The organism is Rugamonas fusca (assembly GCF_014042365.1).
GTDB lineage: Bacteria > Pseudomonadota > Gammaproteobacteria > Burkholderiales > Burkholderiaceae_D > Rugamonas > Rugamonas fusca.
This window is the reverse complement of the sequence record NZ_JACEZS010000004.1, coordinates 171,058-227,498: the sequence shown is the minus strand read 5'-3', so window position 1 is coordinate 227,498 and position 56,441 is coordinate 171,058. Positions and strand designations below refer to the sequence as shown.

The window sequence follows — 56,441 nt, the reverse complement described above, 5'->3', positions numbered from 1 at the left end:
GGTCCAGCGAGCGGGCGGCGGCGGCCACCACCTTGCGGGCGCCATGGTCCAGGCGCGAGTTGGGCAGGTAGATCGCCACGAAATATACGATGCTGCCCAACATGGGAAACGAGAACAGGATCAGCAGCCAATACATCTGCTGCCCGCTGCGGATCACGTGCACGGCGAAGAACAACGCCACCAGCACGTGCAAACCTATACCAAAAATCGCCATGACTGCCCTATCTGAAAAATCGATGGGGCCGATTGTAGAACCTCTGCCCGGTGGCGACAACCTGCATCACCACCGGGCCGGCATCGCCCGTCCCGCTCAAGCCCGCACCGTGCCGATGGCACGCTGGCAGACGGCCATCTGGCAAGCCAGGCGGCCAAGGAAGGCGCCGTTGAACATACCGAACACGATGCACACGGCCACCACGAACAGCGAGTTCTCGCGGGCAGCGGGCAGCACCGCCAACAGCACGGCCACTGCGTACTTGGTGCAGAAGATGGCCATCATCAGCGCCAGCGGCAGCCAGCTGCCGCGCAGGCGGATCGCGCCGCTGGCCGCAGAATAGGAGATGCTGCCGCTGTCAAAATTGCGCCATACGAGGCCGGCGCCGATCAGCGCACCGATCCCCCAGCCGGCGGCCACCAGGCCGTCGAAGCCGAATTTGTTGTTGATATCGAGCCAGGACAGCACCAGCATCACGGCGGGGATGATGACCAGGTTACGCATGGTCACGTCACGGTCAGCGCTGGCGGCCATGCCGCGCGAGATCAGGAAAGCCAGGATGAACCAGACATACAGTGGGGTGTGGCTGACGATTTGCTGCAACATGGTGGACTCCGTTGGTTTGTTGAAGAAGTGATACCACTATGCCCCGTCCACGTCGTCCAAAGGAGCCGAAGCGACAAAATGCGGATACTGCGGCGCCAACTGCATCCAGGCGGCGCCAAACGCCACCGCCAGCGTCACTACCGGTGTCAGGTCTGTCATTCGGACAGTCGATAAGACTCTTTGAGTTTTCTCAATACGCGCCTCTTCGATCGTTGAAATAGACACGCCAGGAGTTGCTTACCATGTGAGAGTTCGTCATCGATTGATGAACCTCAAGGGGAATGCCCGCGTGTCCAAATGACAGACCTGACACCGATTCGAACACCGATTCGCCGATACGCGAGCGACCTCAAAATGCCCAGCGCAAACGCGCGGCGACTCTGCCGCCCAGCGGCGACAACGCCCGTTCCGACTTGGCTGCACCGTTCTGGCGCAAGGCGGACAACATCAACGTAAGGCGGCTCGAATAACGGTAGTCAGCCGTCCCATGCCAGACCTTGCTGCGATCGTCCTGGCCCACATAGATGCCGCCGCCAAACTCCCAGCCGCCCACCGTCTGCGCCAGCGACACGCTCAGGTAGCGCCGTCGCGCGCCCTGGCTGGTTAACATTTGGGCGACCTGCGCCTGCATGCCCTTGCGGGCCGCATCCGGCAGTGGCATCTCCCCATTGCGCGCGATGAGCGCCTGCATGGCACCATATTGGCCATCGGACAGGCCCCGGCCATCGTACGCATACTCCAATTGCAGCTTGGGCAGCGGGTCAAATGCCCAGGTCATGCCAACCGTGGCGCGCGTGTAGCGTCGGCCATCGTCAGCCCGCCAGGGACCGGGGCCGGCATCGCCGTCAACGGCCGGCGTCAGCAAGGATGGGAGGATCGGACGCTGTGTGCCCAGCGCCGTGTAGGCCGATCCATACCATGACAAGCTGTCTCCCGCGGCTCCGCTCAGCGCCATGCCCGCCCCGCGCGATTCGCCATTGGCGCGGCGCAGCAGCAGGCTGGCGCTCAGTTGGTCAAACTCGTATCCCAGCTTGATGATGGCCTGCTCCACGCCACGGTTGTAGCCATCCGCATGGCGCCGCGCGTCCTTGCTGTAGATGGCGGCCGCGTTGGCCCGCGCGCCCGTCCAGCTCAACACCACCATCGGCAAGCCTTCGGATTGGCCCAGCGTGTCGAGCGGATCGCTCAAGTCGGTGCGCTTTTGCAGGAACCCCAGCGGCTGATTGACGAACCCGGGATCGAGCGCATACAGCCGCTTGCCCGCCGAAAGCGTTACACCCGGCGACAACGCGAACACGCGGTTCACTTCCTGCACGGTCGCCGTGAAGCCGGTGTGATCGCCATCGATATCGGTGTGGCGGAGTTCGACGCGGGCACGCCACGTGATGTCGTGGCAGCGCCCTTCCAACAATGCGGCAAGCGTTGTCTTGCGGGCGGGGATGCCGAGAAAATTGTCGATGTTGAGCGGCGTCGTTTGCAAGTGCACCGCCTCCTGGCCGCCCAGGACAAAACCTCCGACCCAATCCGCCCCCTCGTCGGCATGCGCGCCGCCGCATAGCAGCACGCCCGCTATCACTACCGGCAGCCGCACGCTCATTGTTCCAGGCTGCGTGGATTGAAGGTGTTGGCCGGGAATGCCACGCTGCGGATCTTTTCATACACCACCCGCGTTTCGTCGTCCGGCAATTGCGGATCAAGGTAACGTGTGGTTGGCGGCAGGCCGCCGCTGGCGGCGTCGAACACGGCCACCTTCAGCAGCTTGCCGCTGGCCACATGCAGCATGGCCTTCAACGGCACGTATTGGCCATGCTGCCGTCCCACCAGCAGCGTGATGCGGGTGTAGGTGGCCGCCTCGTTCCTGCTGCGGAGATCAAGCGCCAGGCAATCGGCCGCGCAGCCGGGCGGCGTCTCGGCGAGCGTGGCATCGTAATCGTTGGCGAAGCTGATGCGCGCCAGGTCGCCGATGGACGCCTTGCCGCGCAAGGTCTGCAACGGCGTCAAGCGGATCGCCCGGCGCGTGCGCGGCGCGTAGAAGAAGATGCCGCCGTCCGTGGTGAGGAACTTCTCGCCGCGCTGATCCACGCTGGTCGCTTCCACCAGCGCCTGATTGCGATTGGCGCCGCGCACCACGTAGGTGCCCGGCTCCTGCTCCTTGCCGCCCTGGACGGGGACAATGCGCACGGCGGCTTCGAAACTGTCCAGCGGCAGGCGGTAATGGTCCACCTGACGCAAAATCTCCTGCGCCGATGGGGTGGCGGAGAACGCGGGCGACGCGGCCAGCACACCCGCCAACAACAAGCAGCGCAATGCACCACGCATCATGGTCAATCACATAAAGTCGTTCACTGCAGGGAAAGGGAGGCCAGGATGGGCATGCGGCCGATGCGCCGGCTGACGAACCACGCGGCCGCCATCGCCACCAGCGGCAGCACGCAAACGATGGCTGCGCTGTACTCGGGCACCCACAGCAATTGCAGCAGCACGCCCACGTTACGCCCCGGTGGCGGCGCCAGTTCCACATGGGCCGCATTGATCAGCAGCGTGGTGCCATACGCGGCCAGCGCGCCCGCGCACGCCCCCGCGACGCCTTGCAGCAAGCCCTCCAGCACAAACAGCCGCCGCACCATCGCATGGGGAATGCCCATGGCGCGCATGGTGCCGATCTCCTTAGCGCGCTCGTAGATCGTGGTGAGCGTCATCGCCGCCACGCCCAGGAACACGACGATGCAGATCACCACGCCGAACACGGCAAACTGGTTGCCATACAGGGCCAGCACCTGAGCATACAAGGGCGCCAGCTGCTGCCAGCTGCGCAATTCGATCCGGCCATCCCGCGCCAGCAATGCGCGCAGCTGTGCCGACATGGCGTCGGCCCGATTCGTGTCCCGGTACAGCACGGCGACGCTGGACACCTTATCCGTGCGCAGCAGTTCCTGCGCCGTCTCCAGCGGCAGCTGCAGCAGGTACAAATCCGTCTGCGGCACGCCAGTCGCCACCAGCCCCGCCACATCGACGTCGATGGCGTTGATGCTGCCGTTGACGGTGCTCGTCATCAGCGTGACGGACTGGCCGGGCCGCACCGACAGCCGGCGCGCCATCTCCTTGCCCAGCAATACCTGGTAACGTCCTTCCGCCCCGCCGCGTAGCGGCGCGCCGGCCGACAAGGTCTGGAAGGCGCCAAACGCCTGGCGCTCGCGCTCGGGGATCACACCCGTCCCTTCGAAATTGAGCGTGCGCGGCCCGTTCGACACCAGCCCGCTGAACTGCAGCCGTGGCACCACCCGGCGTACCTGTTCCTGGCGCGCCAGCAGCGCCTCCAGCTGTTCCAGCCGGCCGCGCTCCAGCCCGAACTGCAACTGCTGGTCCGCGTAGCCGTCGAACTGGCCGGCGCTGGCCAGTTGCGCATGTCCCAGCCCACCACGGATGGTGCTCTCGCGCAGGCCGTCCAGCGACGCGGCGATGTAGGACACGAACAGCACCAGCGCCAGCGTGCCAACGGCGATGGTCCCGGACAGCAGCAGCGCGCGCCGTCCATTGCGCCGCACGTTGCGCAGCGCGAGCATCAGCCATTGCATCATGCGGCCAGCCTGCCATCGGCCAGATGAATCACGCGCTGCGCCATGTCCATCACCCGCTGGTCGTGGGTGGCGATGACGAAGGTGGTGGCCATCTCGTGTTGCAGACGGGCGATCAGCTCCAGCAGTTGCTGGGCCGTCTTGCCATCGAGGTTGCCGGTCGGTTCATCGGCGATCACGAGACTGGGCTGGTTCACCAACGCCCGCGCGATGGCCACGCGCTGCTGCTGGCCGCCAGACAACTCGGCCGGCGCATGGTGCAGCCGGTGGCCCATCTCCACCTGCTCCAGCGCTGCGGCCGCACGGCGCCGTCGCTCGGCCGCCGGCAATTTGTGCATGGCCAGCGCCAGTTCCACGTTTTCCTGCGCCGTCAGGGAAGGCACCAGGTTAAATTGCTGGAACACGAAACCCAGCCGGCGGTTGCGGTACTGGTCCAGCTGCGCTTCGGCGATGCGGTCCAACCGCTCACCGCCCACCGACACGGTGCCGCTGTCGGGCTGGTCGAAGCGCGCCAGCATGGCCAGCAGCGTGCTTTTGCCGCTGCCCGACGGGCCGGCGATGGCCGTCACGCTAGGCTGGTCGATGCGAAACGATACGGCGTCAAGCGCCACAATCCGCTCGCCGCCGCGCTGAAAGTGCCGGCAAACGGCATCCACTTCCACGATAGCTGTCATGCGCCGCCTTTCAATATGTCAGTTCAACGTCGATCGAGATCGCACCCGGCTTCAGCTCGATGGCCGCATCGTCGAACGAAGGCGGCCCGTACTTGCCGCGCGCATTACGCGAGAAGCCATAGCCTTCCAGCGGCATGCCATTGGGGGATTTGTCGAACAGGCCGTTCTCGTTCTCGTCATGGAACAGCATCACGGCGTATCGGCCGGGGACGATGTGCTTGAACCGCAACGTCATCGACGGTGCCGCCGGCATGGCCACCATATGGGCGCACCGTTTCAGGAAGCCGTCCCGGTCGCACAAGGCGGCCAGGACCTGCCCCGCGTTGCCGGCCACGCCCGTCAGATGAACGGCCAGATCCGCCGCCGCACCTGCCTTCGCGGCCTGGGCCACTGGTGCGCGTCCGAACTGCAAGGCCATCAACACGCCCGCCCCAGCGGCGGCGCACAATGCGCCGGCGAGCAAGCGCCGGCGCCGGCCGCTGGCCGTGGTGGCAGGTTGTACGGGCTTCATTTGAGACTGCTGCATCAATTCCATCCTCTTGCGGTTGCCGGCGTCAGGCGCGCGGCATCCAGGTGAACCGGCGTGCCGACAATGCCAGGCAAGCGCCCAGCATCACAGACAGCAGCACCAGGCTATAGGCTTCCGTGTTCCATGCCATGGCGCCCGTCAGGCCGCGCCGTACGCTGGCCATCATGGCGTTGAGCGGCATCCAATCCAGCGCATCGCGCAGCAGCTTGGGCAAGCCGCCCACCGGCACCATCAGGTTGCCGGAGAAAAGCAGCGGGAAATACAGCAGGTTGCACAGCATGGTGGCCGCCGTCACGCTGTTGGTGAGCGCCGCGATCAACAGGCCCAGGGCCAGGAAGGCCGCCGCGCCCAACGCCAGTACGCCGGCGGCGGCGGCGACCTGCATGGCGCCGGAAGTGATATGGACGCCGTAGATGGCCCAGGCGGCGAAGAACATCACGAGGCTGGCCGCCAGCATGATGACGAGCCGGGACACGCACCATGCCGCCACCACCACCCCGGTCGGCATGGGGAACAGCTGGTACATGCGGAACATGCCGCCTTCGCGCGCGGCCACCAGCGGCGCGGCGAAGCCCATCAGGCTGGTGGACAGGATCACCATGCCGGCCAGTCCCGTGACGAGGAACAGCCGGTAATCGAGCGTCCCCTCGCCCTGCCGCGGTTGGGGTGGCGGCGGCAGCGCGACGCGCGGTGCGGCCTGCAAGCCGTTCAGGTTGTAGGCGTCGCTATAACCGCGCAACATGCCGTAGGCCGCGTCGTAGGCCGCGCCGCCACCCTGCCCGCCGCTGAGCGCGAATTGCGTGCTGCGGCCCGCCGCCGCGTTGGCAGCGAAGCCCGATGGAATGGTCAGCACGAAGTCGGCGTGCGGGTCGGATTCCGGCAGCAGGTTGAACTCCACGCTGTGCTGCTGGCGCAGGCCGGCCCGCAAATGGCGCGTGTAGGCGCGGCTTTCCTCGCTGTGGTCCTGGTCGACCACGGCCAGCGACACGGGGCCCAGCTTGACGTCGTTGCCGAACAGCGCCATCTGCATCACCAGCATCAGCAGCGGAAACGCGAAGGTCCAGAACAGCGCCAGCCGCCCACGCAGGAACATGGCCAGGTCGGCGCGCACAAGGTGCATCAGTATTTTCATGGTGGCGAAACAGGTTGGTTGTCCGGCGCGGGCGCCTGCGTCACGTCGGCCAGGAAGTCTTCCACCGACACGGGCTCCAGGCTGAACGAGGTGATGCGCTGCTGGTCGATGTAGCGGCGGAAGTCCTGGTCGAAGCCCTCGCGGCCGAACAGTTCCCACCCGCCCTCGCGCTGCGCGGGCGCGCGCACGAGGCCGGGCAAGGCTTGCAGCGCCTGCAGCGCCTCGTCCGTCAACGGCTGGCGCAGCACGCCCTTGTAGTGCCCCAGGCGATGCGCCATCAGCACGTCGAGCCGCCCTTCGGCCACGATGCGGCCGTCATCCATGCAGCAGACCCGGTCCATGCCCTGCAGGTCGGCCGGCGCGTGGGAGATCATCAGCAACGTCAACGGCAGGCTGGCCAGCAGCTCGCGCAACGAACGGGCGAACCATTCGTCCAGCCCCAGCGATGGTTCGTCAAGGATCGCCAGTTCCGGTACATGGGCCAGCGCCATCCACAGCATCAGGCGCTGCTTCTGCCCGCGCGAGAGCTGCTGCCAATAACGGTCGCGCAATTCGGCCAGCCCCAGCGCGCGCGTCACTTCCGGCGCAGTGCGCTGGTACATGGCCTGGTGCAGCGCCATCATCTCGCTCACCCGCGTCTGGCCCGGCATGTCATACCCTTGCAGCAGGCCGCCGATGCGCTGGCGCGTGGCGGGCACGCGCGGATCGCCCAGATGCAGGGCGATATTGCCTTGCTCCGGCTGGCGCAAGCCCAGCAACGCTTCCATCAGCATCGACTTGCCGCTGCCGTTGCGACCGATGAAGGCCACCCGCTCGCCGCGCCGCACCGCCAGTGGACCGGGGCGCAGCGTGAAGACCGACGAAAGACGCAGCGACACGTCGCGCATTTCCAGCATTACCGGCGCCTGCGCGGCAGCGGCCTCGCTGGGCAAGGCGGCGGGCGCCGGCGCGGCGGCCTCCTGCGCCGGCGTTTCAATGCCGTATTCCAGCAACACCTGGCGCGCATGCTCACGATAGACGGGATTGCGCATCGCCTGCCGCAGCTTGCTCACCCCGAGGTCACGGTCGCCACCGTAGGCCGCCGGCGCATGCAGCAGCAGCGAGGCGTGCTGCACCAGCAGGTCGGGATCGTCCGGGATCAGCTGCACGGCCTTGCCGAAACATTCCAGCGCCTGCTGGCCGGCTGCCGCCACCTTGATGATATTGGGCCGCGCCAGCAGGATGGCCAGGATCGCGCGCGTGCCACGCCACAGCCACAAGCGCCCTTGCGGCAGGCAGTCGGCGGCAGCGGCCAGCAACTGGTCCAGCCGCGCCAGCTGGGCCGCGCCGGGCGCCTCGGCGAAATTGACCTGCAACAGCGCCCGGTTGATCAATGTACCCAGCAGGCTGTCGAGCAGGGCCGGTTCGCCGTAGATGTCCTCGGCGTCCAGCGCGGCGATCGCCTGGTCCGTGTCGGCTGGCTGCTTGTTGCTCCACGCAGTGAACACGGCCTGGCGTGCGCTGTCGATCAACGCGCTGTGGGCCGAACTGGGGCCACCGCGCCGTTCCGGCACCGGGAACTGCCGTCCGCACGCTTGTTCGACCAGCCGCACGATCTGCGCATCGGACGTGGCGCGGACCACGGCGGCGAACAGGCGCACGATATGCTCCGCGCCGCCCTGCGCATGAATGGCCGCCACCAGGTCGGCGCCGACGCGGCAGGCCGACTGGTAGACGCGCAGCTCGCTGTCGGCGCTCTCGCCAAACATGTTGTCGGCGCTGCGGCTGAGCAGCGCGCGCACGGGCGGCAGCAGCGCCAGGTCCGCCTCCGGCAGCGTGGCGCCGGCGTAGCGGGCCGCGAATAAGTGGGCCAGTCCCTCGTCCAGCAAGCGCACGCCGCAGGTGAGGAAGCAGTGCGCCACTTCGTGGAACTGCACGGCGCGCATATCGTCCGGATAACCGGGCGACAGCGTGGACAGCCGCATCACGGCCAGGCCGGGGAAGCTTTCCATCGTCAGGTGCAGGTCGCGCGTCTCGGGCCGGCATTGCAGCAGGATGCAGGGCGCGGGCAGACCGAGGAACTGGCGGCATAGTGCGATGGCGTCGTCGAAATTGGCTTGCATGGTGGACGGCAGCACCGTCGCCCCCTCCAGCCACAGGGCGCCGCACTGGCGCCAGCTCTGGCGCCCGGTGGCCATGTCCAGCAGCAGCGGATAGGCATGGAACCTGCCGCGCAAGCCGAACAGCGCGTCCAGCGCGGCCAGCGCCGCCTCGCGCTCGCCCACGGCCGCCAGCCGCAGCACGTCGCTCACCCCTTGCCGCAGGCTGGCCGTGGCGGCGACGCTGGCGGTGGCCGCGCCCTGCCCGGCCATTTCTGACAGGCGGATGGCGTGATCGTTCATGGCGCCGGCACCCCGGCCGCTTCGCGGCCCAGCAGCATGACGGACACCACCGTCTCGGTCACACCGTCAATGTCGAGCAAGGCCGCCAGTTCGTCGTCGTAATAGGCGCCATAGACCAGCGAGCCCAGTCCCAGTCCCTGCGCCGCCAGGCACAGGTTCTGCGATGCGTGCCCCGCCTCCAGCAGCGCCATACGATAGCCGCGCGCACCATACTTGGCCGTGGCGCGCTGCGGCACGCTCGTCATCACGCACACGACAGGCGCGTGCATCGACTTTTCGCCGCCGCGCACCTCGGCACTGGCGAAGGCGTTGCCATCCTGCGGCTTGAGCACGCGCAGGCAGTGATTGCGCGCGTCGTAATGGGCGATACAGGGCGGCACGCCTTCCACCTCGTTCAGGAACAGATAGAACTCGGTTGGATACAGCCCGCCCGGCGACGGGTAGGCGCGGAACGCCAGCTTGACGTGGGGCGCCGCGTCGCTGCTGCGATAACGGTTCACGCGCAGCGCGTGGTGCAGCAGACTGGAAAGCTCGGCCAGCGTGACGGCTCCGGCAAAGCCGCGCGCACTCTTGCGCGCTGCCAGCGCGGCCGACAGCGCGCCCAGTTCCAGCGACGGCTCGGGCAGATCGATGCGCGGACAGGACGCGTACACGTTATAGCCCGCCGCGCCGCGCGCGATGTAAGCCGGATGGCGCAGATAACGCACGATATTGCGTACCTGTCCCGTCAACGTGGCGCGGTGGAACTTGGTCTGCTCGTGCAGAATCTCGGCCGGATCGTCGATATCGAACGCGCCCGCCATGGCCTGCGGCGGCAGCAGCTCCTGCAAACTATTCTTCATGGTGCCTGGCCTTATGGGAATGGGTGGGGATCGGGATTGGGCGGCGGCACTTGCGCCATCCCCCAGTGGGCGGCGATGGTGCACAGCCGGCGCTGGTCGGCGCTGTGCAGGTCGCTGCCGAACAGCAGCGGATGCAGGCCGGGGATCAGCGCCCGCACCACCACGAAGCCAAGGCTGGCGATATCGTCCGAGGTCACATCCACGGCCAGCGCCCGGTGGCCCAGCGCGCGCAGGCGCGCCAGCAGGTCATCCAGCGTGGCCAGCGTATGCAGCGCCGGATCGTCGCTGGACACGCACTGCGCGTTCCCGAACAGGAATGCCAGCGCCGTCTGGCGCGACGGCTCCAGGAAGTAGGCGAAGTGGTCGCCCGGGTTGTGGATGGCGGCCCGCTCCGGCAGCGGCGTGCCGGCGCCGAGGATGGAACTGGCCCAGCAATAGCCGTGCAGCGCTTCGATCACGGCCTTGTTGATGGCCTGCCCCACTTGCAGTTGCGCGCTCGCGCCCAGCGACATGGTGCCGTCCGTCCTGCTGCGGGCCAGGCACAGCACTACCGGCAAGCCGATATCGGTGGTGATGTCCCACAGCCGCACTTCCAGCGATGGATGATCGAGCGCGCGCAGCACGCCCGGCAGCAGCGTGGCGCGGGTGGCCTCGCTCACCTGCAGGCTGCGCGGCGCGTAACGCATCTGCCACATGGCGGCGAAGGCGTCGCGTTCGATCACTTCGAACAGGCCGCTGAGGATGGCGCGCTGCTCGTCCATGCCGCAAGCCAGGCCCGTGGACGAGGACTGGAACACGATCTCGCGCTTGTCCCTGACCTGCATGCCCAGGTAGACCATCTGCGCCGGCACGTAGCTGGCGCGTTCCGGCGCATGCAGATCGAGCGCGCTGGCCCAGGCCCGCGTCACGTCCGCGTCGGGCGCCGCGTAGCTGAAGCCTTCGGCGCCATGCTGCTCCGGCGCGAACAGGATGAACTGTTCCAGGCCCACGGCCGCCTCGCCCAGTTCGCGCTGGCTGGCGTAGTGCAGCTGGTCGTCGAAATGGGCAGCGGCCGAATAGCGTTCGATCGCTTCGCCGAACGCGGTCCACAAGGCCGAGGTGCGGTCGAAGGCGGCGCCGGAGCCGGCCAGGCTGGCGCGGTCGCTGGTGGGGTTGTTCGGTTTGGCGCGCGACGGATCGATCATCATCGCCTTCACGTCGACCATCAGGGCGTTGAACACGAACAGGCCGCGCGCATCCGGGTGCTCGGTTTCCTCCAGCAGCGAGGTGATGATGCCATGGCGCCGGTGCACCAGCGCGGCATGGATTTCGGCCAGGCGCGCCGCTTCGCGCGCTTCGGTGGACATGCGTTCCATCGCTTACGCCCTGCGCCGCAACAGCGCTTGCTGGAACACGCTGCCGACCGGACGGGCGGTGCTGGCCGTGCCGCAGCAGGCGCAGCGCGGCAGGCGCAGGATGCGGCTGCGCTGGATTTCGCCACTGAGGCTGTCGATCTCGCTGAACACGCTGTGCTGCAGATCCTCCAGCGTGCCGCTCAGGTATTGCAGCGCCACGCGCGACGCTTCGGCCACGCCGAACTGCACCGCCAGCTTGCTGGGCAGCGCATGGTACAGGATGTTGTCGTGCCGGCTGCGCACGTCGAATTCGGCGACGAACTTACGCGTGCTGCGCACCCGGTGGAAATAGCATTCATAGCAGGCCGTGGCCTTGGGCAGCACCAGCGGACCGCATTGCACCGTGCTCCAGTCCATGCCCAGGTACAGGCTGGGCATGCCGCGCGCCACCGCTTGCGCGTTCATGGCGCGGAACGCGCCGTAATCCTCGAAATCGGCGCATACCACCAGCAGCGCGCGCTTGTCGCCACAATCGGGCAAGGTGTCGCCGGTGGCGATACGGGTCAGCGGCACATCGAGCTGGGACAGCGACGCGGCCAGCGCGTCGGCGCAGGCGCCCTCGCCGGCCAGCACCAGCATCCAGTTGGCGCGCTCGTACTGGGCGCGCTGCTCGGGCGCGGTCAGCGCATCCATCTCGCGGCGGTAGGCCAGGTGCTGATGGGTGGCGTCGCCATGGCCGCGCGCGTCGTGCGGCACCAGCACGCGCGCGTTGACCAGCGCCTGCACGGCCGCCTGCACCGCCTCGGGCGGGAAGTGCTCGCCCAGTTCCGCCTCCAGTTCGGCCACGCGCAAGCCCTGGGCCGCACGCGCCAGCACCGTCTTGAGCATGCCTACCTTGTCTTCCACGGTGAAGCGCCGCCCGACGACGGACATGGCGATCCTGTCCTCGCCCACCGTCGTGATTTCCGCCAGCGGCGAAACGTACAGACATTCATTCATTGTCAATTGATCCCCATCATCTCAATACCTGGTTCGGGAAAGCGGGAAGCCCGGGCATGCGCGCAGGCCCCGCCAGCCTGGGCCAACGCGGTCAGACCGCGGTCAGACCACAAGCGCACCCGGCCCGACTTTCGACAGGCGAAAGTCAGCAGCGAACGATTAGCAGCAGCAGGAGCACGAGCAGGTGCAGCAGGACACGCTCACGTCGGCCAGCGCACCGCTGAAATCGTCTTGCAGGTATTCCGATTCGGTCGAATCGGTGATCGAGATGAAGGTGGTATCAATCAAGATTTCCATTACTTTTATCCTTGTAGAATGTGAATGAAAGGCCCGCGTCATGAGATATATATGTTTTTCTCATAACGACATGCCGAAATCGAGATTAACACGGGATCATTGCCTTGAGGCAATATCTTTGTATAAAACCAACGATATTAGAATAACAACTCTAATCCGTTTGATTTTGCGCAAACGCCAGCATCAAATGCGTGGCGCCACCGAAGCGGGTGATGTAGGGGTGGCCTGCCTGATACCGGGCCGCCAGTTCGGCGGGACCGACATCGGCCACGGCGCCAAAGCCCAGCGCGCGCAGTGCGGCGGCCAGTTCGTCCGGCGCGAAGAAGGACAGCCACGGCTCGCCCTCGGCCGCGTACTTGCGCACGAACTGGTTCACGCCCCACTGCTCCATGGGTTCCAGCAGGGCCGGCGCAATGCCGTAATCGAACACGATGGCGCTGCCGGGCGGCAGGCGGGCCACGAAGGACAAGGTATCGAAGATGGCCTCGCGCGTCAGGTACAGCGTGACGCCCAGCCAGGAAAAGAAGATCGGCTGATCCAGCCGGCAGCCGGCGGCCCGCAGCGCGTCGGCCAGCTGGTCTCGCTCAAAATCGACGGGCACGAAATGGACGTTGGCCGGCGTGGCCAGCCCCGCCTGATGCAGCAGTCCGCGCTTCCACGCCTGGGTGGCAGGGTGGTCCACTTCAAACACGTGCAGGCCCGGTGGGTGGGGACGCCAGCCGTAGCTGTCCAGGCCCGCGCCCAGCACCACGTACTGCGTCACGCCGCGCGCCACGGCCTGGGTCAGCTCGTCCTCGGCCAGCCGGCTGCGCACGGCCATGGCCAGGCGCACCATGCGCCGCATGCCCACGTCGAATTGAGCGGGATCGGCGCGCACCGTCGCTTCATGTTCAGGGCCGACAATGGACAGCGCCAGCGGGTCGTTGAACAAGGGCGGCTGGTCCAGCAACTGGTGGGCCGCGCGCAGCATGGCCACCGCCAGCGCGCTGCGGCTGGCCACGCCCTGCTGCAACAGGCCCTCGGCTGGCGTGTCCGGTGTTGGCGCCATGGTTACTGGGCCGGTTCCACCGTCGCCACCAGCGCACCGGGGCGGGTGCCGATGGCCGTCAGCGCGAACTGCACGCCCGCGTAGCGCAGGTCTTCGGGACGGAAGGTGTAGATCGGCATGTCGCGCACCACCTGCTCGCTCAGCAGGTTGGCGATGCTGGCCACCTGGTGCTGACGTCCTTCATCAAGGCCATCGAACACGAAACGGTCCACGTGCGCGTCGGCCAGGTAGACGGCGTTGCGGGCCCGGTCCACCGTCAGCCGGCCGGAGATGGCCATGCTGCCATTCCACGACTGGCGCGCCAGCAGCGGCGCCACGTTGGCGTCCAGCGACAACGACACACGGTCGTTCTGGTCCAGGATGGTCAGCTGCGGGTGGCTCAGTTCCACGTCGAGGATGCCCAGCGCGCGGTGGTACATGGGGAAGCGGCGCTCCATGCTGTGCTGCAGGCGCTCCTGCGGCAGGTCGACCTGGCGCGGGCCGATCAGCGTGGCGCAGGCGCCCAGCAGGCCGGCCAGCAGCAGCGGCGCGCCGCGTACGGTGATCCAGCGCCGCATGGCGCCCTGTTTGGTGAGGATGGTCATGGTGAATGCTTTCCGAATGCGAGGCTGACTAAGGTGAAATAAAGTGCGCCATTATTCCACATCCACCGCCCCACCCGTGGCACGGCTGCGTTTCATGCTTGCGTTTTTGACATCCGGTGTTATAGTTCACCATAACACCTCCACAACCATGGGAACCGCCATGAACATAGGCTGGAACGACCACACGCCCATCTACCGCCAGCTCAAGGAGCGCGTGGTGGGCATGATGTTGGACGGGCTGCTCAAACCGGGCGACGCCCTGCCCTCGGTGCGCCAGGTGGCGGCCGATTATCAACTCAATCCCATCACCGTCTCGCGCGCCTATCAGGAGCTGGTGGACGAATCGCTGGTGGAAAAACGAAGGGGAGTAGGCATGTATGTGATCGAAGGCGCGCGCGACAGGCTGCTGGCCACGGAACGGGAACGCTTCCTGCGCGAAGAGTGGCCGGCCATGGTGGAGCGCATCCGCCGGCTGGGCCTGGACCTGGAACAACTGCTCAAGGCGGCGCAGCCGGGGGCGGCAGCATGAGCGCCATCGTCACGGCGCGCCACCTCGTCAAGCGCTACGGCAAACAGACTGCGCTGGACGATGCCAGCTTCGAGATCCAGCCCGGCCGCGTGGTGGGCCTGATCGGCCCCAACGGCTCGGGCAAGACCACGACCCTCAAGGCCATGCTGGGCCTGACCCCGTTCGACGGCGAGCTGTCCGTGCTGGGCCTGGACCCGCGCACCCAGCGTGAGGCACTGATGAACGACGTGTGTTTCATCGCCGACGTGGCCATCCTGCCGCGCTGGCTGCGCGTGCGCGAAGCGCTCGACTTCGTGCAGGGCGTGCACCCGCGCTTCGACCGCGCCAGGGCCGAACGCTACCTGGCCAGCACCAAGCTGACCATGGACATGAAGGTCAAGGCCATGTCCAAGGGCATGGTGGTGCAGCTGCACCTGGCGCTGGTGATGGCGATCGACGCGCGCCTGCTGGTGCTGGACGAACCCACGCTGGGCCTGGACATTTTGTACCGCAAGCAGTTCTACCAGAACCTGCTGGAAGACTACTTCGACGAGAACAAGACCATCCTCATCACCACCCACCAGATCGAGGAAGTGGAACATATCCTGACCGACCTGATGTTCATCCGCGAAGGCAAGATCACGCTGTCGGCCTCCATGGATGAAGTGGGCGACCGCTTCACGGAAGTGATGGTGGAGCCGCAGTTCGTGGCCGCCGCCAACGCGTTGCAGCCGCTCAGCCAGCGCACCGTGTTCGGCAAGGCCGTGATGCTGTTCGACGGCGTGGCGCGCACCCAGCTGGCCAACTTCGGTGAAACCCGCACGCCCAGCGTGGCCGACCTGTTCGTCGCCACCATGAAAGGAACCTACGCATGAACACCATGAAATGGCTGATCCGGCGCGAATTCTGGGAGCACAAGGGCATGCTGCTGTGGGCGCCGCTGGCGGCGGCCACGCTGGTCGCGCTGCTGGCCGGCACCGCCCTGCTGCTCGGGCATAACTTCACCTACGAAGTCAACGGCGTCGGTGGCCCCATCGGCGACATCGTCGTCGAAGGCCATGCCCGCACCGGCATGGCCGCCGCGATGACCCGGCACTACATGGCCGCCGCCCTGCCCCTGTTCATGATGCTGGGCGTCCTCGTGTTCTTCTACTGCCTGGGCGCCCTGCACGACGAGCGGCGCGACCGCAGCATCCTGTTCTGGAAATCGCTGCCCATCTCGGACCGCGCCACGGTGCTATCCAAGGTCGCGCTGGCACTGGTGGTGGCGCCGCTGATCGTGATCGCCATCGGCACCGTGGAATCGCTGCTGTTGCTGTTGGCCGCGTGCGGCATGCTGCTGCTCCACGGCAGCAACCTGTTTGGCGAGGTGCTGGCCACGCCGGACCTGTACCTGGCGCCGCTGCGCGTGCTGGCGCTGCTGCCGGTCTACATGCTGTGGGCGCTGCCCACGGTGGGCTGGCTGCTGATGGTGTCGAGCATGGCGCGCTCCAAGGTGTTCCTGTGGGCCGTGGGCGGCCCGCTGCTGGCGGCCATGCTGATGGGCTGGGCCGACAAGGTGCTGCACCTGGGCGTGAACTCCGCCTGGTTCATGCACACCATCGTGGCCCGTATCCTGCTGGGTGTGGCGCCGGGCTCGTGGTTCCTGTTCACCAATCTGGAAGACCACCAGCTGCTGCGCGGCGACAGCGTGGTGAGCTCATCGTGGGCCAGCCTGGGCCAGCCCGGCCTGTGGATAGGCGCGGTGGCCGGCGTAGCCATGATCGCGGTGGCCGTGTGGATGCGGCGCCGGCGCGAGGAAGGTTAGACAGACGGATACAGCCCGCGGCGGCAAGCGCCGCCGCGGCTTATTCGAATTGCTTACGGAACGCCGCGAACTGGGCCGACAGGTCGTCGAAATCGCGCCGCAACTGCTGCACTTCCTGTTCCAGCTGCGCTACCCGGCTGCCCTGCTGGGGCGCGCTCACGGCGCCGGCGTAACCGGCCGCCGTCTCCTCGCGCGCCAGCGCATCCTCACCACCGAGCAACTGGCCGTAACGCGGTTCCTTGGTGCCGGGCGCCAGCGCCAGGCGCGACACCAGCGGCGGATATTTGTCGATCAAGAACTGCAGCGCATGCTCCACATCGGCCACGCTCTTGAAATCATGCAGCCGCCCCGTGCGGGTGCGGATCTCGCCAGCCGTCTGCAAACCGCGCAGCATGAGGATGGTGAGCACGGCCAGCTTGTCCTGCTCCAGCGACCACTTGATGCGCATGCGGTGTTCGTACTTGGTCACGCGCGCGCCCGCCTGCGTGATGCCGTTGACCAGCTTGCGCTGCATCAGCCGCTGCAGCACGTCGGCCACGGTTTCCTCCGATATCGACATCACCGGATCGCGGCTCGACAACTGGTTGCAGCCATTGGTGAGCGCGTTCAGCGACAGCGGGTAATTGTCCGGCGTGAGCCCCTCCTTCTCGGCCAGCACGGCCAGCACGCGGATTTCAAACGGGTCCAGTACTTCAGTGCCTTCCGGCGACGATGCCATGTTCATCTGTTTCCTTAATCGACAAGCTTGTTCAGTTGGGCCGAATCGAATTTATCACACTCAGGCACGCTTGGGCAGCTCAGGCCAGCGGCCTTCATCACGGCCACGATGCGCTCAATCTGCTTCTCCTGCGTCACGGCGTGGTTGATCAGCGCGTGCAGCGCCTTCGACAATGGATCGTCGCCATTGGCCGTCACGCCGTAGGCCGTAAACAGGTTGGCCGCCGCGCTGGCGCTCGACTGCGCCACGTCCTTCTGCACGATGTGGGCCGGGTTGCCGACCGCCGTCGCGCCTGGCGGCACGGGCTTGAGCAGCACGGCGTTCGAGCCCACCTTGGCGTATTCGCCGACCGTGAACGCGCCCAGCACCTTGGCACCGGCGCCGACGATCACGCCGCGTTCCAGCGTGGGGTGGCGCTTGCTGCCCGTGTGCAGCGAGGTGCCGCCCAGCGTCACGCCCTGGTAGATGGTGCAATCGTCGCCCACCTCGGCCGTCTCGCCGATCACCACGCCGAAGCCGTGGTCGATGAACACGCGCCGGCCGATGGTGGCGCCGGGGTGGATCTCGATGCCGGTGATGATGCGGGCCAGGTAGGAAATGAAGCGGCCGAACCACTTCAGGCTGTGCGTCCAGCACCAGTGCGCCCAGCGGTGCATCACGATGGCCTGCAGGCCCGGATAGCACGTCAGCACCTCCCAGGCATTGCGGGCGGCAGGGTCGCGTTCGATGATGCTGTTGATGTCTTGGCGCAGGTGACGGAACATGGTGCGGACTTTAGTGACGGGGGAACAAGGTGACCGGATAGCTATGGTAGCGTATCCGGTCCGGAATTGCTGGCGGGGGAACGGCGGGGACGGCGGGTGAACAGCCGGCGGCCCCGTTGCGGTGCCGCCAGTATGGGCAGGAAGGTCAGCCTTCCTTGGCCATGCGCTGGCGGCGGGCTTCGTACAGACAGACGCCCGAGGCCACGGAAACATTCAGACTCTCGACGGAACCGAACATGGGGATGCTCACCAGCACGTCGCAGGTCTCGCGCGTGAGGCGGCGCATGCCCTCGCCTTCCGAGCCCATCACGAGCGCCGTCGGGCCGGTGAAGTCGGCTTCGTACAAGCCTTTTTCGCCGTCGTCGGAGGTGCCGATCAGCCAGATGTCGCGGTCCTTCAGGTCGCGCATGGTGCGCGCCAGGTTGGTCACGGTGATGTAAGGCACAGTCTCGGCGGCGCCGCTGGCCACCTTGGCGGCCGTGGCGTTCAAGCCCACGGCGCGGTCCTTGGGCACGATCACGGCATGGGCGCCCACGCCATCGGCCACGCGCAGGCAGGCGCCCAGGTTGTGGGGATCGGTAATGCCGTCCAGGATCAGCAGCAGCGGCGGGCCGTCGATGGCGTCGAGCAGTTCATCGAGGTTGCGCGCCAGCGCCAGCTGGGATGCGAAGGCGATCACGCCCTGGTGGCGGCGGGTGCCGACGATCTTGTCCAGGCGCGACGAATCGACCGGCATCACGCGCACGCCGGCGGCCTTGGCGGCGGCCACCAGATCCTGCATGCGGCGGTCCGTGCGGCCGGCGTCGATGAAGATCTCTTCCACGGACGAAGCCTCGTGACGCAGGCGCGAGGTCACCGCATGGAAACCAAAAATCATTTTATTCTTCATTGTCTATCGCTTCTTCTTACTCTTTGAGGCAGGCTTGGCTGCCCGGGGTGCTACCGCGGCACCTGCCGCGGCATTGGTCTTGCGTTTTGGCTTGGCCTTGGCGGCCGCCTTGGTCTTGCTGGCCTTGGCCTTGCCGGCGCTGGCCGTCTCGAAGCGCGGCTGGCGCTCCGTGCGCGGGCCGGGCTTGACGTTGGTGTTGCCCGGCGCTGATGGTGCAGCGCGGCCACCCTTGGCGGGCGCCGCTTCCCGTTCCGGCACGCCAGCCAGGCGCAAGTCCACCTTGCGCGCTTCCAGGTCCACCCGCACCACTTGTACGGTCACGCGGTCGGTCAGCTGGTAGCGCTGGCCGGTGCGTTCGCCGCGCAGTTCATGGCGCGCTTCGTCGTACTGGAAGTAGTCGGCACCGAGGTCGGTCACGTGCACCAGGCCTTCGACGAACAACTGGTCGAGCTGCACGAAGATGCCGAACGTGGTCACGCCCGTGATCATGCCGGTGAATTCCTCGCCCAGCTTGTCCTGCATGAAGTAGCACTTGAGCCAGGCCTCCACGTCGCGCGAGGCTTCGTCGGCGCGGCGCTCGTTGGCCGAGCAGTGCACGCCCAGCGCATCCCACACGGTCAGGTCGGCCGCCTTCTTCTCACGCCCTTCCGCCTTGTCCTTGGCCTGCTGCTTGCGGGTGGCGTTCGACACGTTGGTGTTCAACACGCTCTTTTCCGTCAGCTTGGGCTCGTACTTCTTGCCCAGCAAAATGGCCTTGATGGCGCGGTGCGTCAGCAAGTCCGGATAGCGGCGGATCGGGCTGGTGAAGTGGGCGTAGGCCTCGTAGGCCAGGCCGAAGTGGCCGATGTTGTCCGGGCTGTAGACGGCTTGCTGCATGGAGCGCAGCAGCATGGTCTGCAGCAGCGGCGCGTCCGGCCGCAGCTTCACTTCGCGCATCAGTTCCGCGTAGTGGGCCGCCGTCGGCTTGTCGCCGCCGTCCAGGTGCAGGCCGGCCTGCTTGAGGAAGGTGCGGACCTGCTTGAGCTTCTCGGCGGTCGGGCTGGCGTGAATGCGGTAGGTGCCGGGGTGCTTGTGGCGGATCAGCAGGTCGGCCGCGCACACGTTGGCCGTCAACATGCATTCCTCGATCAGGCGGTGCGCATCGTTGCGGGTGCGCGGGATGATCTTCTCGATCTTGCCCGACGGGTTGCAAACGATGTAGGTCTCGGTCGTCTCGAAATCGATCGCACCCCGCTCCAGGCGCGCCTTGAGCAGCGCCTGGTACACCTCGTACAGGTTCAGCAGGTGCGGTACGATGCCGGGGCGGCGCGCCGCCTCCGGGCCGCTGGTGTTGCCGAGGATGTCGGCCACCTGCGTGTAGGTCAGGCGCGCGGCCGAGTGGATCACGGCCGGATAGAACTGGTAAGCCTTGATCTCGCCCTTGGCCGTGACGACGGCGTCGCACACCAGCGTGAGGCGGTCCACGGCCGGGTTCAGCGAGCACAGGCCGTTCGACAGCTTCTCAGGCAGCATGGGAATCACGCGGCGCGGGAAATAGACCGAGGTGCTGCGCTCGAGCGCATCGAGGTCCAGCCCGTCGCCGGGCTTGACGTAGTGGCTGACGTCGGCGATGGCCACGATCAGACGGTAAGCCTTGCTGCGGCCGATCTTGACCGGCTCGCAGTAGACGGCATCGTCGAAGTCGCGTGCATCTTCGCCGTCGATGGTCACCAGCGGTATATCGCGCAAGTCGACGCGGTCGGCCAGGTCGGCCGGGCGCACCACGTCGGGCAGCTTGGCGGCCTGCTTGAGGGCGCCGTCCGAGAAGATGTGGGGCACGCCGAACTTGCGCACGGCGATTTCGATTTCCATGCCGGGGTCATCCAGTTCGCCCAGCACTTCGACGATCTTGCCCACCGGCTGCTTGAAGCGCATCGGTTGCTCCGTCAGCTCCACGCTGACCACCTGGCCGGACTTGGCCTTGCCGACGCCGCCGGCCACCAGGATGTCCTGCGAGATGCGCTGGTCTTCCGGCGCCACGATCCAGGCGCCGTTCTCGTTGTGCAGGCGGCCGATGATGTGGGTGTTGGCGCGCTGCACCACTTCCACGATCGTGCCCTCGGGACGGCCGCGGCGGTCCACGCCGACCACCTTGGCCAGCACGCGGTCGCCATGCAGCACTTTCTGCATTTCCTTTTCAGGCAGGAACAGGTCGTCGCCCGGCTCGTCTGGAATGACGAATCCGAAACCGTCGCGATGGCTGGAGACGCGGCCGGCGATGAAGCCGCTCTGGTCGGCCAGCGCGAAGCAGCCCGTGTCGCGGTCGGCCACCAATTGGCCGTCGCGCACCATGGCGTTCAGGCGGCGCGTCAGGATGGCTTGCGCCTCCGTGCCGACTTTCAGCGATTTGGCAAGGGCGCGCAAATCGAGCGGCGCCTTGGCGCCACGGAAGATGCCGAGGATTTCCTCCCGGCTGGGGATATGGGTAATTTGGCTCAAAAGTATTTCTATAGTTTTATTATTGACAGTGATCACTGGGGACTGGGCCCAAGGACTGCGACCGGCCACCTATATTGACACGGTGATAGCGCGTAGTGTACTTGGTATCGGCCCGCTTTACCTAACATGGGGCCGCAAGGGTCCAGATTTTTTGGAAAAAATTTTGTGCACTGATCTTTGACATCCCACAAGATTCCTCTATAATTCTGGTCTCTCGCAGCGACAACGTCTCCGGATAGCGGCAAAGCGGGAAGCGTAAGACAGAGTTGATGTGCAGTATGGAATGAAAGTTCATCTGGCGCGAAACTCTCCCGATCGCTATAATAGCAGAAGTTGTTTAGCAGCATCAGTGCCCACGTGGCGGAATTGGTAGACGCGCATGGTTCAGGTCCATGTGCCGCAAGGTGTGGGGGTTCGAGTCCCTCCGTGGGCACCACTCTACCGAATACGCGAAGAGCCGCAGACTTTCACGAGTCTGCGGCTTTTTTCATTTCCGAACGTGCATCGCTGAAAATATTTCATATTAATCTGCATTTCGCCATTGACCACGACGCTTGCACTCCAGTAAGATACGCCCCGTTGCAACGTTGTAGCGAACCGCTACAGCCCGCAGTGCCCACGTGGCGGAATTGGTAGACGCGCATGGTTCAGGTCCATGTGCCGCAAGGTGTGGGGGTTCGAGTCCCTCCGTGGGCACCATCTACCGGATACGAGAAAAGCCGCAGACTTTCACGAGTCTGCGGCTTTTTTCATGGTGCTTCGCGCAACGCATCCTCCCGCCCATAGGCGCGCCGTCCGCCGCGCAGCCATCTTATACTTTGATCATGCCTGCCCAAGTCCTGATCGCCGGAGCCGGCCCCACCGGCATGATGCTCGCCCTGCGACTCGCCCGCCACGGCATCCCCTTACGCATCATCGACCAGGTCCCGCCGGCGGCCAGGGCATGAACACCGGCCTCAGCGACGCCGTCAACTTGTCGTGGAAGATTGCCCAGGTGCTGCAGGGGCGCATCGCGCCCGCCGCGCTCAACAGCTACGAGCAGGAGCGCATCGGGTTCGCGCGCCAGCTGGTCGCCACCACGGACCGCGTGTTCCAGGCCGCGGTGGCGGACGGCGCCGCCGGCCGGCTGGTGCGGCACTGGCTGCTGCCGCATGTGGCCCCCTTCCTGACCGGCTTCGCGGCCGCGCGTCGCGCCATGTTCAAGCGCCTCTCGCAGATACGGATCAACGACGAGGACAGCATGCTGAGCGCCGGCCGCGCGGGTGATATCCACGGCGGCGACCGTCTGCCGTGGGTGCACGACGCACAGCACGACAATTTCGATCCGCTGCGGTCGATGGACTGGCAGTTGCACGTGTATGGCGTATGCGGCGCCGCGCTGGCGTCGCAGGCCCGGGCGCTGGACCTGCCCGTGCACTGCCTGCCGTGGACCAGCCAGGCCGCGACCACCGACCTGCTGCGCGACGCCGCCTACCTGGTCCGCCCCGACGGCTATGTCGCCCTGTGCCTCGCCCGGCAGGAAAGCGCCGACCTGTCCGACTACGCCACGCGCCACGGGCTGCACTTCGCCGATCTGGAACGGCAGCAGCGTCCCGCCTAGGCCACCAGGGTCAGCAAAACACTCGCCTGCCGGAATAAAGCTATGATAATGGCAAGTTGTTTTATTGTTGACATTATCAAACAATTACTTCGGAGGAAACCATGGCGGCAATCCGTTTGACGCGGCGAACGGCCGCATCCCTGTGGGTGGGCGTGCTGGCCTTGTGCGCGCATGGCGCCTGCCTGGCTGCCGCCGCGGACGATTCCCCGGCGACGGCATTCACCCACGTGAACGTGATCCCGCTCGACGCGGAGCGCGTCCTGCCGGATCAGACGGTGCTGGTCGAGCACGGCAAGATTATTGCCATCAGTCCTCATCTCACGCCACCCGCCGGGGCGGTGGTCATCAACGGCGACGGTGCGTTCCTGTCGCCGGGCCTGGCCGACATGCACACGCACTCGGACACACGCGCCGACCTGGTGGTGTACCTCGCCAACGGCGTGACCACCATGCTGAATATGGGCGAGGCGTCGCACAGCTTCGTAGGCCGCACCAAACCGGCCGCGAACCGGGGCGACATCCCTGCGCCGCACATTTATACCGCGTTGCGGATTGACGGCTCCGCCCGCTACGGTAGCCTGGTCGTGGCCACGCCGTCCGAAGCGCGGATGGCGGTGCGTCTGGCCAAATCCAATGGCAACGATTTCATCAAGGTGTACAACGACCTTGCCGCCGACACCTTCGAGGCGCTGGTCAAGGAAACCAGACGACTCGGCATGCCGATCGTCGGTCACGGCATTACGCGCGTCGGACTGCGCCGCCAGTTGGCGGCCGGCCAGTTGATGGTGGCCCACGCGGAGGAATTCCTCTACACCGTCTTCGAGAGCGGCGACGCGGACGACGGCACGCGGGCGCCGGACGACGCGCAGATCCCGGCCGTGGTGGAGATGATCAAGCGCAGCCACGCATTCGTTACCGCCGATCTCGTGACGTATGCCACCATCGCCCGCCAATGGGGTAAGCCAGCCGTGGTGGACGACTTCCTGGGCGCGCCGGACTCCCGCTATGTGTCGCCGCAGGACAGGATGTCGTGGAAGCTCGACGACTATGTTCAGCGCAAGGGCAGCCTCGATGAGCGGCTGAAATTCCTTGGCCGCTTCGTCAAGGCCATGAGCGATGCCGGCGTGCCCTTGATCACGGGTACCGATGCGCCGGCCATCCCGGGCGTGATACCCGGCTATGCACTGCACGACGACCTGGACTTGCTGCGCCAAGCCGGCCTGACACCGTATCAGGCGCTGCTTGCCGCCACCCGCACGCCAGGCAAGATGCTGCAACGCCGTTATCCGGACGCGGCGCCGTTCGGCACAGTCGCCGTCGGTTCGCGCGCCGATCTCATCCTGAGCGCAGCCAATCCACTGGATGACCTCGACACCTTGCGGCGGCCGCTAGGCGTCATGGCGGCGGGCAAGTGGTATGCGCACGGGCGCTTGCAGGAACTGCTCGACACCGTCGCCAAACGCTACCAGGATGCCGCCTATCCGATTCCCGCTTCCGCGCACTAGCTCCGCCGCACGGGCGGCGGCATCGAGCGATACATGGCGGCCACGCAAACGCCGCCATCCCAAGCGCGCGGATGGTGGCGCGCCACGATACCGCCAGTACCAGCCAGTACCGCTTCGCACGCCCGGATTGCAATTGCAGCAAGCAGGCCCGACACTGCCGGCCATGCCGATCCCACGCGAGACATCGGCCCAACCCGCAAGAGGCCCCACCATGATCAAGCAATGCCTGACCGCCGCCATCCTGGCCGCCGCGCTGTGCGCCTGCGGCGCCAACGAAAAGTCCGCCACGCCGCCGGATGTGACGGCCGCCACCACCGTCATCAGCAGCGCCACGCTGGCCGACATCGACAGCTACGTGCAGGCGCAGATGAACAAGCAGCGCATTCCCGGCCTGACCTTGCTGGTGGCCAGCAACGGCACGCCCATCCTGCAAAAAGGCTACGGCCTGGCCAACATCGAACTGAAGCAGGCCGCCGCGCCCGACACCATCTACCACATCGGCTCCGTCACCAAGCAATTCGCGGCAGCCGGCATCATGCTGCTGGTACAGGACGGCAAGCTGTCGCTGGACCAGCACATCGCCCAACTGTTCCCCACCGCGCCCGCCAGCTGGAAGGACATCACGGTGCGCCAGCTGTTGCAGCACACGGCCGGCTTCCCGCGCGACTTCCAACAGCAGCTGGCGCCGCTGTACGACCCGCAGCACCACTACACGCAGGACGAACTCATCAGCCTGATGGGCACCATCCCGCTCGACGCACCGCCCGGCGCCGTCCACAGTTACAGCAACATGGGCTACTTCATGGTCGGCATGGTGATCGAGAAGGTCAGCGGCCAGCCATATTTCGATTTCCTGCAACGCCGCATCTTCACCCCGCTGGGCATGAACACGGCCGCCCTCGTCACCGCGCCGTCCACACCGGGCACGGAGGCATCAGGCTATATCTGGGACAACGGCTGGCAGCCGGAGAACGCACTATTCCCCGGCGACGATGACGCGGCCGGCGGCCTGCGCATGAGCGCGCCCGACCTGGCCAAATGGGATGCGGCCCTGTACGGCGAACGCATCCTCACCCGCCAGTCGCGCGACATCATGTGGGCGCCGGCCGTGCTCAATGGCGGCAGCACGGCGCAGTACGGCATGGGCTGGGTGCCCGACGCCATCAACGGCCATCCCTACGTGTGGCACAACGGCCATGTGCAAGGCTTCCACACCCAGTTCGAGCGCCACTACCGCGAAGGGCTGACCGTGATCGTATTCACCAACCAGGGCGACGCGCTGCCCGAACGGATCTCGGCCGGCATCGTGGCCCGCATCAATCCCGCGCTGGCCTGGCAGACCGTGCCCGATCCGCAACCGCAAGTGGGGACGCTGGCGCGCAGCCTGGTGGACGACGTCATCAACAACACCTTCCACCCCGAGCGCTACACGCCGGCCGAGGCGGCACGCCTGGCCGGTGGCGCGTTCGATGCCTATGCCAGCATGGCGGCCAGCTTCGGCACACTGGAACAGTTCGGCCTGGTCGACAGTCGCAGCGACAATGGCGTGACCACCTACCGCTACCTGCTCAAGTCGCACGACGACAGCGCCCTGTTGCTGCTCCAGCTGGACGCCAGCGGCAAGGTCAGCGCCATGTATTTCAACTAGCTACCGGTTTCCGGAACCGTCAAAACGCGGGGTACGCGCACCGTACCGGCCTACGATTTGAAGCCACACACAAACGACGCGCACACCAACATAGGGCATTGGGATACACCATACTCTGCATCTACGAGAAGCATGGGACAAATGGAGGTTACTGCGCGATAAGCGAGGCGCGGAATGCAAGGAACTCCGTGGCGAGGTAAGCCGCGAGTTCACACGTCACGGCCTGCTTCTATCGCAACGTCCCGCCGCCCGCCCCCGTCCACTATGTACATCAATAAGTAAGTAAGCCCATCATGAAACGAGTCAATTTCTTATTGCCGGCCATATTCCTGTTAAGTAGTTTGTGGCCTGGACTCTCTGGCGCGGAAAGCGAACCTGCGCCAGTCACTGTGCTGGCCAGCCAAGTATTGCGGCAGGACGGCACCGCCCAATACCTGTACAAAGTGACCAACAAGAGTGCCCACCCCATCGTCGCGATCGCGATTGGCGCCGATTATTACCATGGCACATCAGAACTCAACACTTATCCCTTAGGATGGACTGCCGATAGCACCATTCCTGAAGGCAACACCATGTCCCCCCTAGGGTGGTCACCGACTGTGATCACTACGGAAGAGAGCCCCTATATTGAAATCGAATGGCGCAACGACGGACGCGCGGATATCCAGCCTGGCCAGGTCAATGCAGGGTTTGGCGTTATCGTGGCACACCCCAATCCTCAATACCTCAACGCGCACTGGACGGCAATATTTAGCGACGCTACCGCCACTTCCGGCCAATTGCTCGCAAACGGCGTTCCGCGCTTGGTCGCGAAATTGGCAAGCGCCACTCAAATCGCCCCCGGCAGATGGCAACTCTCGATACAGATCAGCAATGCGGGCGGCGGCACCGCTCAACACATCAGCGTAGCACACCTGATTTGCCGCACACTTGGGGGAACGGGCACCGTCAGCGTCGCCAGCCCCAGCCTGCCTGCGGCCATCACCGACCTCAGCGCAGGGGCCACAACCACATTACAGTTGACGTTGCTCGTTCCGACGACCGTGACGAAACTCTCCATTACTGAGAGCGGCACGCTTACCACGGCCAGCGAGGCGAATCTCGCGTTCTCCTCGGCGCAAGTCTTTTATCCCAAAAATTGACCAACATCTCGTCAGAAGGAACCAGCCATGTGCAAATTTCGCCACCTATTTGCCGCCATCTGCGCAGTGCTTTATATGAGCCTCGCGCAGGCAACCCCGCTTGTCAGCTTCGACCTGCTTCCCGCTAACGGAGCACAATCCGGGCTCGCAGGAACAAGTGTAGGCTGGGGATATTCGATTACGAACCGCTCCAATGAATATCTGGTCACGACCGCTATAAACAGCGACCCATTCACTCATGGCTCACCACTATCGCTGTTCGACTTCCCCGTCATCGCGCCCAACAGCACTGTCACCGAGACGTTCATTACGGATGATTCCGGTCTATTCCAGCTAACATGGGATGCCGACGCCCCCGGCGACTTTGTCAATGCAGGCTTGTTCGAATTGAGCGCGAGCTTCTTTGACAATGATCCTAACGCTGGCGGGAATTTCTTAGTTGCAGCGGAAGACACCTTTGCCCCCTATTCCGCCACAGTGACGGTCGCCTCCTCGCCGCCAACACCTGCCAACTTACCTCTCCCACCCACGCTACCGCTGCTGTTATTAGGATGGGCCACGCTGGCCAGCACCCATCGGTTCGGGCGCGATAAATAAGCAGCGGAAAATCGAACGCCGCTCTTGACGCCACGTCCCGCATGCTGCATTATGCTGCCTCTGCTGCAGAACACGCGGCAGAGAAAGAGTAAAACGCAGTGCCCACGTGGCGGAATTGGTAGACGCGCATGGTTCAGGTCCATGTGCCGCAAGGTGTGGGGGTTCGAGTCCCTCCGTGGGCACCACTCTACCGGATACGCGAAAAAGCCGCGGACTTTCACGAGTCCGCGGCTTTTTTCATGGCGGCCCGCCATGCGCGTCAAATTCACCAGTAAATCGCAAATCGCTATTGACGGACGCCGATGTGTCCATTAAGATGCGTGCCTCTGTTGCAGCACATGCAGCGACAGGCAGTAGCAAGCAGTAACAGTGCCCACGTGGCGGAATTGGTAGACGCGCATGGTTCAGGTCCATGTGCCGCAAGGTGTGGGGGTTCGAGTCCCTCCGTGGGCACCACTCTACCGGATACCGCAAAAAAGCCGCGAACTTTCACCAGTTCGCGGCTTTTTTCATTTCCACGCCACACCGCGCGCGCCACGTCGGCCTAAATTGACGCGCCGCCACCGGGAACCACCCTGCCCCTCCCCATCTTGTACTACACTTGCATTACCCGAGTGCAAGGACCCGTCCAACCAATGACCCAGTTGCCCCCTTCCGGCCAGCCGCACACCGTACTGATTGCCACCAGTTCGGCGCCGGACTTGTCTGAATTGCAGCGCCTGCTGTCCCAGCATGGATTGCAGCTGCAATCGGTCAGCAAGGGCGACAGCGCGCTCAACGCCGCCAGCCTGGGCGGCATCGCCCTGGTGCTGCTCGATGTGACGCTGGCCGGCAGCGCCAGCTTCGAACTGTGCCAGCGCCTCAGCCAGGGTACGCGCGTCCATGCGCCCGTGTTTCTGCTGTCGGCCACGCCGAGCGAGGACGAGCGCGCGCGCGCCACGGCGGCCGGCGCCAGCCGCTACCTGGCGTTGCCGTTCCAGGCGGGCGCGCTGACCGAGCAGATCGTGGCCCTGCTGGGCACGCAAGCCGCCACGCCGCCGGCGTCGCGGCTGGACGACCTCGAGATCAATTACCACACCCTGCTGGCCGGTTCGCCGGACGCCGTACTGCTGCTGGACCTGGAGCAGAACCGCCTGATCAACGTGAACCGCAGCACCTGCCAGATGCTGGGCCGCACGGAAAGCACCCTGCTGCAATCTAGCCTGCTGGCCCTGTGCCCGCCCGAACAGCCCGATGGAAGCAGTTCGGCCGACCGCCTGGCCGAACACATGGCCATGGTGGCAGCCGGCGATATCCGCGTGTTCGAAGCGCGCTTCAGCCACGGCAGCGGCCGCCCCATCGACTGCGAGCTGCGCATGGTGGCGCTGGAGGTGCCGGGCCGGCGCCTGATGCACATCCGGCTGGTCGACGTCACCTTGCGCAAGCGCGCCGAGGCGCTGCGCGAAGGCCAAAACAAGCTGCTGGAAATGGTGGCCGGCGGCGCCCCCCTGCAGGCGACGCTGGACCAGCTGATGCTGCTGATCGAATCCCAGGCCGACGGCGTACTGTGCTCCGTGATGCTGCTGCAGCCGGACGGCCGCAGCATGCGGCCGGCCTCCGGCCCCAGCCTGCCGGCCGACTACCTGCACAAGCTCGATGGCGTGGCCATCGGCCCCGGCGTCGGTTCCTGCGGCACGGCCATGTTCCGCAAGGAGACGGTGATCGTGTCCGACATCGAGCTCGATCCGCTGTGGGCCCCGTACAAGCACCTGGCCGCGCCCTACGGCTTGCGGGCCTGCTGGTCGATTCCCATCCTGCTCGATGGCGACCAGGTGCTCGGTTCGTTCGCCATGTATTACCGCGAAGTGCGCTCGCCGGCCGCGGCCGACCAGCGCCTGATCAACGTGGCCACCCACCTGGCCGGCATCGCCATCGTGCGCGCCCGGCGCGAGGAAGAACTGGCGCGCCACCAGGAACGGCTGGAGGAACAGGTGGCGGCCCGCACGGCCGAACTGCGCAAGGCCAAGGAACAGGCGGAAATGGCCAATGATGAACTGAGCACGGCGCTCGACAACCTGAGCATGACCCAGGACGAACTGGTCCGGCGCGACAAGCTGGCCGCGCTGGGCACGCTGGTGGCCGGCGTGGCGCATGAGCTGAACACACCGATAGGCAACAGCCTGGTCGTGGCCACCACCATGAGCGAGCGCCTGCGCGCACTGCGCCAGGACGTGGAAGGCGGCTTGCGCCGCTCGACGCTGGAGAGCTTCCTGGCGCAAGCGACGGAAGCGGACGAGGTGGTGGTGCGCAACCTCACGCGCGCGGCCGGCCTGGTCGACAGCTTCAAGCGCATCGCCGTGGACGCGGCCAGCTCGCAGCGGCGCCGCTTCCTGCTCGACCAACTGGTGACGGAGCTGGTGCTGCCGCTGCAGGCGGCCGTCAAGGGCTGCGACCTGACCGTGATCGAGGACATCGCGCCCAACCTGGAACTGGACAGCTACCCCGGCCCGCTGGACCAGGCGCTGACCCATTTGTTCGACAACTGCGTGCTGCACGGCTTCGACGACCGCACGGCCGGCACCATCACGATCCGGGCCAGGCCCACGGCCGCCGGCGAAGTGGAGCTGACGCTGGCCGACAATGGCGCCGGTATCGCACCGGCCGCGCTGGCGCGCATCTACGACCCGTTCTACACCACGCGCCTGGGCCATGGCAGCAGCGGGCTCGGGCTGTACATCACCCACAACATCGTCACCGGCGTGCTGGGCGGGCGTATCGAAGCGGCCAGCACGGAAGGCCAGGGCAGCTGCTTCACGCTGCTGCTGCCGGCCGTGGCCCCGCGCTGACACGATGCGGACCACCAATGCCCCCCTGGCGCTGGACATGGCGCCCCTGCGCAGCGAATTTCGCAACCCCGTCGCCGAGCGCAACTTCCAGCTGCACCACCTGGCCGACACCCAGGCCCAGTTGCGCGTCACGTTCCTGTTCTGCTCCTTCTTCTATCTCGCGTTCGCCATCACCGACGTGATCTGGATGGGCTACACCACCCACAGCGCGCTGCTGGTGGGCGCGCGGCTGCTGGTGGTGGCCATCGCCCTCACCAGCCTGCTGCTGCTGCGCCGCTTCCCCCGTTCGCTGGCCATGGCCCGCATCGTGGCCACCGTCACGGAAGTGGCCGCATGCGCGGGCTTCCTGCTGATCGCGGCGTGGCGCTCGTCCGAATTCTCGCTGCATGCGATCTCGATGGCCATCCTGATCATCGTGCTCTACATTTACATTCCGAACCGACTGGTCTATGCGCTGGCCGTGGCCGTCACGGCCACCATCGGCTTCGTCCTCCTGGCGCGGCTGCTGGGCACCATGCGCGAAGTGGAGCTGGCCACCATGGCCACCCTGCTGGCGCTGGCCAATGTGTTCGGCTACGTGGCCGCGCGCCGCTACCAGTTGCTGTGGCGCGACGAATTCCGGGCCCAGACCGTGCTCAAGAACCTGTCCGTGCGCGACCCGCTCACCGGCTGCTACAACCGGCGCCACCTGCACGACCAATTGCTGGAAACGGAACTGTCGCGCGCCCAGCGCTACCGCCTGAGCCTGACCGTCATCATGTGCGACCTCGACCACTTCAAGACCGTCAACGACAGCTTCGGCCACCACGGCGGCGACGCCGTGCTGGTCGCCTTCGCCGGCCTGATGCAGGCCATGACGCGCGACAGCATCGACAGCGTGGTGCGCTATGGCGGCGAGGAATTCCTGCTGATCCTGCCGGAGACGGACTTGCGCGGCGGCGTGCAACTGGCCGAGCGGCTGCGCCAGGCGCTGGCATCGAACCCCATCGCCCATGGCGAGCACCTGATCCGGGCCACGGCCAGCTTTGGCGTGGCCAGCATCGATTTTTCCGAGCCCGACAGCATCGTGGCCCAGCAAACCATGATCGCCACGGCCGATCAACTGCTGTACGCGGCCAAGGAAGGCGGCCGCAACCAGGTATGCGCCCTGCAACTACCATGAACCCCATGAACCCCATGAACCGCACGACATCCGCGCCGTTGCGCGCCGGCCCGCTGGCGGCGTTGCTGGTGGCACTGCTGCTGGCCAGCGCCACCCTGCGCGCGGCCCCCGCGCCGTGGTTCAAATGGCGCAGCAAGGTCGATGGCAGCACCAGCTGTTCGCAGTGGCCCTTGGGGCCGGGCTGGGAGCGCGCCGGCGGCCCCTACCGCGATAGCCGTTGCGAAAAGCCCATGCTTGCTAAATAATGGGGAGCAACGATAATTGAGCAGGACAGGTTTCAAGCGAACGATAGCCACATCCCATCACCACGAGGAGAACCTATGTTTACGAATCCCGAACAATTTGCCAACGCCACCAAAACCCTGTTTGAATTTCAGCTTGAAACCTTCAACGCCCTGACCAGCAAGGCCGTGCAGGGTGTGGAACAGGTGGTGGCGCTCAACATGGCCACCGCCAAGTCGAACGTGGAAGACAGCCTGGCCGCCGGCAAGGCCATGAGCCAGGCGCAGGACGCCAAGGCCGCCATGGAACTGGCCGCCGCCCACGTGCAGCCGGGCATGGCCGGCGCGGCCGCCTACAACCAGCAACTGGGCGACATCATCGCCGAGATCCGCGAGGAATTCACGCGCGCGGCCGACGCCCACGTGGCCGAAGCCAAGAGCAACCTGAGCGCGCTGATCTACGACGTGACCAAGAACGTGCGTCCCGGCTCGGAGAACGCGGTGCAGATCGTCAAGACGGCCATCGACAACGCCTTCGCCGGCTACGAGCAGGTGACCAAGGCCACCAAGGAAGCCGTGGCGGCCGTCGAAGCCCAGATCGCCAAGGCTTCGGCCATGGTGGAACAGGGCACCGCCAAGGCCAAAAAGTAAAAGGCCGGTTCAACATGACCGTGGCGAGCCGTGGCGGCGGAGACAGTGCGCCTGCACGGCGAGCCGCCACAACGAAGCCACGGGCTTGTTGAAGCGGCCGCTAAGCCCGTCCGCCCGGCACGAATGTGCTGGGCAAGCGGCGCCGGACGCGATAGACTGTACATAGATACAGTTATCCCGCCGTCCGCCCGCCGCAATGATCAAAGTCCTGGAAAACCCGTTTTACTATCTGGACAACTTCCATCTCGTCCTGAACTGTATAGGCGAACGCTACGACGACCTGCTGACGGCCGACGAGCGCGCCTTCATCCACGGTTTTCCCGCCCTGCCCCAGACGGCCCGCGCCCTGTTCGTGCGCATGGTGATGCGCAAGGGTGAGCTATTCCGCGCCAGCAAGCTGAGCTACGCGGAAATCGGCAACAGCATGGCCGCCGCCGCGCCGCTGGCCGACCAGGGCTGGATCACCGCCGATCCCGTGCTCACGCTGGACCAGTTGTTCGAGCTGCTGCAAAAGCCGGAAATCGGCCGTCTGTTCCAGCTGTCGCCGCAGGAAAAGACGCTGCGCAAGGCGGAACAGCTGGAAGCGCTGCGCCCGCGCCACGACGGGGCCCACCGTTTCTCGGCCTGGTATCCAGACGCGGGCGACCAGGTCTACCACATCGTCACCCAGTCCCTGTGCGACCGGCTGCGCCTGATCTTCTTCGGTAACTACCACCAGGACTGGACTGAATTCGTGCTGTCGGACCTGGGCATCTACCAGTACGAGAAAGTGGCGTTCTCGCCGGCCGCGCGCGGCTTTCGCACCCGGCACGACATCGACAATTACCTGCAGTTGCACCAGTGCCGCGAACGCTTCCAGGCCGGCGACGCTATCGCCGACGTGCTGGCCGACCTGCCGCCCTGCGCGCCGGACAACGAATGGCTGCGCAGCCGGCGCGACAAGCTGCTGTTCCAGTTCGCCCAGCAGCTCGAAAAGCAGCAGGACTGGGCCGCCGCCCACGCGCTGTACGCCGACTGCGCCTACCCCGGCGCCCGCGCGCGCGCGATCCGCGTGCTGGAAAAGGATGGTCGCCACGAGGCGGCCTACGCGCTGCTGCAAACGGCGTGGGCGCAGCCGGAAAGCGAGGCCGAACGCCTGCAACTGCTGCGCATGGCGCCACGGCTGGCGCGCAGCCTGGGCCAGGCCAGGCCGGCCGCCACCGCCCCCGTCCAGCCTGAGCGTATCGACCTGAGCCTGCCGCCGCCGGACCAACCGGGCTACGTGGAGCTGGTGGTGCGCGATCACCTCACGCGCGACGACGCGCCCGTCTACTACGTGGAGAACGCGCTGATCAACTCCCTGTTCGGCCTGCTGTGCTGGGACGCCGTGTTCAGCGCCATCCCCGGCGCCTTCTTCCACCCGTTCCACCGGGGCCCGGCCGACCTGCACAGCGCCGACTTCCAGCGCCGCCGCGCGCCCCAGTTCGCAGCCTGCCTGGCGCAGCTCGACGATGGCGGCTACCGCGCCACCATCCTGCGCAATTTCGATGCCAAATATGGCGTCCAGTCGCCGTTCGTGTTCTGGGAAGCGCTGGACGAACAATTGCTGGCACTGGCGCTCGATTGCATTCCGCCCCTGCACCTGCGGCACGCCTTCGAACGGATCCTGCAGGACGTCAAGGCCAACCGCAGCGGCTTCCCCGACCTGATCCAGTTCTTCCCCGCCGAGCGGCGCTACGCGATGATCGAAGTCAAAGGCCCGGGTGACCGCCTGCAGGACAGCCAGCAGCGCTGGATCGATTACTGCGCCGCGCATGACATGCCGGTCGCAGTGTGCTACCTGCAATGGGCACAGTGAACATGACGGGCACGCGGGACGAGCGCCGCTACACGGTCGCCGTGCGCGCGCTGTGCGAGTTCACGGCCAAGGCGGGCGACCTTGACCTGCGCTTCACGCCCGCGCCCACGGCACAGGAAGGCATCGCCGGCCACGCCGTGGTGGCCGGGCGCCGCGACGACGATTACGAGCGCGAGCTGCCGCTGTCGGGCGACTACGGCCCGCTGCACGTGCGCGGCCGCGCGGACGGCTACGACCCGGCCCGCCGCCAGCTGGAGGAAGTGAAGACCTATCGTGGCGACCTGTCACGCATGCCGGACAACCATCGCCAGCTGCACTGGGCCCAGCTCAAAATCTACGGCCACCTGCTGTGCAGCGCACGAGGAATGGAACAGGTGCGCCTGGCGTTGGTCTATTTCGACATCGCCAGCCAGAAGGAAACCATGCTGCACGAGGAACTCACGGCCGCCGCGCTGCGCGACTATTTCGAGCAGCAGTGCAGCCAGTTCCTGCAGTGGGCACAGCAGGAGCTGGCGCACCGGGCCGAACGCGACGCCCAGCTCAAGGCCATGCCCTTCCCGCACGCCACGTTCCGTCCCGGCCAGCGCCAGCTGGCCGAAGCCATGTACAAGGCCAGCAACCGCGCCTGCTGCCTGCTGGCGCAAGCGCCAACCGGCATCGGCAAGACCGTCGGCAGCCTGTTCCCCATGCTCAAGGCCAGCGCCGAACATGGATTGGACAAGGTGTTCTTCCTGGCCGCGAAAACGCCGGGACGCCAGATGGCGCTGGATGCGGTGGCCGTGCTGCGCCGCGGCGCGCCGCTGCTGCCGCTGCGCACGCTGGAACTGGCGGCCCGCAACACGGCCTGCGAGCATCCCGAACTGGCCTGCCATGGCGAATCGTGCCCGCTGGCGCGCGGCTTCTACGACCGCCTGCCCGCCGCCCGCGCCGCCGCGCTGCAAGTGGCCACGCTGGACCGGGCCGCGCTGCGCGAAGTGGGCCTGGCGCATCAGGTCTGCCCCTACTACCTGGGCACGGAAATGGCGCGCTGGGCCGACCTGGTGGTGGGCGACTACAACTACTACTTCGACGCCGGCGCCATGCTGCACGGCCTCACCCAGATGCACGACTGGAAGGTCAACGTGCTGGTGGACGAAGCGCACAACATGGTGTCGCGCGCCCGGTCCATGTATTCGGCCGAACTGGAACACGCGGCCCTGCGCATGCTGCGCAAGTTCGCGCCGGCGGAATTGAAAAAGCCGCTGGACCGCGTGCACCGCCAGTGGAACGCGCTGGAAAAGGAACAGCAGGACGACTATCAGGCCTACCCCGCCCTGCCGGACAAATTCATGGCGGCCCTGCAAGGCGCGGCCGGCGCCATCTCCGACTACCTGGCCGACCATCCCGGCCACGTGGACCCGGAACTGCAGGCGTTCTACTTCGACGTGCTGCAGTTCACACGGCTGGCCGACACTTACGGCGACCATTCGCTGTTCGACATTGACCAGGGCGTCCCGGCCGGGCGCAGTGCGAGCCACAGCAATTCCGTGCTCTGCATCCGCAACATTGTCCCGGCGCCCTTCCTCAAGCCGCGCTTCGAGGCGGCCCATGCCGTGGCCCTGTTCTCGGCCACGCTCAGCCCCTGGAACTACTTCAGCGACACGCTGGGCATGCCCGCCACCACGGCCTGGGTGGACGTGGAATCGCCGTTCGCGGCCGAGCAGTTGTCGGTGCAGGTAGCAGGCCACATCTCCACCCGCTACCAGCACCGGCGCCAGTCGCTGGCGCCCATCGCGGCGCTGATGGAAGCCCAGTACCGGCGCCAGCCCGGCAACTACCTGGCCTTCTTCAGCAGCTTCGACTACATGGAGCAGGCGGCCACGCTGTTCGCCGAACGCTACCCGGACGTGCCCCAGTGGCGCCAGGCGCGCCGCATGGACGAGGCGGAACGGGCGCAGTTCCTGGCGCGCTTCACGCCCGACAGCGCGGGCATCGGCTTCGCCGTGCTCGGTGGCGCCTTTGGCGAGGGGGTCGATTTGCCGGGCGCGCGCCTGATCGGCGCCTTCATCGCCACGTTGGGCCTGCCGCAGATTAATCCCGTCAACGAGCAAATACGCGAGCGCATGCAGGCCACCTTCGGCGCCGGCTACGACTACACCTATCTGTACCCCGGCATCCAGAAGGTGGTGCAGGCGGCCGGCCGCGTGATCCGCACCCAGACCGACCAGGGCACCGTATTCCTGATCGACGACCGCTTCGGCCGGCCGGAAATCCAGGCCCTGCTGCCCGGCTGGTGGCACATCGAACGGGCTGCGCCGCCGGCCGCCATCACATGACGGCCCGGATCTTCTGGTAGCCGCTGCGGCTGACGGGAATCCGGCTGCCGTCGCGCAGGATGGCCACGTGGCTGCCGCGCGTGGCCGGCTCGATGCGGCTGATGCGTTCGATATTGACGATGTAGGAGCGGTGGATGCGCACGAACAGCCGCGGCGGCAGTTGCTGTTCGAATTCGGTCAGGCTCTGGTTCTTCAGGTAGTTCCTGCCGTCCGAGCGGATTTGCACGTAATCGTCCTGCGCCTCGATGCTGTCGATCTGCTCGCAGGCGACCACGTGCACCTTGGCGCCATCGCGTATCAGCACCCGCTCCAGCGGCTGCTGGCGCGCCACGGCCGCGCGCGCCATGCGGGCCACGGCCTCGCCCGCGCCATCATCGGCGCCCACTCCCAGGCTTGCGCGCGCGTGCGCGAGGGCCTGGTCGAAGCGCTGCTGGCTGAAGGGCTTGAGCAGGTAATCGAGCGCGTGGAATTCGAACGCGCGGATCGCATACTGGTCGTAGGCGGTGGCGAAGATGAAGCGCGTCCTGCCGGCCGTCAGTTCGGCCACTTCGAAGCCATCCAGCCGGGGCATCTGGATATCGAGGAACACCAGGTCCGGCGCCAGTTCCATGATGGCCTTGACGGCGTCGAAGCCATTTGCGCATTCGGCCACGATGTCGGCGTCCGCATGGGCGGCCAGGTATTCGCGCACCACGGCGCGCGCCAGTGCTTCGTCGTCCACGATGATGATGCGCATGCGGTCAGTCTCCCTTCGTTTCGGCCGGCATGGACAGCTCCACGCCAAAGGTGTCGTGCCGGCGCGACCAGTGGATGCTGGCCTCGTGCCCATACAGGCCGGCCAGGCGCTGGCGCACATTGGCCAGGCCGATGCCAGTGCCGCGCGCGGCCGGCAGGCCGGGATCGACGCCGTTCTCGACCCGTATCCGCAGCAGCGAGCCGGCCCGCCGCGCCGTCAGCACGATCATGCCACCTTCGGGCAACTGGCCGATGCCGTGCTTGACGGCGTTCTCCACCAGCGGCTGCACGATCATGGGCGGCACCAGGCAGCACGCCGCATCCGGCGCGATGTCCTCGCGCACGGCCAGGCGATCGCCAAAACGCCGCCGCTCGATGGCCAGGAAGTGCCGTACCAGCGCCAGCTCCCGTTCCAGCGCCACCTTGCGCTGCGCATCCATGCCCAGGCTGTGCCGAAAGAAGCTGGCCAGTTCCAGCGTCATGCTGCGCGCGGCCGGCGGGTCTTGCGTACTGAGGGCACTGATGGAATTGAGGCTGTTGAACAGGAAGTGCGGATCGATCTGGGTGCGCAGCATGCGCAGCTCCGCCTCCTGCGCCGCCAGCCGCGCCGCCAGCGCGCCCTGCTCGGCCGTCTGGGCCCGCACGAATTCGATCACGAGGTAGTGTATCGCTGTCGCCAGGCCATACAGCAGCATGCCCAGCGCCACCACCAGCGCCGCCAGCTGCGGCCCGATGGTGATGCCAGCCCAGGATACGGCAGGCAGCAGGCACAGCGCGTTCCACAACTGCGCCACACCCAGCCACAGCAGGCCGGCCACGGCCGCCGCCACGGCCAGCACGGACAGTATCGACCACGGGCGGCCCCGCCCCAGCGGATAGGCGCGGCACAGGTAATACGCGGAATAGGCCGCCACAAACGCATACAGCAGGTTCAGCGGCACGGCAAACAGCAGCGCGTTGGGCAGCGGCGCGGCGCCCGCCAGCGCGATCACGGCGCCCAGCATCAGGCCCAGCGTCAGCCACACGGCCAGGTAGACCAGCGCGCCGCGCCGGCTGGCGAACAGGCCCTGCATGTCAGTTGCGCACTTCCACGCCACCCATGATGGCGTAGCCCTTGACGATCAGCCGCTTGCCCGTATCAGGCGGCACGGTGGTGCGTTCCTCGAAGCCGCCCAGCACCGGCGTGCCATACATCAGCACCGTCCAGTCGGGCGGCACCTGGATCTGGATGCCGCCGAACAGCGCGAACACGTTCAGTTCAGCATCGCCTTGCAGGCCGCACTGGCGCAGGTCAAGTTCACAACCGGCCATCACCACCGTCACTTCGCCGCCCCGGAATGCCGTGCTGGCGAGGCGGCGCTTGTAGCCTCCCATGACGGTGGTGACGTTGATCACCGCGTCGTCACCGGGCGTGGCCGGCTGGACGCCGTCCTTGGCCAGCACGGACTGGCGCGGGCCGCCCATCGAGCGCAATACGACGCTCACGCCGGCGCCTATCATCAGCACGGGCCACAGCATGCGCCAGCTCACGTCCAGCAGGCCCATGCTTTTCAGGGTGAGCAGCACACCCGCCGCCACCAGTATCCCGCCCACCAGCAATCCCTGGGGGGAGCGGCTTTGCACGATCTTCAACACGCCAAACAGCACCAGCAACATCGGCAGCAAGTGCAGGGAAAAACGGAAATTGAACAACCCCAGGTTATCGAGCAGGAACAGCAGGCCCAGGGCGATCACGAACAGGCCGAAGACGATCTGCGAGCCTGCGTGGGCGTGGCGATGCGGGCGCATGGCCTATTCCCCCTGGACGAAGTAATTGCGCAAGGCCGGCTGCAGCACGATGCCCACGCCCCACGCCACCAGCAGCGCTGGCCAGGTCTGGCTGAAATCGAGTCCCCACACGTGCTCGAACGAGACATACCACCAGCCGGCGAAGAACAGCTTCCATAAGCCGTTCAGGAAAAAACGCGGCGTGGTGGGCGGCAGCATGTTGTTAATCCCAAGCACCACCAGCAGCCAGGGCCAGTAGTGCCAGATGCTCGCCAGGTCGAGGTCGAGGTCAAGCAGGTTCACGCGGTCCAGCAGCACCAGTGTGCCGGCCACGATCAGCAGCACGCCCACCAGCAGTTGCTTGCGCATGCGGCGTGCGCCATCCTGTTGCATGAAGGTTTCCATATACGCTCCTGATGGTTCAATGAGCGTAACGATACGCGCGATCGCGCCGCCGCGAAACCACTATTCGGCCAACGGCCGGTGGCGGCCGGTGAATGGTGCAGGCTAGTGTCGAAGCGGCGGGGAGGTACAACTGGCGCCGCGGATGGGCGGCGGATGCGCAGTCGATGCGCGGTGAAGACAGGGAGCCGGTAGCGGCGCTGGCCGCATCATGACCGGCTGGCGCTCCCGTATGGCCAGCCGCACAGGCGCAGCCCCCAGCCAAGCTGGCGGCGGATCTCGTGCGGCGTGGGTGGTGGCTTGGCGTCCCGCGAGCGGCGCACCAGGTAGGCGCGCACGAGGTATTTGGATGGGTGGTTGGATAGTGCCATGATGCCCTCGCATGGGTGGCGTTGTTGGTGCCGGGGACTCGGGGCGCCCGGCCAACCCGCCGGTGGTGCTGGATCCTTGTCGGTATCGCCCCACCAGGCAAGTCATCATATGCCCGCGCCGCGCGCGCGCACTGTACGCTCACGCACATACGGCTTGCGCGCCGTGGCGCGCGCCATCATCACAGTTTTTGCTGCAGGAAGTCGAGGAAGCAGCGGATGCGCTGCGACAGCTGGGTGTTGCGGTAGTAGACGGCGTGGATCTGCTGCCGGTAGCCCGTGTAGCTGCCCACCAGCACCTTGACCAGCCGCCCGGCCTCGACGTCGGCGCGGGTCATGAACTCGGCCAGGCAGGCGATGCCCTGGCCGGCCAGCGCCAGCTGGCGCAAGGTCTCGCCGCTGGTGGCCGTCATGGTGGGCGTGATGTCCAGGCTGTTGCCGCCGGCGTGGCGCAGCGGCCAGTGGTTGCCCACCGCGTCGTGCGCATAGCCCAGCAAGACGTGGCCGGCCAGTTCCTCCGGCGAAGCGGGAATGCCGTGCGCGTTCAGGTAGGCCGGGCTGGCCAGCAGGTACAGCGGGCTGGAACCGAGCGCATGGGCATGCAGCGTCGTGTCCGTCACGGCGCCCACCCGGATCGCGATGTCGGTGCGCTGCTCGATCAAGTCTTCGATCTGGTCGTTGCTGCTCAACTGCAGCCGGATCTCCGGGTACATGGCGCGAAACTGCGCCACGTGCGGCACCACGCAATGGAGCATGAACGGCGAGGCGGCGTCCACGCACAATCGCCCGGCCGGTTTCTGCTGGCGGATGCGGATCGCTTCCTCCGCCTCCTCCATGGCCGCCAGGATGTTGCGTGCCTTGTGCAGGAACAGTTGCCCCTCCTCCGTCAGCTCCATGCGGCGCGTGGTGCGCGTGAGCAGCGAGGTGGCCAGTTTATCTTCGAGGCGCGACAGCGCGCGGCTGACGCCGGAGGTGGTCTGCCCCAGGTGAACCGAGGCGGCGCTCAGGGTGCCGCTGTCGATCACGGCGACGAAGGTTTTCAAATCGTCGGAATGGATATCCAAAATAGTCCCGCGTGGTGAGGTCATTGAAACAAACCACCGTCACGCCACATACAGCAGCACGGCGCCGAAATGACACATGCTGCCGCCAAGGACGAACAGGTGCCAGACGCCGTGCCCATGGCGCAGCTTGTGATCGGTGGCATAAAAGCCAATGCCGCCCGTGTACAGCAGGCCGCCAGCGGCCAGCCACAGGAAACCGTTCCAGCCCAGCGCCGCGATCAGCGGCCGGGCGCCGATCAGGCTCAGCCAGCCCATCAGCACGTAGATCAGCAACGACAGTACCCGCGCCCCGCGCGCGTACCACAGCTCCTGCACGATGCCGATCGCGGCCAGCGTCCACACGGCGCCGAACAGCCACCAGCCCCACGGCCCGCGCAAGCTCACCAGCGTAAACGGCGTGTAGCTGCCCGCGATCAGCAGGTAGATGGCGCAGTAGTCGAGCCGGCGCAGCCACTGCTTGGCCGGACCGCGCACGCTGTGGTACAGGGTCGAGGCCAGATACAGCGTCACCAGCGAAGCCACATAGATGCTGAAGCTGACCACCTTCCACGGGTCGCCGCCGCGTACCGCCATGGCGATCAGCAGCGTGCCGCCTATGGCCGCCAGCGCGACGCCCACCGTGTGGGTGATGCTGTTGAAGCGTTCTCCGTAGTACATGAGCTGGTTCCGATGCGGGCTTGGGGCCGTAAGGCGCGCGGCGACATCAGACATTGTAGTCCACGGTCGGCCGCGTCGCCTTGACATGGCGTAGGGTGTAGCCCGCTTTAGTGGCCCGCCACTACCCGCCGCGATACCAGGACGAACATTGGTAAAAACGCAATCCTAGCACAGCATTTTGTTGGCGAAAAGAAATGTTACAAATTTGTCGACAATGAGAAAACATTATTGAATCTTCACCTTGCTTCAGTGTGCGACTATTGTCACATGCCGCTTGGCAACAATGCGACAACTGTCGCACACTTGCCAGATCAATCACTTAGCTGACTAGACAACATGCCACCAGACACCCCCATCCCATCAGCCAGTGAACTGTGCCTGCTCAAAGCCCTGTGGAAGCGGCAGCCCCTGAGCGCGCGCGAACTGCACCTGCAAGTGGCCCAGGAGCTGGCCTGGTCCTTCTCGTCCACCCGCAAGACGCTGGAGCGCATGCTCGACAAGCACCTCGTCAGCCAGCACGACGCGGGCGGGATCCACGTCTACAGCGCCAGCGTGGACAAGGTGGCCACCCTGGCCGCCTTCGCGCACGACTTTGGCCGCCGCGTGATGGAGCTCGACAGCCCCATGCCCGTCACCATGTTCACCGGCAGCAAACTGGTCGACCAGCGCGAGCTGGCCGAACTGGAGCAACTGCTGCAGGACTGGCCCACGGACGAGCAGGAGTAAGCCATGGCGTGGCATTTGTGGACTGACAAGCTGCTGCTGGCCAGCGCCGCCTGCGTGCTGGCCAGCGCGCTGCTGCGCGGGGCGCTGGCGCTGCTGGCGCGCCGCCTGCCCGCCATCGCGGCGCGCCGCGCCATCTGGCTGGTGGCCCACGGCATCGTGGCCGCCACCTTCATGCTCACGCTGGCGCCGCGGCCGGCGCGACTGAGCCTGCTGCCCGCGCTGACCCCGCCCTCAGGAACGGCGCAGCAAGCACACCCGCCCTCGCTGACGGTCACCACCACTTCCGCCAACACCACGCACGACATGCAGGCCGCGCGCGCACCAGCTATGGCGCCGGCCCGGGCGGCGGACCTCGATCCGGCCGGAGCCAGCGCCCCCGCCTATTTGCGGACCAGTGTCTGGCAAGCGTTCGACCTGCTCGCGTGCGCCTGGAGCGCCATCTACCTGGCCGGCCTGGCGCGCGCCATCTGGCGCCTGTCGCGTGCCCGCCGCCTGTGGCGCGCATTGCTGGTTGGCGCCCGGCGCCTGGACCACGCGGCCTTGCAGGCCCACGGCGCCTTCGATGCCGCACAGCTGGCGGCGATGGGGCGCGGCGGGCTGGCCGTGCTGGAAACGGAGGCGCCTGTTTCGCCCATGCTGCTGGGCGCGCGCCGGCCCATGCTGCTGCTGCCGCGCCAGCTGCGCACCTTCGAACCCGCCCAGCAGCACCTGATCATCGAGCATGAATTCACCCACTGGCGCCGCCACGACCCGGCATGGCTGGCCGTGGCGCCCCTGCTGCGCACACTGTGCTGGTTCGCGCCGGGCCTGCGCTGGCTGTCGGCGCGGCTGGCGATGGCGCAGGAACTGGCTTGCGACCAGCGCGTGCTGGCCGGCAGACCGTCATTCCAGCGCCAGCAATACGCCTTGGCCCTGATGCGGCAGCTGCGTGCACAGAACCTGCCGACGGCGGCCCTGGCCTTCGGTGGCGAGGACGGTCACAGCGTCGCCGCCAGGATCAGGCTGATCCGCCAGCCCATCCCGGCCGCGCTGGGAACACAGGGCGCCTGCCTGCTAGCCGTGCTGTTCGGCGCCGTGCTGGCCGTGCCCGTCCTGCTGCAACCGGTGTTGGCGATGCCGGCGGCCACTGGGGCGCGGCCGCTGGCACCAATAGCGTGGAGGCCAGCCCCTGCGCAAGCGGCGGCACCCTGGCGCTATCCGCTCGAGCACATGCGTGTGACGGGTTTCTACGGCGTACGGCGCGGCACGCTGCCCATCCACCATGGCATCGACCTGGTGGCGGCCCCCGGTACGCCAGTGCACGCGGTGGCGGCAGGCACCGTGCTGGCCGCCGGACCATAGGCCGAAAACGAGGGCCGCTACGGCACCGCCGTCATCATCGACCATGGCGGCCTGCGCACGCTGTATGCACACTTGCAAGGCACGGCCGTCCAGGCGGGCCAGCAAGTGGCCGCCGGCCAGATCCTGGGCGCATCGGGCGCCAGCGGCCTGGCCACCGGCCCCCACCTGCATGTTGAAGTGCGGCGCGGCGACGTGCGCATCGATCCGCAAACCATGCTGGCCGGGCTGGACCAGTTGGCCACCTCGCGCGCACTGCGCGTGCGGCAGCAGCAACTGGGACACTAGCGCGCAGCCCACGGCGGCGTCAGGCCCGGCGCCGCCACGCCCCATTTTTCAACGCGATCGCCGTCCACCGGGACCGGCGGGACGGCCGCTGGCCGCCTGTCGTCCGGCGTCGCCCCGTCACGACAAGGTCAGTTCATGCCGTTACCCCGCTCGTTACCGTACCTCCTGCTTGCACCATGCGCCGTGCTGTGCGCCTCCGCGCACGCGGGCGAGGATGCCAGCGTCCAGCAAGTCCAGATCCACGCCGCACTGGCGGAACAGCGCCAGCGCGACACCACAGCCACCACCACGATCGACCACGACGCCTTGCTGCGCCGCGGTGACCATGCGCTGACGGACGCGCTCAAGCGCGTGCCCGGCCTCAGCGTGGAAACCATCCCCGGCCAGGGCAACACCATCCGCCTGCGCGGCCTGGGCCAGGGTTACACCCAGGTCCTGCTCAATGGCGCGCCGCTGCCGGCCGGCTTCTCGCTCGACGCGCTGGACCCGGAGCTGGTGGAGCGGGTGGATATCCTGCGCGGTGCCACCGCCGAGTTGAGCAACCAGGCCATCGCCGGCACCATCAACGTGGTGCTGAAGAAATCGGCCACCCGTGACCGGCGCGACCTCAACGCAGGCATCGCCCGTCAGCGCGGACGCGACTCGCCCAGCGCCGCCCTGCAGCTGGCTGGCCGCGACGGCGCGCTGTCGTGGTCGGCCGCCGCCACGCTCACGCGCACCCGCACCAGCGCGCCCGACACCATCGAGGATGGCCGGACCGATGGCGCGCAGCGTGCCACCGTGCTGCGCCGCACGGCCGAGACAGAACTGCAGGACGACGACACGCTGGCCGCCACGCCGCGCCTGAACTGGCGCCTGGCGGGCGGCGACACGCTGGCGTGGCAAAGCTACCTGACGTGGCGCCGTATCGCCCACCGCCACGGCACCAGCGAGCAGGCCCTGCTCGGGCCACCCAGCGATTTCCCCGACAGCGTGGCGCGCTACCACGCCAGCCAGCGCGTGCTGCGCAGCGATCTGGCTTGGCTGCACCGGCTCGACGATGACGCCACGCTGGAACTGAAACTGGGCGCCAGCAGCAGCCGCCGCGACGCCATGTTCCGCTACGACGGCTACCTGCGCGACGACGATGGCGCGCTGGCGCCGCGGCCGGCCGCCAGCCATGTGGTGGCCTCGGGCCCGGCCGAGACCACCGTCACCAGCGCCGGCGCCTGGCGCCATCCCGTCAGCGCCAGCCATGCGCTGGCCGTGGGCTGGGATGGCAGCGCGGGCACGCGCACCGAGTACCGCACCGAAACGCTGGTCGACAGCGCTGGCCTGGCGCGGCCAGGTGGCGACCAGACCTACCGCGCCACCGTGCGCCGGCTGGCCGTGTACGCGCAGGATGAATGGACCATCTCGCCGCGCTGGTCGCTCTACGCGGGCCTGCGCCGCGAGCGCCTGGACAGCGACAGCGCCACGGCCGGCCTGGCGCCGCTCACCAGCGGCGCCGCCGTCTGGAGCCCCTCGCTGCAGTCACGCTACCAGTTCGGCGGCAAGGACGTGCTGCGCGCGGCTCTCAGCCGCAGCTACAAGGCGCCCACGCTGGCCCAGCTGGTGCCGCGCCGCTACACGACGGACAATGACAACCAGCCCACCAATCCCGACACGCAAGGCAATCCGGCGCTGCGCCCGGAACTGGCCTGGGGCCTGGACGCGGCCTGTGAACACTACCTGGACGGCGACGCCCTGCTCAGCGCCGGCATCTACCTGCGCCGCATCCGCGACGTGATCACCGAGCAGCTGTTCCAGAGCGGCGGCGCATGGATCGCCCCCCCCCGTCAACAACGGCAACGCCAGCGCGCACGGCGTGGAGCTGGAAGCGGCGCTGCCGCTCGCGTCCCTGTGGCCGGGCGCGCCCGATGCGCGCCTGCATGCCAACGCCGCGCGCAACTGGTCGGCCGTGCGGCAGGTGCCGGGGCCCGATAACCGCCTGGCCGCGCAAGCGCCCTACAGCGCTAGCGCCGGGCTGGACTACCGCCTGCCCGGCGGCGCATGGGAGGTGGGCGCCAGCGTCACATGGCAGGGCGGCGGCCCGGTGCGGCTGTCGGCGCAGCGCGGTTCGGACAGTGCCGCCGCACGCCAGCTCGACCTGTACGCGCGATGGCAGGCGGGGCGCCACGCGCGGCTGCGCGTGGCCGTCAGCGGTCTGCTGCAACCGTCCGAACTGGAGGCGGCCAGCTACGCCGACACCAGCGGCGGCCAGCGCCGCGTCGTCCACAGCCCCTCCGCGCCCGCGCTGCGCGTCACGTTCGAGCAAGCCCTCTAGCCAGCCGCACGCCGCGGGACGGGCGGCAGGCCGGCGATGTGGTATGGTGACCCCATGACGCAAGCAACTCCCTATCAGCGCTGCATGGTGATGGCCGGCGGCGGTTTCCGCTTCGGTATCTATCTGGGCATGTACGCGGCCGCGCGCCAGGCCGGCCGCCAGCCCGACCTGCTGCTGGCCAGTTGCGGCGGTTCGATCGCCGCCACCATCATCCACCAGTTGCCGGACGACGCGGCGCGCCGTGCCTGGCTCACCTCGCGCGCCATGTACCGTTTCTGGTGCGAGCTCCGCTCGGCGCAGCACGCGGGCATGGTGGGCACGTTGCTGGGCGCGGCCAGGCGCAAGCTGTCGCCGGCCAGGGCGCCCGTGATTCCCGACCTGTTTCGCGACTACCTGTTCGAGATCCCGCCCGCGCTGCCGTTCCCGCCCTTCACCGGCACGCCCGAGGTGGACGTGGCCATTATCGGCGGGCGCCTGCTGTTCGGCCCCGGCGACGTGGGCCAGCCGCGCGGTGCCCGCAAGCTGTTCGCCGAAACCGTGTTCTGCGGCCCGCGCGCGGCCGCCCTGCTGGCCGGCATGGACTCGCCCCTGAGCGATCCGCGCTGGGGCGAGCACGCCGTGGCCGGCACCCTGCAAACGGACGGCACGGTGCCGCTGACGGAGGCGGCCCGCTTGTCGATCGCCGACATGATCTATTTCCGCTGCCAGCACTACGGCGGCCACGACTACATCGGCGGCGTGCTGGACCTGTTCCCGATCGAGATCGCGCGCCGCCTGGCCGGCCAGGTGGCCATCGAATACAAGGAAGCGTTCGACCAGGCATTCGCCATACCTGCCTGGCGCGCCGTGCTGGGGCTGGACGGCAATGAAAGGCTGCGCTATGCCAACAGCCACCCGGCCGACGTGCGCATCGACGCGTCGGATGTGTCGAGCGTGCTGGCGCGCCAGCAGATGCAGAAGAAACTGGACTGGCGCCGCAACCGCATCCGGCTCGTCATGCCGCGCGATTACGCCACCTTCGTGCAGTACATGAACGACCAGTGGCAGTACGGCTACGAGCGGGCCATGGAAGCCTACATGCGCCCGCCCGGCGCGCTGCCCGCCTTCCGCCGCCGCAGCCGCCATACCGAGGCCCGGCGCGGCGCGTGAAGCCCTGTCCTGTCTTGCAACACGCAAGCAATAATATCAAAAAAACATGACAAATATCCCACCCCATGGAATAATGCGCTGTCTTTTTGACATTGTTTTAATTTCAATTTAAGGGATATGCCATGCGCAACATTAAACTCCTGCTGGGCAGCGCCATGCTGGCCGCCGTCGCCGCAGCCCCCAGCCACGCCGCCGATTTCAGCTTCAGCGGCACCATCCACTACCAGAAGGATGTGATCGAGATTCCGTTCACGCTGCTGCAGGACGCCAGCAATGTAAAAGTGTGGACCGATTCGTTCCACAGCGGCGGCAATTTCGACCCAATCACGGCAGTCTGGAAAGACGGTTTGCTGATCGGCCAGAACGACGACGACGCCGGCATCGCGCCCGGCCAGACCTATTACGACTCCGGTCTGCGCTTCAGCAACCTGTCGGCCGGCAACTACCTGTTCACCATCGCGGCCTTCAACAACTTCGCCAACACCACCCATCTGGCCGACGGCTTCCGCTTTGACAGCCAGGCCGCCATCCCCTTGGCCGACTGGAACCAGCCAGCCAGCCACAAGGGCATGGGCCAGAACTGGAGCGTGCACCTGAGCGGAGTTGACGGCGCCACCCCGCCGCCGGTACCGGAACCTGAAAGCTATGCCATGCTGGCCGCCGGCCTGGGCCTGCTGGCATGCGTGGCGCGCCGCAAGAACAAGGCGTAACGGCCACCAGCGTCACGTGGCGCCAGGCCTATTTATCGCGGCTAGCGATAAATCGGGCCTGGCGCCTTTTTATTTTTTTATGAATTGAACCGAAGCAGCATCAACGGCACAACTGCGCCCAGGATGCCTCGAATTCGGCCGGCGCCACGTCCTGGGCCAGCAGGGTCAGGTCGCGCGCGATGGAAATGTAGCGCTGGAAACCGATATAGGCGCCAAACGCATCCTTGGCGTTCACTTCGCCGCACGGCGCGCCCTTCTTGCCGATGAACTGGTTGCGGAACTGGGCCGACGAGGGCTCCAGGACTTTTTCCTTCACGTATTTCTCACCGAGACTGGTCAGCGTCGCCGCCGATTCCTGCTGGCGTTGCGCTTCGGACTTGCCGCAGGCGGCCAGGTTCGCGCACACGAACACGGCCAGCCACAGGGCCGATAGCTTTTTCATGGTCTTCCATCCTGATGTATTTCGCATAGCTGCCGTCATTATCGGTCAAAACCGCGCCTTCTGTGTAAATTCATTATCAAAATGAAATCCCCCCCGTTGCCACCGCCCGCGTCCAATTATTCAGAGGCGAACACGCCACCGCGTCCAAGCGCTTGGACGACAGCGCCGGCGGCGGGCCCCGGCGGCGCGATAAAACCGTTTAATTACATGGAGTTGCCATCGAGCCCATCGCAGGCACACGGTTTGCTAAGTAGACAACCGGTCCGGGGCGCCATGCCACGGGCCGATAGCAAAAGACATGGTGACGGCGGTTTCCCAACCTGACCATAACGCGCCAGCGACGGGTGTTGTTGACACGAATGAAATCGCTTCCCACAATGTGAACTTGTGACCACCTACTACAACGGAGATCGAATGCTGTATCGCAAACCTGTGCCCTTTCTAACTGTCGTATTCGCCTTTCTCGTCCTGCTTACCAGCAACGTGCGGGCCGACACGGCCGCGCCCCACCTGGCCAACGTGACCATCCTCGCCACCGGCGGCACCATCGCCGGCTCGGGCAGCACCAGCACCACCACCATCGGCTACACGGCCGCCACGGTGGGCGTAAACAGCCTGATCCAGGCGGTACCGGAACTGAACAAGGTGGCCCATGTGACGGGCGAACAAGTGTTCCAGATCGCCAGCGAGAACATGAGCAATGAGCACTGGCTCACCCTGGGCAAGCGCGTCAACGAACTGCTGGCGCGCCCGGACGTGGATGGCATCGTCATCACCCACGGCACCGACACGCTGGAGGAGACCGCCTACTTCCTGGATCTGGTGGTCAAGAGCCGCAAGCCGGTGGTGCTGGTGGGCGCCATGCGCCCCAGCACGGCCCTGTCGGCTGACGGCCCCATCAACCTGTACAACGCCGTGCTGCTGGCGGCCAGCCACGAGGCCGTAGGCCAGGGCGTGCTGGTGGCCATGAACGACCAGATCCACGCCGCGCGTGACGTCACCAAGACCAACACCTCCACGCCGGACACCTTCAAGACGACGGAACTGGGCATGCTGGGCTACATCCAGGGCAACCATCCCTACTTCTACCACCGCGCCATGCGCAAGCACACCGTGGACACGGAATTTGACATCAGCAAGCTGCAAAGCCTGCCGCAAGTGGACATCGTGTACGGCTACGCCAACATGGGCCCGGCCGCACTGAACGCCTTCGTGGCCGGCGGCGCCAAGGGCATCATCCATGCCGGCGTGGGCGACGGCAGCCTGGCCAACAAGGTCAAGCCGGCCCTGGTGGCGGCCCGCAAGCAGGGCGTGCTGATCGTGCGCGCCAGCCGCGTGGGCCAGGGCATCGTGGCCCGCAACGGCGAAGCCAACGACGATGAACTGGACTTCGTGGCGGCCGACACGCTGAACCCGCAGAAAGCGCGCATCCTGCTGATGCTGGCCCTGACCCGCACCAGCGACAGCAAGGAAATCCAGCGCATCTTCTACACCTACTGATCGCGCCAGGGGCGCCGCACCATGGCGCCCCTCACGACATCACGGCCACGCCGGACGCGCCATGCGGAACAAGGCATCGGCCCCAACTTCAAAGTAATCGGCGGGGCCACCGCCGCGCAGGATGGGCCGCGCGGCGGCCGTATCGTACACGCCGTCGACCAGCAGGTGGCGTGCGATGTGCACACCCACCACCTCCCCCAGCACCAGCCAGGTCGGCACCGCGCCGCCATCGGCCCCTTGCAGCTGGATGATCTGCGTCTTGCGGCACTCGAACGCCACCGGGCTTTGCGCCACGCGCGGCACTTGCACCAGCCGTGACGGGGCCGGCGTCAGGCCCGCCAGTTCGAATTCATCGACCTCGGCCGGCGCCGGCGCACAGCTGGCGTTCATGGCCTCGGCCAAGGGGCGCGTGGCCAGGTTCCACACGAATTCTCCCGTCTCCTCGATGTTGCGCAGCGTGTCCTTGCGGCCGATGCTGGCGAATCCAATGATGGGCGGCGTGTAGTTGAAGGCGTTGAAAAAGCTGTATGGCGCCAGGTTGGACTGCCCGCCCGCGCTGCGGGTGGCGATCCAGCCGATCGGACGGGGGCCGACAATGGCGTTGAATGGGTCATGTGGCAGGCCGTGGCCGTGCGCGGGCTGATAGAAATGCATGGGGGCTGGATGCGTGATCTGCTGTTGTGAGAAGGGGCCGTGGACCAGAACTGTCGCATTTTCGCATACGCATCGCGCCGGTTTGGCAGCGCGGGCAGGATTTGCCCAATACCAGGCGCCAGAAGAAACAATTTATACAAATATGTGATTGCACATCAACGATTGACGGTTTAGCCTGTGGGCACGCCCATTTTCCCGCGCGCCCAGATTCGACCATGTCTCCTACGCTGACGTTCCGCCCCCTGCCCAAGATGCCTGCCAAGCTGTTGCACGCCATGCGCCGCGATGCCGGCGCCCCCGCCGTCGGTCCGGGTGACGCTGCGCAGGCCCGTGCGCTGGGACGGGTGCAATGGGTGAGCGTGGCAATGGCCGACACGGTGATAGGCATCGCCAGGCTGGAAATGGCCCCACCGGAATTCTGCTACGTGGCCGACCTGATCGTGTCGAGCAAACACCGGGGCCAGGGAGTGGGCCGCTGGTTCATGCAACACATCGAACAGTATTGCGTGGCCATGGGCATCCGGCGCGTGCTGCTCCAGGCGGCCGATGGCGCCGAAGGTTTTTATGCCACCCAGGGATTCGCGCCCGATGCGCGCGCGCCGGGCTTCCTGAAGAAGGAACTCAATCCCTTCCAGCGCAAGCTGTTCATCGCCCCCGGCGCCAGCGCGCGCTCCTGAGCGCCGGCTCGCTCAGTCACCCAGGCAGATGCCCAGGTCGCGCGCGGTGCGCACCGTGTCGCCATCGAGCGGCACGTTCTTCATGCGGCCGGCCACCTGCGCCAACGGCACGTATTGCATGTTCGGATAAGCCAGCGACACCATCACGCCGGACTGCCCCGCGTCCAGCGCCCGCACGGCCGCCGCGCCGAAACGCAAGGCCGCCAGCCGGTCGAAGGCGCTGGGACTGCCGCCGCGCAGCAGATGCCCCAGCACCACGGCCCGCGCATCCTTGCCGGTGCGCGCCTGCAGTTCGCGCGCCACGTGCTCGCCGGCCCCGCCCAGGCGCTCGGCGTGGCCGGCCACGGCCGGCGCCAGCACATCGCGCGCGCCGCCGGCCGCCCGCGCGCCCTCGGCCACCACCACGATCGAGTAACTGTGGCCCGCCCGCTCGCGGGCCGTGATGGCCGCCGCGACCCGCTCCAGGTCATAGGCAATTTCGGGCAGCAGGATGGCGTGCGCACCGCCGGCGATGCCCGTGTGCAGCGCAATCCAGCCCGCGTAGCGGCCCATCACCTCCACCACCATCACGCGCTGGTGGCTTTCGGCCGTGCTGTGCAGCCGATCCACGCATTCCGTGGCGAAGGCGACGGCCGTGTCGAAGCCGAAGGTGGTGGTGGTCTGGTCCAGGTCATTGTCGATGGTCTTGGGTACGCCCACCACGCGCAAGCCCTTGCGCGCCAGCGCATCGGCGATGGTGAGCGAACCGTCGCCGCCCACGGCCACCAGCGCATCGATACCTTCGCGCGCGAACCAGGCCAGCAGCTCGTCGCTGCGGTCCACTTCGCGCACGGAACCATCGGGCTGCGTGGTGGGGAAACTGAGCGGATTGCCGCGGTTGGTGGTGCCCAGCATGGTGCCGCCCAGGTGGGCGATGCCGCGCACGCGCTCGGCCGTCAGCGCCAGCACGCCGCCGTCCGGATAACGCTGCGGGCACAGGATGCCGTTGTAGCCGTCGCGAATGCCCATGCATTCCCAGCCCCGCTCCAGCGCCGCCAGCACGGTGGCGCGGATCACGGCGTTCAGGCCGGGCGCGTCGCCGCCGCCCGTGTTGATGGCGATGCGGCGTATCGGTGATGGCATGGTGTTCTCCTGCTGGCGGTTTGACGGCGCGCCCGGGGGCACGAATGTCACGCAGTATCCGCGCCGGCCGGCGGCGCGTCAACCGGGGCGCCTCAGAACAGGGTCCGCTGGCGGCTGGTCAGGGTACTGAAATCGTCGTCGCGGAAAGGCAGGATGGCATCGGCCACGGGCTGCAGCTGGCGCGCCAGGTAGTGCTCATAATCGATGGCGGCGCGCCGCGCTTCCAGCGGCTCCGGCCCGGCCAGCGTCATCACGTAACGGATCCAGCCGCCGCGCTGGTATTGCAGCGGACGGCCATGCTGGCGGTTGTATTCGTCGGCGCTGCGCGCGGCGCGCACGTGGGGCGGCACGTTGCGCTCGTAGTCCTCCAGCGGGCGGCGCAGGCGCTTGCGGTACACCAGCAGGTGGTCATACTCGCCGCTGACGGTGCGGCGCGCATAGTCGCGCACGTAGTCGCGGTAGGGCTGGCCCTTGAAGATGCGCTCGTACAGCCCTTGCTGGAACTGCTGCGCCAGCGGCGTCCAGTCCGTGCGCACCGTCTCCAGGCCCTTGTAGACCATGCGATCGGCGCCGCCGGCGTCCGTCACCAGGCCGGCATAGCGCTTCTTGCTGCCCAGGTCGGAACCACGGATGGTGGGCATGAGGAAGCGCCGGTAATGGGTTTCGTACTGCAGCTCGAGCGCGCTGGCCAGGCCGAACTGCTCGCGCAGGTGCGTGCTCCACCACTGGTTGACGTGGCCAACGAGGGCGCGCCCGATCTCGCCCGCGTGCGCATCGTCGTGCGCCTTGCCCAGCCAGACGAAGGTGGAATCCGTGTCGCCGTAGATGACCTGGTAACCCTGCGCCTCGATCAGCTGACGGGTGCGGTGCATGATCTCCTGGCCGCGCAAGGTGATCGACGAGGCCAGGCGTGGATCGAAGAAGCGGCAGCCGCTGGAACCGAGCACGCCGTAGAAGGCGTTCATGATGATCTTGAGCGCCTGCGACAAGGGCTTGTTGTGCTCGCGCTTGGCCGCCTCCCTGCCCTGCCAGATCTGGCTGACGATGGCCGGCAGGCAGTGGCGCTGGCGCGAGAACCTGGCGCCGCGGAAACCGGGCACGGTGTGCGCATCGTCCGGTGCGCGCATGCCTTCCACCAGGCCCACCGGATCGATCAGGAAGGTGCGGATGATGGACGGGTACAGGCTCTTGTAGTCGAGCACCAGCACGGAATCGTACAGGCCGGAGCGGGAATCCATGACGTAGCCACCGGGGCTGTTCTCGCCCACCACGTCGCCCAGGTTGGGCGCCACGTAGCCCTGGCGGTGCATCATGGGCAGGTACAGGTGCTCGAAGGCGGCCACGGAACCGCCGCTGCGGTCGGCCGCCAGCCCCGTCACGCTGGCCCGCTCCAGCAGGAAGGTGAGCAGCTCGGTATGGGCGAAGATGCGGGTGACCAGCTCGCAGTCGTGCAGGTTGTAGCGGGCCAGGGCCGGCTTGTCCTCGGCGAAGCGGCGCTCGATCTCGGCCATGCGCTGGTAGGGGTTGTCGATATCCTTGCCTTCGCCCAGCAGGGTTTGCGCCACGTATTCCAGGCTGAAGGACGGGAAACTCCAGGTGGCCGACTTGAGCGCCTCGATGCCGTCGATGATGAGGCGCCCGGCCGCCGCCGCGAAATAGTGTTGCTGGCCGCCGCCGTGCTCGCGCCACTCCATGGCGCTGCCGTCGCGCCCGAACAGCAGCGGCACCTGCAGGCGCTCGGCGTGCTCGCGCAGCACGCGCAGGTCGAACTGCACCAGGTTCCAGCCGATGATGGCGTCCGGGTCATGGGCGGCCAGCCAGCCGTTCAAGCGTTCCAGCAATTGCGCGCGCGTGTCGCAGTATTCGAGCGTGAAGTCGAGCGCCTCGCGCCCGCCATTGGGTGGCCCCAGCATGTAGACCTGGCGCTGGCCGCAGCCTTCGAGGGCGATGGAATACAGGTCGCCGCGCGCGGTCGTTTCGATATCGAGCGACACCATGCGCAGCGCGGGACGGTAGCCGGGCGCCGGCTTCAATACGCAGTCGAGCAAGGGGCCGGCGCCGCCGGGGCCGGGCTGGCCGCTGAACGCCACCGGCGCCGTGATGAAGCGCTCCATCAGGTAACGCTCCGGCGGGCGGATGTCGGCTTCGTACACGTCCACGCCGTGCGCGCGCAGCCGCTTTTCCAGCTTGAGCAAATGACGGTACTGGCGGCAATACAGGCCCAGCACGGGGCGGGCGTGGAAGTCGGTCAGTGACAGCTCGCGCAGTTCACACCCGCGTTCGGCCTGCAGCAGCAGTTCGGCCTGGGCGCGCTGCTCGGCCGGCACGAATGCCACCGCGCGCTGCACGGGCAGGCGCAACTGGCGCGGCCCCTGGTCCGTAGCCAGCCAAAATTCGACCTCGGTACCGGCCGCCGTATCGCGCCAGTGCCTGGTCAACACGAACCCCAACTGCTCTTGCTGCTCTTGCTGCTCTTGCACCACGTGCCTACCCTTATCCGGACTCAGAACACCGCCACGCGGCATCCCACACTGTACCAGTGCGGCGGCGAAAACTCATCCGGCGTAAGCGACACGGGCAATCATCTAGTCCAGCGATTCCTGGTACAGGCCGGCCACAAGGCTTACCCAGGTGACCACGCCAGAGGCCCATCAGCCGCCGTCAATAGGCAGGCCAACTATTGCGACCACGACGTGCCGCCACCAGCGGCTCGATCAACACGAGATACCGCTTTCAGTACCGACCGCCTGTTAGGCAAGTTCCAACTATTCAAAGTTCTGGTGCGATACGTGCTGCGACTGCGGCATGCAGCCACGATGAGGCGTGGACCAGACGAAAAGTATTTTTTATTAATAATGACATCTTTACACAATTAATGATTGCATTTAATGCAATATTTCTCAGCATCATCCTAGAAACAGATTTCCCCATTCATTTTTAGACCGGAGAGTAAACATGAGGGCATTACTTCTTGGCGCATTGGTTGCATTAGTTCTGTCAACAGCTGGAGCGACAAATCGGGATAGCATAGTTGCAACAAAGGCATCTGTTGTCGGACCTGAACTGTCAGATAACAAATACATAACTGTATGCATTAAGGGTGAAAGCGCAGCCAAGTGCACTACCGCAGCCTCACCTCAATCTTTGGGACCTGTCAAGCAGATAATTCGGACAAGTCCAGTCAAGAACTCAACGACATCATGGATTGCTATTACTGACAAAGCCGTGGCAATTTGCGGGATGAACGTAGAGTCTGACAACATCGCCTGCCAGTCGATTAACGGTCTCTACGAAGCACTACAAGCCGCATTCCTGAGCCGGCGCGTCCGTGTCAGCGATATAGTGAACCAATCGACTCACGAGTTACGTTCCGCCGCACAGCAGGTCTCCACTCAACTAGCTGCCAAAGCTGTTGCCGTTCCGGGGGGGCACAAATTTGTCACGTCGGAGTATGATGATTCCGTTGACCCTCGCGGTAACGACGGTAATGGTGGCGCAGACATCCCTGTCATTCCCATTTACGGGGAAGGTGACGGCAGTGGCAACGCAGATGATGGTGGGTACGACACCAATATCAGCATTGGCAGCAACGGAAATGCGAGTGGAAGCGGTCCAAGTGTCGAACCGCCGGGTTCTGCTCCAGGTGAAAGTGCGG

General features: G+C 66.4%; 54 protein-coding genes, 4 tRNA genes and 1 pseudogene (2 of these 59 only partly in view). 29 read left to right on the top strand and 30 right to left on the bottom strand.

The annotated features are described in order from the left end of the window. The 15 genes from H3H36_RS07365 to H3H36_RS07295 all read right to left on the bottom strand — a co-directional run. Positions 1 to 214 carry the 5' portion of a tetratricopeptide repeat protein gene (locus tag H3H36_RS07365; RefSeq protein WP_182215790.1) on the bottom strand. Its footprint begins 536 nt before the window's first position, so 214 of the gene's 750 nt are visible here — the first part of the coding sequence; its start codon is at positions 212 to 214; its stop codon lies beyond the left edge, outside the window. A 96-nt stretch (positions 215 to 310) separates the two neighbouring features. After that, positions 311 to 820: a DUF6622 family protein gene (locus tag H3H36_RS07360; protein ID WP_182215787.1), complete on the bottom strand. Its 510-nt coding sequence runs from the start codon at positions 818 to 820 to the stop codon at positions 311 to 313. Between the two features lie 349 nt (positions 821 to 1,169). Continuing rightward, on the bottom strand, positions 1,170 to 2,417 hold the full coding sequence (locus tag H3H36_RS07355) for a hypothetical protein (RefSeq protein ID WP_182215785.1): 1,248 nt from the start codon (positions 2,415 to 2,417) through the stop codon (positions 1,170 to 1,172). Then, positions 2,414 to 3,142, bottom strand: coding sequence for an outer membrane lipoprotein-sorting protein (locus tag H3H36_RS07350; protein ID WP_182215783.1), 729 nt, complete (start codon positions 3,140 to 3,142; stop codon positions 2,414 to 2,416). Before H3H36_RS07350 ends, H3H36_RS07355 begins: the two co-directional genes overlap by 4 nt. A gap of 20 nt (positions 3,143 to 3,162) precedes the next feature. Then, on the bottom strand, positions 3,163 to 4,398 hold the full coding sequence (locus H3H36_RS07345) for an ABC transporter permease (protein ID WP_182215781.1): 1,236 nt from the start codon (positions 4,396 to 4,398) through the stop codon (positions 3,163 to 3,165). Continuing rightward, positions 4,395 to 5,069 (bottom strand): ABC transporter ATP-binding protein, encoded by a 675-nt coding sequence (locus tag H3H36_RS07340; RefSeq protein ID WP_182215779.1) that lies wholly within the window; start codon positions 5,067 to 5,069, stop codon positions 4,395 to 4,397. Before H3H36_RS07340 ends, H3H36_RS07345 begins: the two co-directional genes overlap by 4 nt. 10 nt (positions 5,070 to 5,079) lie before the next feature. Continuing rightward, a complete protein-coding gene (locus H3H36_RS07335; protein ID WP_182215777.1) occupies positions 5,080 to 5,580 on the bottom strand; it encodes a DUF2141 domain-containing protein in 501 nt (166 codons plus the stop codon). A 43-nt stretch (positions 5,581 to 5,623) separates the two neighbouring features. Continuing rightward, positions 5,624 to 6,718: an ABC transporter permease gene (locus tag H3H36_RS07330; RefSeq protein ID WP_182215774.1), complete on the bottom strand. Its 1,095-nt coding sequence runs from the start codon at positions 6,716 to 6,718 to the stop codon at positions 5,624 to 5,626. An 8-nt stretch (positions 6,719 to 6,726) separates the two neighbouring features. After that, positions 6,727 to 9,111: an ABC transporter ATP-binding protein gene (locus H3H36_RS07325; RefSeq protein ID WP_182215772.1), complete on the bottom strand. Its 2,385-nt coding sequence runs from the start codon at positions 9,109 to 9,111 to the stop codon at positions 6,727 to 6,729. Then, on the bottom strand, positions 9,108 to 9,953 hold the full coding sequence (locus H3H36_RS07320; RefSeq protein ID WP_182215770.1) for a SagB family peptide dehydrogenase: 846 nt from the start codon (positions 9,951 to 9,953) through the stop codon (positions 9,108 to 9,110). The genes H3H36_RS07325 and H3H36_RS07320 overlap by 4 nt, the downstream gene beginning before the upstream one ends. Positions 9,954 to 9,964: 11 nt before the next feature. Beyond that, positions 9,965 to 11,308 (bottom strand): SagD/YcaO family ATP-dependent cyclodehydratase, encoded by a 1,344-nt coding sequence (locus tag H3H36_RS07315; RefSeq protein ID WP_182215768.1) that lies wholly within the window; start codon positions 11,306 to 11,308, stop codon positions 9,965 to 9,967. A 3-nt stretch (positions 11,309 to 11,311) separates the two neighbouring features. After that, positions 11,312 to 12,286: a TOMM precursor leader peptide-binding protein gene (locus H3H36_RS07310; protein ID WP_182215766.1), complete on the bottom strand. Its 975-nt coding sequence runs from the start codon at positions 12,284 to 12,286 to the stop codon at positions 11,312 to 11,314. A gap of 159 nt (positions 12,287 to 12,445) precedes the next feature. Then, entirely contained in the window at positions 12,446 to 12,583 is a 138-nt protein-coding gene (locus H3H36_RS07305; RefSeq protein ID WP_182215763.1) for a hypothetical protein, read from the bottom strand. A gap of 151 nt (positions 12,584 to 12,734) precedes the next feature. After that, entirely contained in the window at positions 12,735 to 13,631 is an 897-nt protein-coding gene (locus H3H36_RS07300; protein ID WP_182215760.1) for a class I SAM-dependent methyltransferase, read from the bottom strand. Positions 13,632 to 13,633: 2 nt separating this feature from the next. Beyond that, complete coding sequence (locus H3H36_RS07295) at positions 13,634 to 14,215, bottom strand: DUF1439 domain-containing protein (RefSeq protein WP_182215758.1); 582 nt, start codon at positions 14,213 to 14,215, stop codon at positions 13,634 to 13,636. Between the two features lie 160 nt (positions 14,216 to 14,375). Here H3H36_RS07295 and H3H36_RS07290 point away from each other — a divergent pair, with 160 nt between their 5' ends. Genes H3H36_RS07290 through H3H36_RS07280 form a run of 3 tightly spaced genes read left to right on the top strand, consistent with a single transcriptional unit; the run spans position 14,376 to position 16,530 of the window. After that, a complete protein-coding gene (locus tag H3H36_RS07290) occupies positions 14,376 to 14,744 on the top strand; it encodes a GntR family transcriptional regulator (protein WP_182215755.1) in 369 nt (122 codons plus the stop codon). Beyond that, a complete protein-coding gene (locus H3H36_RS07285; protein ID WP_182215753.1) occupies positions 14,741 to 15,598 on the top strand; it encodes an ABC transporter ATP-binding protein in 858 nt (285 codons plus the stop codon). Before H3H36_RS07290 ends, H3H36_RS07285 begins: the two co-directional genes overlap by 4 nt. Continuing rightward, positions 15,595 to 16,530 carry a hypothetical protein gene (locus H3H36_RS07280; RefSeq protein WP_182215750.1) on the top strand — a complete coding sequence of 312 codons (936 nt, stop codon included), beginning with the start codon at positions 15,595 to 15,597 and terminating at the stop codon, positions 16,528 to 16,530. Before H3H36_RS07285 ends, H3H36_RS07280 begins: the two co-directional genes overlap by 4 nt. A gap of 40 nt (positions 16,531 to 16,570) precedes the next feature. Here the strand turns inward: H3H36_RS07280 and H3H36_RS07275 are convergent, their stop codons facing one another. The 4 genes from H3H36_RS07275 to rnr form a co-directional block, all read right to left on the bottom strand. Then, complete coding sequence (locus H3H36_RS07275) at positions 16,571 to 17,248, bottom strand: YceH family protein (protein WP_182215875.1); 678 nt, start codon at positions 17,246 to 17,248, stop codon at positions 16,571 to 16,573. Between the two features lie 14 nt (positions 17,249 to 17,262). Then, the gene (gene cysE, locus H3H36_RS07270; protein WP_182215748.1) at positions 17,263 to 18,012 is read right to left on the bottom strand and encodes a serine O-acetyltransferase; all 750 of its coding nucleotides are present in this window, start codon (positions 18,010 to 18,012) and stop codon (positions 17,263 to 17,265) included. A 145-nt stretch (positions 18,013 to 18,157) separates the two neighbouring features. Further along, positions 18,158 to 18,901, bottom strand: a complete 744-nt coding sequence (gene rlmB / locus H3H36_RS07265; protein ID WP_182215746.1) for a 23S rRNA (guanosine(2251)-2'-O)-methyltransferase RlmB — start codon at positions 18,899 to 18,901, stop codon at positions 18,158 to 18,160. Positions 18,902 to 18,904: 3 nt separating this feature from the next. Continuing rightward, on the bottom strand, positions 18,905 to 21,379 hold the full coding sequence (gene rnr / locus H3H36_RS07260) for a ribonuclease R (RefSeq protein ID WP_182215743.1): 2,475 nt from the start codon (positions 21,377 to 21,379) through the stop codon (positions 18,905 to 18,907). A gap of 351 nt (positions 21,380 to 21,730) precedes the next feature. On the opposite strand from rnr, the gene H3H36_RS07255 reads away from it, so the two are divergent. From H3H36_RS07255 to H3H36_RS07185, 16 genes are all read left to right on the top strand, one after another. Then, positions 21,731 to 21,815 (top strand) — tRNA-Leu (locus tag H3H36_RS07255). Positions 21,816 to 21,993: 178 nt separating this feature from the next. Further along, positions 21,994 to 22,078, top strand: a tRNA-Leu gene (locus H3H36_RS07250). After that, entirely contained in the window at positions 22,069 to 22,326 is a 258-nt protein-coding gene (locus tag H3H36_RS26915) for an FAD-dependent oxidoreductase (protein WP_229219787.1), read from the top strand. Before H3H36_RS07250 ends, H3H36_RS26915 begins: the two co-directional genes overlap by 10 nt. Beyond that, the gene (locus H3H36_RS07245) at positions 22,323 to 22,979 is read left to right on the top strand and encodes an FAD-dependent monooxygenase (RefSeq protein ID WP_229219786.1); all 657 of its coding nucleotides are present in this window, start codon (positions 22,323 to 22,325) and stop codon (positions 22,977 to 22,979) included. Before H3H36_RS26915 ends, H3H36_RS07245 begins: the two co-directional genes overlap by 4 nt. Before the next feature lie 101 nt (positions 22,980 to 23,080). Beyond that, a complete protein-coding gene (locus tag H3H36_RS07240) occupies positions 23,081 to 24,484 on the top strand; it encodes an amidohydrolase family protein (RefSeq protein ID WP_182215741.1) in 1,404 nt (467 codons plus the stop codon). Positions 24,485 to 24,695: 211 nt separating this feature from the next. Beyond that, positions 24,696 to 26,132 carry a serine hydrolase domain-containing protein gene (locus tag H3H36_RS07235; protein ID WP_182215738.1) on the top strand — a complete coding sequence of 479 codons (1,437 nt, stop codon included), beginning with the start codon at positions 24,696 to 24,698 and terminating at the stop codon, positions 26,130 to 26,132. Between the two features lie 293 nt (positions 26,133 to 26,425). Then, a complete protein-coding gene (locus H3H36_RS07230) occupies positions 26,426 to 27,274 on the top strand; it encodes a hypothetical protein (RefSeq protein WP_182215735.1) in 849 nt (282 codons plus the stop codon). Positions 27,275 to 27,301: 27 nt separating this feature from the next. Further along, positions 27,302 to 27,871, top strand: a complete 570-nt coding sequence (locus H3H36_RS07225; RefSeq protein WP_182215733.1) for a hypothetical protein — start codon at positions 27,302 to 27,304, stop codon at positions 27,869 to 27,871. Between the two features lie 100 nt (positions 27,872 to 27,971). Further along, positions 27,972 to 28,056 (top strand) — tRNA-Leu (locus H3H36_RS07220). A gap of 186 nt (positions 28,057 to 28,242) precedes the next feature. After that, positions 28,243 to 28,327 (top strand) — tRNA-Leu (locus H3H36_RS07215). A gap of 179 nt (positions 28,328 to 28,506) precedes the next feature. After that, complete coding sequence (locus tag H3H36_RS07210; RefSeq protein ID WP_182215731.1) at positions 28,507 to 30,696, top strand: ATP-binding protein; 2,190 nt, start codon at positions 28,507 to 28,509, stop codon at positions 30,694 to 30,696. A 4-nt stretch (positions 30,697 to 30,700) separates the two neighbouring features. Next, complete coding sequence (locus H3H36_RS07205; protein WP_229219785.1) at positions 30,701 to 31,858, top strand: GGDEF domain-containing protein; 1,158 nt, start codon at positions 30,701 to 30,703, stop codon at positions 31,856 to 31,858. Then, positions 31,855 to 32,103, top strand: a complete 249-nt coding sequence (locus H3H36_RS07200) for a hypothetical protein (RefSeq protein ID WP_229219784.1) — start codon at positions 31,855 to 31,857, stop codon at positions 32,101 to 32,103. Before H3H36_RS07205 ends, H3H36_RS07200 begins: the two co-directional genes overlap by 4 nt. Positions 32,104 to 32,178: 75 nt before the next feature. Beyond that, positions 32,179 to 32,730, top strand: coding sequence for a phasin family protein (locus H3H36_RS07195; RefSeq protein ID WP_182215729.1), 552 nt, complete (start codon positions 32,179 to 32,181; stop codon positions 32,728 to 32,730). Positions 32,731 to 32,926: 196 nt separating this feature from the next. Beyond that, on the top strand, positions 32,927 to 34,567 hold the full coding sequence (locus H3H36_RS07190) for a VRR-NUC domain-containing protein (protein ID WP_182215727.1): 1,641 nt from the start codon (positions 32,927 to 32,929) through the stop codon (positions 34,565 to 34,567). Positions 34,568 to 34,569: 2 nt separating this feature from the next. Next, complete coding sequence (locus H3H36_RS07185) at positions 34,570 to 36,882, top strand: ATP-dependent DNA helicase (protein WP_229219783.1); 2,313 nt, start codon at positions 34,570 to 34,572, stop codon at positions 36,880 to 36,882. Here H3H36_RS07185 and H3H36_RS07180 read toward each other — a convergent pair. The 7 genes from H3H36_RS07180 to trhA all read right to left on the bottom strand — a co-directional run bounded on the left by H3H36_RS07180 (position 36,875) and on the right by trhA (position 41,875). Next, complete coding sequence (locus H3H36_RS07180; protein WP_182215722.1) at positions 36,875 to 37,618, bottom strand: LytR/AlgR family response regulator transcription factor; 744 nt, start codon at positions 37,616 to 37,618, stop codon at positions 36,875 to 36,877. The genes H3H36_RS07185 and H3H36_RS07180 overlap by 8 nt on opposite strands. A 4-nt stretch (positions 37,619 to 37,622) precedes the next feature. Beyond that, positions 37,623 to 38,690: a sensor histidine kinase gene (locus tag H3H36_RS07175; protein WP_182215720.1), complete on the bottom strand. Its 1,068-nt coding sequence runs from the start codon at positions 38,688 to 38,690 to the stop codon at positions 37,623 to 37,625. A gap of 1 nt (position 38,691) precedes the next feature. Then, the gene (locus tag H3H36_RS07170) at positions 38,692 to 39,405 is read right to left on the bottom strand and encodes a LiaI-LiaF-like domain-containing protein (protein ID WP_182215717.1); all 714 of its coding nucleotides are present in this window, start codon (positions 39,403 to 39,405) and stop codon (positions 38,692 to 38,694) included. Between the two features lie 3 nt (positions 39,406 to 39,408). Then, on the bottom strand, positions 39,409 to 39,789 hold the full coding sequence (locus tag H3H36_RS07165; protein ID WP_229219782.1) for a LiaF transmembrane domain-containing protein: 381 nt from the start codon (positions 39,787 to 39,789) through the stop codon (positions 39,409 to 39,411). Between the two features lie 206 nt (positions 39,790 to 39,995). Then, positions 39,996 to 40,157 carry a hypothetical protein gene (locus H3H36_RS07160; protein WP_182215715.1) on the bottom strand — a complete coding sequence of 54 codons (162 nt, stop codon included), beginning with the start codon at positions 40,155 to 40,157 and terminating at the stop codon, positions 39,996 to 39,998. 179 nt (positions 40,158 to 40,336) lie between these two features. Continuing rightward, complete coding sequence (locus H3H36_RS07155) at positions 40,337 to 41,218, bottom strand: LysR family transcriptional regulator (protein WP_182215713.1); 882 nt, start codon at positions 41,216 to 41,218, stop codon at positions 40,337 to 40,339. A 39-nt stretch (positions 41,219 to 41,257) separates the two neighbouring features. Next, on the bottom strand, positions 41,258 to 41,875 hold the full coding sequence (gene trhA, locus H3H36_RS07150; RefSeq protein WP_182215711.1) for a PAQR family membrane homeostasis protein TrhA: 618 nt from the start codon (positions 41,873 to 41,875) through the stop codon (positions 41,258 to 41,260). A gap of 336 nt (positions 41,876 to 42,211) precedes the next feature. Here trhA and H3H36_RS07145 point away from each other — a divergent pair, with 336 nt between their 5' ends. From H3H36_RS07145 to H3H36_RS07115, 7 genes and pseudogenes are all read left to right on the top strand, one after another. Continuing rightward, positions 42,212 to 42,601: a BlaI/MecI/CopY family transcriptional regulator gene (locus tag H3H36_RS07145; protein ID WP_182215709.1), complete on the top strand. Its 390-nt coding sequence runs from the start codon at positions 42,212 to 42,214 to the stop codon at positions 42,599 to 42,601. Between the two features lie 3 nt (positions 42,602 to 42,604). Further along, on the top strand, positions 42,605 to 43,942 hold the full coding sequence (locus tag H3H36_RS07140) for a M56 family metallopeptidase (protein WP_182215706.1): 1,338 nt from the start codon (positions 42,605 to 42,607) through the stop codon (positions 43,940 to 43,942). Positions 43,943 to 43,957: 15 nt separating this feature from the next. Further along, positions 43,958 to 44,227 (top strand): annotated as a pseudogene (locus H3H36_RS07135) (M23 family metallopeptidase); the annotation flags it as partial. 135 nt (positions 44,228 to 44,362) lie between these two features. Continuing rightward, entirely contained in the window at positions 44,363 to 46,192 is a 1,830-nt protein-coding gene (locus H3H36_RS07130; protein ID WP_182215704.1) for a TonB-dependent receptor plug domain-containing protein, read from the top strand. Further along, positions 46,074 to 46,532, top strand: a complete 459-nt coding sequence (locus H3H36_RS27315) for a TonB-dependent receptor domain-containing protein (protein ID WP_182215701.1) — start codon at positions 46,074 to 46,076, stop codon at positions 46,530 to 46,532. The genes H3H36_RS07130 and H3H36_RS27315 overlap by 119 nt, the downstream gene beginning before the upstream one ends. A 54-nt stretch (positions 46,533 to 46,586) precedes the next feature. Further along, the gene (locus H3H36_RS07120) at positions 46,587 to 47,681 is read left to right on the top strand and encodes a patatin-like phospholipase family protein (RefSeq protein WP_229219781.1); all 1,095 of its coding nucleotides are present in this window, start codon (positions 46,587 to 46,589) and stop codon (positions 47,679 to 47,681) included. 122 nt (positions 47,682 to 47,803) lie between these two features. Further along, positions 47,804 to 48,391: a DVUA0089 family protein gene (locus H3H36_RS07115; protein ID WP_182215699.1), complete on the top strand. Its 588-nt coding sequence runs from the start codon at positions 47,804 to 47,806 to the stop codon at positions 48,389 to 48,391. Between the two features lie 100 nt (positions 48,392 to 48,491). On the opposite strand, the gene H3H36_RS07110 is transcribed toward H3H36_RS07115, so the two are convergent. Then, positions 48,492 to 48,833, bottom strand: a complete 342-nt coding sequence (locus H3H36_RS07110) for a hypothetical protein (RefSeq protein ID WP_182215697.1) — start codon at positions 48,831 to 48,833, stop codon at positions 48,492 to 48,494. A gap of 414 nt (positions 48,834 to 49,247) precedes the next feature. On the opposite strand from H3H36_RS07110, the gene H3H36_RS07105 reads away from it, so the two are divergent. Further along, on the top strand, positions 49,248 to 50,333 hold the full coding sequence (locus H3H36_RS07105) for a type II asparaginase (protein WP_182215695.1): 1,086 nt from the start codon (positions 49,248 to 49,250) through the stop codon (positions 50,331 to 50,333). A 39-nt stretch (positions 50,334 to 50,372) separates the two neighbouring features. On the opposite strand, the gene H3H36_RS07100 is transcribed toward H3H36_RS07105, so the two are convergent. Beyond that, complete coding sequence (locus H3H36_RS07100) at positions 50,373 to 50,987, bottom strand: flavin reductase family protein (protein ID WP_182215693.1); 615 nt, start codon at positions 50,985 to 50,987, stop codon at positions 50,373 to 50,375. A gap of 215 nt (positions 50,988 to 51,202) precedes the next feature. Here H3H36_RS07100 and H3H36_RS07095 point away from each other — a divergent pair, with 215 nt between their 5' ends. Further along, a complete protein-coding gene (locus H3H36_RS07095) occupies positions 51,203 to 51,664 on the top strand; it encodes a GNAT family N-acetyltransferase (protein ID WP_182215691.1) in 462 nt (153 codons plus the stop codon). A 12-nt stretch (positions 51,665 to 51,676) separates the two neighbouring features. On the opposite strand, the gene H3H36_RS07090 is transcribed toward H3H36_RS07095, so the two are convergent. Further along, positions 51,677 to 52,786 (bottom strand): 6-phosphofructokinase, encoded by a 1,110-nt coding sequence (locus H3H36_RS07090; protein WP_182215689.1) that lies wholly within the window; start codon positions 52,784 to 52,786, stop codon positions 51,677 to 51,679. Positions 52,787 to 52,878: 92 nt separating this feature from the next. Then, positions 52,879 to 55,266 (bottom strand): DNA polymerase II, encoded by a 2,388-nt coding sequence (locus H3H36_RS07085; protein ID WP_375539580.1) that lies wholly within the window; start codon positions 55,264 to 55,266, stop codon positions 52,879 to 52,881. Positions 55,267 to 55,741: 475 nt separating this feature from the next. Here H3H36_RS07085 and H3H36_RS07080 point away from each other — a divergent pair, with 475 nt between their 5' ends. Next, positions 55,742 to 56,441, top strand: partial view of a hypothetical protein gene (locus tag H3H36_RS07080; RefSeq protein ID WP_182215683.1) — the 5' portion only. Its footprint extends 155 nt past the window's final position; the window shows 700 of its 855 coding nt (coding positions 1-700); its start codon is at positions 55,742 to 55,744; its stop codon lies off the right edge, out of view.

Bases quoted from the DNA above. Each gene is read 5' to 3' on its own strand.
- H3H36_RS07360 (WP_182215787.1), bottom strand. From the start codon at position 820: ATGTTGCAGCAAATCGTCAGCCACACCCCACTGTATGTCTGGTTCATC.
- H3H36_RS07355 (WP_182215785.1), bottom strand. From the start codon at position 2,417: ATGAGCGTGCGGCTGCCGGTAGTGATAGCGGGCGTGCTGCTATGCGGC.
- H3H36_RS07350 (WP_182215783.1), bottom strand. From the start codon at position 3,142: ATGATGCGTGGTGCATTGCGCTGCTTGTTGTTGGCGGGTGTGCTGGCC.
- H3H36_RS07345 (WP_182215781.1), bottom strand. From the start codon at position 4,398: ATGATGCAATGGCTGATGCTCGCGCTGCGCAACGTGCGGCGCAATGGA.
- H3H36_RS07340 (WP_182215779.1), bottom strand. From the start codon at position 5,069: ATGACAGCTATCGTGGAAGTGGATGCCGTTTGCCGGCACTTTCAGCGC.
- H3H36_RS07335 (WP_182215777.1), bottom strand. From the start codon at position 5,580: ATGAAGCCCGTACAACCTGCCACCACGGCCAGCGGCCGGCGCCGGCGC.
- H3H36_RS07330 (WP_182215774.1), bottom strand. From the start codon at position 6,718: ATGCACCTTGTGCGCGCCGACCTGGCCATGTTCCTGCGTGGGCGGCTG.
- H3H36_RS07325 (WP_182215772.1), bottom strand. From the start codon at position 9,111: ATGAACGATCACGCCATCCGCCTGTCAGAAATGGCCGGGCAGGGCGCG.
- H3H36_RS07320 (WP_182215770.1), bottom strand. From the start codon at position 9,953: ATGAAGAATAGTTTGCAGGAGCTGCTGCCGCCGCAGGCCATGGCGGGC.
- H3H36_RS07315 (WP_182215768.1), bottom strand. From the start codon at position 11,308: ATGGAACGCATGTCCACCGAAGCGCGCGAAGCGGCGCGCCTGGCCGAA.
- H3H36_RS07310 (WP_182215766.1), bottom strand. From the start codon at position 12,286: ATGAATGAATGTCTGTACGTTTCGCCGCTGGCGGAAATCACGACGGTG.
- H3H36_RS07305 (WP_182215763.1), bottom strand. From the start codon at position 12,583: ATGGAAATCTTGATTGATACCACCTTCATCTCGATCACCGATTCGACC.
- H3H36_RS07300 (WP_182215760.1), bottom strand. From the start codon at position 13,631: ATGGCGCCAACACCGGACACGCCAGCCGAGGGCCTGTTGCAGCAGGGC.
- H3H36_RS07295 (WP_182215758.1), bottom strand. From the start codon at position 14,215: ATGACCATCCTCACCAAACAGGGCGCCATGCGGCGCTGGATCACCGTA.
- H3H36_RS07290 (WP_182215755.1), top strand. From the start codon at position 14,376: ATGAACATAGGCTGGAACGACCACACGCCCATCTACCGCCAGCTCAAG.
- H3H36_RS07285 (WP_182215753.1), top strand. From the start codon at position 14,741: ATGAGCGCCATCGTCACGGCGCGCCACCTCGTCAAGCGCTACGGCAAA.
- H3H36_RS07280 (WP_182215750.1), top strand. From the start codon at position 15,595: ATGAACACCATGAAATGGCTGATCCGGCGCGAATTCTGGGAGCACAAG.
- H3H36_RS07275 (WP_182215875.1), bottom strand. From the start codon at position 17,248: ATGGCATCGTCGCCGGAAGGCACTGAAGTACTGGACCCGTTTGAAATC.
- cysE (WP_182215748.1), bottom strand. From the start codon at position 18,012: ATGTTCCGTCACCTGCGCCAAGACATCAACAGCATCATCGAACGCGAC.
- rlmB (WP_182215746.1), bottom strand. From the start codon at position 18,901: ATGAAGAATAAAATGATTTTTGGTTTCCATGCGGTGACCTCGCGCCTG.
- H3H36_RS07245 (WP_229219786.1), top strand. From the start codon at position 22,323: ATGAACACCGGCCTCAGCGACGCCGTCAACTTGTCGTGGAAGATTGCC.
- H3H36_RS07240 (WP_182215741.1), top strand. From the start codon at position 23,081: ATGGCGGCAATCCGTTTGACGCGGCGAACGGCCGCATCCCTGTGGGTG.
- H3H36_RS07235 (WP_182215738.1), top strand. From the start codon at position 24,696: ATGATCAAGCAATGCCTGACCGCCGCCATCCTGGCCGCCGCGCTGTGC.
- H3H36_RS07230 (WP_182215735.1), top strand. From the start codon at position 26,426: ATGAAACGAGTCAATTTCTTATTGCCGGCCATATTCCTGTTAAGTAGT.
- H3H36_RS07225 (WP_182215733.1), top strand. From the start codon at position 27,302: ATGTGCAAATTTCGCCACCTATTTGCCGCCATCTGCGCAGTGCTTTAT.
- H3H36_RS07210 (WP_182215731.1), top strand. From the start codon at position 28,507: ATGACCCAGTTGCCCCCTTCCGGCCAGCCGCACACCGTACTGATTGCC.
- H3H36_RS07205 (WP_229219785.1), top strand. From the start codon at position 30,701: ATGCGGACCACCAATGCCCCCCTGGCGCTGGACATGGCGCCCCTGCGC.
- H3H36_RS07200 (WP_229219784.1), top strand. From the start codon at position 31,855: ATGAACCCCATGAACCCCATGAACCGCACGACATCCGCGCCGTTGCGC.
- H3H36_RS07195 (WP_182215729.1), top strand. From the start codon at position 32,179: ATGTTTACGAATCCCGAACAATTTGCCAACGCCACCAAAACCCTGTTT.
- H3H36_RS07190 (WP_182215727.1), top strand. From the start codon at position 32,927: ATGATCAAAGTCCTGGAAAACCCGTTTTACTATCTGGACAACTTCCAT.
- H3H36_RS07185 (WP_229219783.1), top strand. From the start codon at position 34,570: ATGACGGGCACGCGGGACGAGCGCCGCTACACGGTCGCCGTGCGCGCG.
- H3H36_RS07180 (WP_182215722.1), bottom strand. From the start codon at position 37,618: ATGCGCATCATCATCGTGGACGACGAAGCACTGGCGCGCGCCGTGGTG.
- H3H36_RS07175 (WP_182215720.1), bottom strand. From the start codon at position 38,690: ATGCAGGGCCTGTTCGCCAGCCGGCGCGGCGCGCTGGTCTACCTGGCC.
- H3H36_RS07170 (WP_182215717.1), bottom strand. From the start codon at position 39,405: ATGCGCCCGCATCGCCACGCCCACGCAGGCTCGCAGATCGTCTTCGGC.
- H3H36_RS07165 (WP_229219782.1), bottom strand. From the start codon at position 39,789: ATGGAAACCTTCATGCAACAGGATGGCGCACGCCGCATGCGCAAGCAA.
- H3H36_RS07160 (WP_182215715.1), bottom strand. From the start codon at position 40,157: ATGGCACTATCCAACCACCCATCCAAATACCTCGTGCGCGCCTACCTG.
- trhA (WP_182215711.1), bottom strand. From the start codon at position 41,875: ATGTACTACGGAGAACGCTTCAACAGCATCACCCACACGGTGGGCGTC.
- H3H36_RS07145 (WP_182215709.1), top strand. From the start codon at position 42,212: ATGCCACCAGACACCCCCATCCCATCAGCCAGTGAACTGTGCCTGCTC.
- H3H36_RS07140 (WP_182215706.1), top strand. From the start codon at position 42,605: ATGGCGTGGCATTTGTGGACTGACAAGCTGCTGCTGGCCAGCGCCGCC.
- H3H36_RS07130 (WP_182215704.1), top strand. From the start codon at position 44,363: ATGCCGTTACCCCGCTCGTTACCGTACCTCCTGCTTGCACCATGCGCC.
- H3H36_RS07120 (WP_229219781.1), top strand. From the start codon at position 46,587: ATGACGCAAGCAACTCCCTATCAGCGCTGCATGGTGATGGCCGGCGGC.
- H3H36_RS07115 (WP_182215699.1), top strand. From the start codon at position 47,804: ATGCGCAACATTAAACTCCTGCTGGGCAGCGCCATGCTGGCCGCCGTC.
- H3H36_RS07110 (WP_182215697.1), bottom strand. From the start codon at position 48,833: ATGAAAAAGCTATCGGCCCTGTGGCTGGCCGTGTTCGTGTGCGCGAAC.
- H3H36_RS07105 (WP_182215695.1), top strand. From the start codon at position 49,248: ATGCTGTATCGCAAACCTGTGCCCTTTCTAACTGTCGTATTCGCCTTT.
- H3H36_RS07100 (WP_182215693.1), bottom strand. From the start codon at position 50,987: ATGCATTTCTATCAGCCCGCGCACGGCCACGGCCTGCCACATGACCCA.
- H3H36_RS07095 (WP_182215691.1), top strand. From the start codon at position 51,203: ATGTCTCCTACGCTGACGTTCCGCCCCCTGCCCAAGATGCCTGCCAAG.
- H3H36_RS07090 (WP_182215689.1), bottom strand. From the start codon at position 52,786: ATGCCATCACCGATACGCCGCATCGCCATCAACACGGGCGGCGGCGAC.